The organism is Marinobacter halophilus, from assembly GCF_003007685.1.
Taxonomy (GTDB): Bacteria; Pseudomonadota; Gammaproteobacteria; order Pseudomonadales; family Oleiphilaceae; genus Marinobacter; species Marinobacter halophilus.
In genome coordinates this window covers 458,779-516,449 of the sequence record NZ_PXNN01000003.1, presented here as the reverse complement: position 1 = coordinate 516,449, position 57,671 = coordinate 458,779, and the positions used below count along the sequence as shown (strand labels likewise).

Annotated in this window: 51 protein-coding genes (2 of these 51 only partly in view); 25 read left to right on the top strand and 26 right to left on the bottom strand. The window is 58.7% G+C overall.

Annotated elements, in window-relative coordinates; all coding sequences use genetic code 11:
* Both hemW and C7H08_RS02360 read left to right on the top strand, forming a co-directional pair.
* Window positions 1-865, top strand: partial view of a radical SAM family heme chaperone HemW gene (hemW, locus tag C7H08_RS02365; protein WP_106670140.1) — the 3' portion only. 284 nt of this gene lie to the left of the window's left edge; the window shows 865 of its 1,149 coding nt (coding positions 285-1,149); its start codon lies off the left edge, out of view; it ends in the stop codon at window positions 863-865.
* A 53-nt stretch (window positions 866-918) separates the two neighbouring features.
* On the top strand, window positions 919-1,416 hold the full coding sequence (locus C7H08_RS02360) for a hypothetical protein (protein ID WP_227663228.1): 498 nt from the start codon (window positions 919-921) through the stop codon (window positions 1,414-1,416).
* Between the two features lie 21 nt (window positions 1,417-1,437).
* Here the strand turns inward: C7H08_RS02360 and trmB are convergent, their stop codons facing one another.
* The 3 genes from trmB to C7H08_RS02345 all read right to left on the bottom strand — a co-directional run bounded on the left by trmB (window position 1,438) and on the right by C7H08_RS02345 (window position 4,092).
* Window positions 1,438-2,163, bottom strand: a complete 726-nt coding sequence (gene trmB / locus C7H08_RS02355) for a tRNA (guanosine(46)-N7)-methyltransferase TrmB (protein WP_106670138.1) — start codon at window positions 2,161-2,163, stop codon at window positions 1,438-1,440.
* A 72-nt stretch (window positions 2,164-2,235) separates the two neighbouring features.
* Window positions 2,236-3,768 carry a YifB family Mg chelatase-like AAA ATPase gene (locus C7H08_RS02350; protein ID WP_106670137.1) on the bottom strand — a complete coding sequence of 511 codons (1,533 nt, stop codon included), beginning with the start codon at window positions 3,766-3,768 and terminating at the stop codon, window positions 2,236-2,238.
* Window positions 3,769-3,840: 72 nt separating this feature from the next.
* Window positions 3,841-4,092 carry an accessory factor UbiK family protein gene (locus tag C7H08_RS02345; RefSeq protein WP_106670136.1) on the bottom strand — a complete coding sequence of 84 codons (252 nt, stop codon included), beginning with the start codon at window positions 4,090-4,092 and terminating at the stop codon, window positions 3,841-3,843.
* 385 nt (window positions 4,093-4,477) lie between these two features.
* Here C7H08_RS02345 and glnK point away from each other — a divergent pair, with 385 nt between their 5' ends.
* Window positions 4,478-4,816 carry a P-II family nitrogen regulator gene (glnK, locus tag C7H08_RS02340; protein ID WP_004578958.1) on the top strand — a complete coding sequence of 113 codons (339 nt, stop codon included), beginning with the start codon at window positions 4,478-4,480 and terminating at the stop codon, window positions 4,814-4,816.
* A 71-nt stretch (window positions 4,817-4,887) separates the two neighbouring features.
* Window positions 4,888-6,132, top strand: a complete 1,245-nt coding sequence (locus tag C7H08_RS02335; RefSeq protein WP_106670135.1) for an ammonium transporter — start codon at window positions 4,888-4,890, stop codon at window positions 6,130-6,132.
* Window positions 6,133-6,221: 89 nt separating this feature from the next.
* On the opposite strand, the gene speE is transcribed toward C7H08_RS02335, so the two are convergent.
* Complete coding sequence (gene speE, locus C7H08_RS02330) at window positions 6,222-7,103, bottom strand: polyamine aminopropyltransferase (protein ID WP_106670134.1); 882 nt, start codon at window positions 7,101-7,103, stop codon at window positions 6,222-6,224.
* Window positions 7,104-7,242: 139 nt separating this feature from the next.
* Here speE and speA point away from each other — a divergent pair, with 139 nt between their 5' ends.
* The gene (gene speA / locus C7H08_RS02325; RefSeq protein WP_106670133.1) at window positions 7,243-9,153 is read left to right on the top strand and encodes a biosynthetic arginine decarboxylase; all 1,911 of its coding nucleotides are present in this window, start codon (window positions 7,243-7,245) and stop codon (window positions 9,151-9,153) included.
* A gap of 3 nt (window positions 9,154-9,156) precedes the next feature.
* Here speA and C7H08_RS02320 read toward each other — a convergent pair whose 3' ends face one another.
* Entirely contained in the window at window positions 9,157-10,203 is a 1,047-nt protein-coding gene (locus C7H08_RS02320; protein WP_106670132.1) for an AraC family transcriptional regulator, read from the bottom strand.
* A 231-nt stretch (window positions 10,204-10,434) separates the two neighbouring features.
* On the opposite strand from C7H08_RS02320, the gene C7H08_RS02315 reads away from it, so the two are divergent.
* A complete protein-coding gene (locus C7H08_RS02315; protein ID WP_106670131.1) occupies window positions 10,435-11,034 on the top strand; it encodes a sigma-70 family RNA polymerase sigma factor in 600 nt (199 codons plus the stop codon).
* Window positions 11,031-11,669, top strand: a complete 639-nt coding sequence (locus tag C7H08_RS02310; RefSeq protein WP_106670130.1) for a ChrR family anti-sigma-E factor — start codon at window positions 11,031-11,033, stop codon at window positions 11,667-11,669. Before C7H08_RS02315 ends, C7H08_RS02310 begins: the two co-directional genes overlap by 4 nt.
* Before the next feature lie 54 nt (window positions 11,670-11,723).
* On the opposite strand, the gene C7H08_RS02305 is transcribed toward C7H08_RS02310, so the two are convergent.
* Window positions 11,724-12,461, bottom strand: a complete 738-nt coding sequence (locus tag C7H08_RS02305) for an SDR family NAD(P)-dependent oxidoreductase (RefSeq protein WP_106670254.1) — start codon at window positions 12,459-12,461, stop codon at window positions 11,724-11,726.
* Window positions 12,462-12,651: 190 nt separating this feature from the next.
* Here C7H08_RS02305 and C7H08_RS02300 point away from each other — a divergent pair, with 190 nt between their 5' ends.
* Together C7H08_RS02300 and tcdA are read left to right on the top strand one after the other, a co-directional pair.
* A complete protein-coding gene (locus C7H08_RS02300) occupies window positions 12,652-14,427 on the top strand; it encodes an acyl-CoA dehydrogenase C-terminal domain-containing protein (protein ID WP_106670129.1) in 1,776 nt (591 codons plus the stop codon).
* A gap of 246 nt (window positions 14,428-14,673) precedes the next feature.
* Window positions 14,674-15,471, top strand: a complete 798-nt coding sequence (gene tcdA, locus C7H08_RS02295; protein ID WP_106670128.1) for a tRNA cyclic N6-threonylcarbamoyladenosine(37) synthase TcdA — start codon at window positions 14,674-14,676, stop codon at window positions 15,469-15,471.
* On the opposite strand, the gene C7H08_RS02290 is transcribed toward tcdA, so the two are convergent.
* The 4 genes from C7H08_RS02290 to C7H08_RS02275 form a co-directional block, all read right to left on the bottom strand.
* Complete coding sequence (locus tag C7H08_RS02290; RefSeq protein WP_106670127.1) at window positions 15,468-16,448, bottom strand: NADP-dependent oxidoreductase; 981 nt, start codon at window positions 16,446-16,448, stop codon at window positions 15,468-15,470. The genes tcdA and C7H08_RS02290 overlap by 4 nt on opposite strands.
* A gap of 78 nt (window positions 16,449-16,526) precedes the next feature.
* Window positions 16,527-16,997 (bottom strand): acyl-CoA thioesterase, encoded by a 471-nt coding sequence (locus C7H08_RS02285; RefSeq protein WP_106670126.1) that lies wholly within the window; start codon window positions 16,995-16,997, stop codon window positions 16,527-16,529.
* Window positions 16,994-18,079 carry an SMP-30/gluconolactonase/LRE family protein gene (locus C7H08_RS02280; RefSeq protein WP_106670253.1) on the bottom strand — a complete coding sequence of 362 codons (1,086 nt, stop codon included), beginning with the start codon at window positions 18,077-18,079 and terminating at the stop codon, window positions 16,994-16,996. Before C7H08_RS02280 ends, C7H08_RS02285 begins: the two co-directional genes overlap by 4 nt.
* A gap of 104 nt (window positions 18,080-18,183) precedes the next feature.
* Window positions 18,184-18,975 carry an alpha/beta fold hydrolase gene (locus C7H08_RS02275; RefSeq protein ID WP_106670125.1) on the bottom strand — a complete coding sequence of 264 codons (792 nt, stop codon included), beginning with the start codon at window positions 18,973-18,975 and terminating at the stop codon, window positions 18,184-18,186.
* A 267-nt stretch (window positions 18,976-19,242) separates the two neighbouring features.
* Here C7H08_RS02275 and cls point away from each other — a divergent pair, with 267 nt between their 5' ends.
* Both cls and C7H08_RS02265 read left to right on the top strand, forming a co-directional pair.
* The gene (gene cls, locus C7H08_RS02270; protein WP_106670124.1) at window positions 19,243-20,679 is read left to right on the top strand and encodes a cardiolipin synthase; all 1,437 of its coding nucleotides are present in this window, start codon (window positions 19,243-19,245) and stop codon (window positions 20,677-20,679) included.
* A 78-nt stretch (window positions 20,680-20,757) separates the two neighbouring features.
* Complete coding sequence (locus C7H08_RS02265) at window positions 20,758-21,420, top strand: GntR family transcriptional regulator (RefSeq protein WP_106670123.1); 663 nt, start codon at window positions 20,758-20,760, stop codon at window positions 21,418-21,420.
* Window positions 21,421-21,439: 19 nt separating this feature from the next.
* Here the strand turns inward: C7H08_RS02265 and C7H08_RS02260 are convergent, their stop codons facing one another.
* Both C7H08_RS02260 and C7H08_RS02255 read right to left on the bottom strand, forming a co-directional pair.
* A complete protein-coding gene (locus C7H08_RS02260; protein ID WP_106670122.1) occupies window positions 21,440-23,683 on the bottom strand; it encodes a patatin-like phospholipase family protein in 2,244 nt (747 codons plus the stop codon).
* Window positions 23,658-24,227: a hypothetical protein gene (locus C7H08_RS02255; protein ID WP_106670252.1), complete on the bottom strand. Its 570-nt coding sequence runs from the start codon at window positions 24,225-24,227 to the stop codon at window positions 23,658-23,660. The genes C7H08_RS02260 and C7H08_RS02255 overlap by 26 nt, the downstream gene beginning before the upstream one ends.
* A 240-nt stretch (window positions 24,228-24,467) precedes the next feature.
* On the opposite strand from C7H08_RS02255, the gene C7H08_RS02250 reads away from it, so the two are divergent.
* Complete coding sequence (locus C7H08_RS02250; protein ID WP_227663225.1) at window positions 24,468-24,836, top strand: hypothetical protein; 369 nt, start codon at window positions 24,468-24,470, stop codon at window positions 24,834-24,836.
* Between the two features lie 21 nt (window positions 24,837-24,857).
* Here the strand turns inward: C7H08_RS02250 and C7H08_RS02245 are convergent, their stop codons facing one another.
* Entirely contained in the window at window positions 24,858-27,626 is a 2,769-nt protein-coding gene (locus tag C7H08_RS02245; protein WP_227663224.1) for an ATP-binding protein, read from the bottom strand.
* Window positions 27,627-27,722: 96 nt separating this feature from the next.
* On the opposite strand from C7H08_RS02245, the gene C7H08_RS02240 reads away from it, so the two are divergent.
* A complete protein-coding gene (locus tag C7H08_RS02240; RefSeq protein ID WP_106670120.1) occupies window positions 27,723-27,956 on the top strand; it encodes a DUF2789 domain-containing protein in 234 nt (77 codons plus the stop codon).
* Between the two features lie 9 nt (window positions 27,957-27,965).
* On the opposite strand, the gene C7H08_RS02235 is transcribed toward C7H08_RS02240, so the two are convergent.
* The 7 genes from C7H08_RS02235 to C7H08_RS02205 form a co-directional block, all read right to left on the bottom strand.
* On the bottom strand, window positions 27,966-29,363 hold the full coding sequence (locus C7H08_RS02235; protein WP_106670119.1) for a GGDEF domain-containing protein: 1,398 nt from the start codon (window positions 29,361-29,363) through the stop codon (window positions 27,966-27,968).
* 3 nt (window positions 29,364-29,366) lie between these two features.
* Complete coding sequence (gene xerC / locus C7H08_RS02230) at window positions 29,367-30,323, bottom strand: tyrosine recombinase XerC (protein WP_106670250.1); 957 nt, start codon at window positions 30,321-30,323, stop codon at window positions 29,367-29,369.
* 14 nt (window positions 30,324-30,337) lie between these two features.
* Window positions 30,338-31,090: a DUF484 family protein gene (locus C7H08_RS02225; protein ID WP_106670118.1), complete on the bottom strand. Its 753-nt coding sequence runs from the start codon at window positions 31,088-31,090 to the stop codon at window positions 30,338-30,340.
* A gap of 17 nt (window positions 31,091-31,107) precedes the next feature.
* Window positions 31,108-32,022, bottom strand: coding sequence for a diaminopimelate epimerase (gene dapF / locus C7H08_RS02220; RefSeq protein ID WP_106670249.1), 915 nt, complete (start codon window positions 32,020-32,022; stop codon window positions 31,108-31,110).
* A gap of 14 nt (window positions 32,023-32,036) precedes the next feature.
* On the bottom strand, window positions 32,037-33,287 hold the full coding sequence (lysA, locus tag C7H08_RS02215) for a diaminopimelate decarboxylase (RefSeq protein ID WP_106670117.1): 1,251 nt from the start codon (window positions 33,285-33,287) through the stop codon (window positions 32,037-32,039).
* Window positions 33,288-33,337: 50 nt separating this feature from the next.
* The gene (gene lptM, locus C7H08_RS02210) at window positions 33,338-33,529 is read right to left on the bottom strand and encodes an LPS translocon maturation chaperone LptM (protein WP_106670116.1); all 192 of its coding nucleotides are present in this window, start codon (window positions 33,527-33,529) and stop codon (window positions 33,338-33,340) included.
* A 72-nt stretch (window positions 33,530-33,601) separates the two neighbouring features.
* Window positions 33,602-36,451 carry a class I adenylate cyclase gene (locus C7H08_RS02205; RefSeq protein ID WP_106670115.1) on the bottom strand — a complete coding sequence of 950 codons (2,850 nt, stop codon included), beginning with the start codon at window positions 36,449-36,451 and terminating at the stop codon, window positions 33,602-33,604.
* A 139-nt stretch (window positions 36,452-36,590) separates the two neighbouring features.
* Between C7H08_RS02205 and C7H08_RS02200 the strand changes: the two genes are divergently transcribed.
* Window positions 36,591-39,035: an EAL domain-containing protein gene (locus tag C7H08_RS02200; RefSeq protein ID WP_106670114.1), complete on the top strand. Its 2,445-nt coding sequence runs from the start codon at window positions 36,591-36,593 to the stop codon at window positions 39,033-39,035.
* 50 nt (window positions 39,036-39,085) lie between these two features.
* Here C7H08_RS02200 and argH read toward each other — a convergent pair whose 3' ends face one another.
* Complete coding sequence (gene argH / locus C7H08_RS02195) at window positions 39,086-40,495, bottom strand: argininosuccinate lyase (protein WP_106670113.1); 1,410 nt, start codon at window positions 40,493-40,495, stop codon at window positions 39,086-39,088.
* Window positions 40,496-40,596: 101 nt separating this feature from the next.
* On the opposite strand from argH, the gene C7H08_RS02190 reads away from it, so the two are divergent.
* The 6 genes from C7H08_RS02190 to C7H08_RS02165 all read left to right on the top strand — a co-directional run bounded on the left by C7H08_RS02190 (window position 40,597) and on the right by C7H08_RS02165 (window position 46,614).
* Window positions 40,597-41,667, top strand: coding sequence for a sensor histidine kinase (locus C7H08_RS02190; RefSeq protein ID WP_243411402.1), 1,071 nt, complete (start codon window positions 40,597-40,599; stop codon window positions 41,665-41,667).
* A gap of 10 nt (window positions 41,668-41,677) precedes the next feature.
* A complete protein-coding gene (locus C7H08_RS02185) occupies window positions 41,678-42,433 on the top strand; it encodes a LytR/AlgR family response regulator transcription factor (protein WP_106670111.1) in 756 nt (251 codons plus the stop codon).
* Window positions 42,434-42,518: 85 nt separating this feature from the next.
* Window positions 42,519-43,463, top strand: a complete 945-nt coding sequence (hemC, locus tag C7H08_RS02180; protein WP_106670110.1) for a hydroxymethylbilane synthase — start codon at window positions 42,519-42,521, stop codon at window positions 43,461-43,463.
* Window positions 43,444-44,283, top strand: a complete 840-nt coding sequence (locus C7H08_RS02175; protein ID WP_106670109.1) for a uroporphyrinogen-III synthase — start codon at window positions 43,444-43,446, stop codon at window positions 44,281-44,283. Before hemC ends, C7H08_RS02175 begins: the two co-directional genes overlap by 20 nt.
* On the top strand, window positions 44,270-45,376 hold the full coding sequence (locus tag C7H08_RS02170) for a uroporphyrinogen-III C-methyltransferase (RefSeq protein ID WP_106670108.1): 1,107 nt from the start codon (window positions 44,270-44,272) through the stop codon (window positions 45,374-45,376). Before C7H08_RS02175 ends, C7H08_RS02170 begins: the two co-directional genes overlap by 14 nt.
* Window positions 45,373-46,614, top strand: a complete 1,242-nt coding sequence (locus C7H08_RS02165) for a heme biosynthesis HemY N-terminal domain-containing protein (RefSeq protein ID WP_106670107.1) — start codon at window positions 45,373-45,375, stop codon at window positions 46,612-46,614. The genes C7H08_RS02170 and C7H08_RS02165 overlap by 4 nt, the downstream gene beginning before the upstream one ends.
* Before the next feature lie 81 nt (window positions 46,615-46,695).
* On the opposite strand, the gene C7H08_RS02160 is transcribed toward C7H08_RS02165, so the two are convergent.
* The 3 genes from C7H08_RS02160 to rho all read right to left on the bottom strand — a co-directional run bounded on the left by C7H08_RS02160 (window position 46,696) and on the right by rho (window position 50,693).
* The gene (locus C7H08_RS02160; protein ID WP_227663221.1) at window positions 46,696-47,679 is read right to left on the bottom strand and encodes a 2Fe-2S iron-sulfur cluster-binding protein; all 984 of its coding nucleotides are present in this window, start codon (window positions 47,677-47,679) and stop codon (window positions 46,696-46,698) included.
* Between the two features lie 22 nt (window positions 47,680-47,701).
* A complete protein-coding gene (gene ubiD, locus C7H08_RS02155) occupies window positions 47,702-49,189 on the bottom strand; it encodes a 4-hydroxy-3-polyprenylbenzoate decarboxylase (RefSeq protein WP_106670105.1) in 1,488 nt (495 codons plus the stop codon).
* A gap of 241 nt (window positions 49,190-49,430) precedes the next feature.
* Window positions 49,431-50,693, bottom strand: a complete 1,263-nt coding sequence (gene rho / locus C7H08_RS02150) for a transcription termination factor Rho (RefSeq protein ID WP_106670104.1) — start codon at window positions 50,691-50,693, stop codon at window positions 49,431-49,433.
* A 373-nt stretch (window positions 50,694-51,066) separates the two neighbouring features.
* Here rho and moaB point away from each other — a divergent pair, with 373 nt between their 5' ends.
* The 4 genes from moaB to C7H08_RS02130 are packed head-to-tail and all read left to right on the top strand — an operon-like array spanning window position 51,067 to window position 53,579.
* On the top strand, window positions 51,067-51,639 hold the full coding sequence (gene moaB, locus C7H08_RS02145; RefSeq protein WP_106670103.1) for a molybdenum cofactor biosynthesis protein B: 573 nt from the start codon (window positions 51,067-51,069) through the stop codon (window positions 51,637-51,639).
* A gap of 14 nt (window positions 51,640-51,653) precedes the next feature.
* On the top strand, window positions 51,654-52,868 hold the full coding sequence (locus C7H08_RS02140) for a molybdopterin molybdotransferase MoeA (RefSeq protein ID WP_106670102.1): 1,215 nt from the start codon (window positions 51,654-51,656) through the stop codon (window positions 52,866-52,868).
* A gap of 2 nt (window positions 52,869-52,870) precedes the next feature.
* Window positions 52,871-53,131, top strand: coding sequence for a molybdopterin converting factor subunit 1 (gene moaD / locus C7H08_RS02135; RefSeq protein ID WP_106670101.1), 261 nt, complete (start codon window positions 52,871-52,873; stop codon window positions 53,129-53,131).
* 1 nt (window position 53,132) lies between these two features.
* Window positions 53,133-53,579, top strand: a complete 447-nt coding sequence (locus C7H08_RS02130; protein ID WP_106670100.1) for a molybdenum cofactor biosynthesis protein MoaE — start codon at window positions 53,133-53,135, stop codon at window positions 53,577-53,579.
* Window positions 53,580-53,686: 107 nt separating this feature from the next.
* On the opposite strand, the gene trxA is transcribed toward C7H08_RS02130, so the two are convergent.
* Entirely contained in the window at window positions 53,687-54,013 is a 327-nt protein-coding gene (gene trxA / locus C7H08_RS02125) for a thioredoxin TrxA (protein ID WP_011784020.1), read from the bottom strand.
* A gap of 333 nt (window positions 54,014-54,346) precedes the next feature.
* Between trxA and ppx the strand changes: the two genes are divergently transcribed.
* On the top strand, window positions 54,347-55,834 hold the full coding sequence (gene ppx, locus C7H08_RS02120) for an exopolyphosphatase (RefSeq protein WP_106670248.1): 1,488 nt from the start codon (window positions 54,347-54,349) through the stop codon (window positions 55,832-55,834).
* A gap of 3 nt (window positions 55,835-55,837) precedes the next feature.
* Here ppx and C7H08_RS02115 read toward each other — a convergent pair whose 3' ends face one another.
* Window positions 55,838-57,671: the 3' portion of an ATP-binding cassette domain-containing protein gene (locus C7H08_RS02115; protein WP_106670099.1), read on the bottom strand. Its footprint extends 113 nt past the window's final position; only the last 1,834 of its 1,947 coding nucleotides appear in the window; the start codon falls outside the window, past its right edge — the gene reads right to left on this strand; the stop codon is at window positions 55,838-55,840.

Here is a 57,671-nt window from a genome sequence, read left to right as displayed (position 1 = left end):
CTTTTCAGCAGACGCTGAAATCACTCTGGAGGCCAATCCGGGCGCCCTGGAAGCCGGCCGTTTCGAACGTTTTCGTGAGGCGGGTATCAACCGGCTGTCGATCGGGGTACAGAGTTTTCAACCCGAGCAGCTGACTGCGCTGGGCCGTATTCACGACCAGACCATGGCGCATCAGGCCATCGAAACCGCCCGGTCGGCCGGGTTCGATAACTTCAACATCGATCTGATGCATGGCCTGCCCGGCCAGACTCCGGAACAGGCCTTGACGGACCTGCGCGAGGCCCTCGCCCACCAGCCAGCCCACCTGTCCTGGTACCAGTTAACCATCGAGCCCAACACCGAGTTTTTCTCGCGGCCGCCGGAGTTGCCGGATGACGACCGGCTCTGGGACATCTATCAGCAGGGTGGCAACTTGCTGCGCGCCTCGGGATTTAACGACTACGAAGTGTCAGCCTGGAGCCTGCCCGGCTCGGAAAGCCGTCACAATCTCAACTACTGGATGTTTGGAGATTATCTGGCGCTGGGCGCCGGCGGCCATGGCAAAGTCAGCCTGGCGGACGGTCGCATCCGGCGTTACTGGAAAACCCGGCAGCCGGAGGCGTACCTGAATCGCATCGGCTCCCGAACGGCCGGCAGCGAAGACATCGAGCCAGAAGAACGGCCACTGGAATTCATGATGAACGCCTTAAGGCTGAAACGGGGCACCACGGAAGCTATGTACCTTGATCGTACAGGTTTACCCTTGTCGTCAGTTGCGGTACAACTTCAACAGTTGCGTAACAAACACCTGCTAACCCCCCATCGCATCCAGGCGACGGAGCAGGGTCAGCGTTATCTGAACAGTTTGCTGGAACATTTTCTCTGATGGACTCAGCTCAGCACTCTCCGGCACCCCGGCCCCGTGCCATGCGACTGCCAATGAAAATTTCAATCGCGGTAGCAGTGGCGCTGTTTCTGGTGTTGATGGCGTTAAACCAACCCCTGAAAACAAGTTCCGCGCCTCAGGGTATGGTCAGTTTTCAGCTGGCTGGTACTGCCGAGCAATCTTATGCGATTATCCGTAGCTGGCGGGAAGGCGGGCTGCTTTGGGCACAGCTCTCGCTCTGGGTAGACTTCCTGTTTATTGTGGCCTATCTGGCCGCCTTGTTGCAGTTGACCAGACACCTCACCCGCGACCGGCCAGGCATTCGGGAGCGAATGGTGGCTCGCTGGGTGCGCCTGCTGTTCGTGATCGCTGGCGTGAGTGACATTGCAGAAAACATTGTACTGCTGAACAACCTGGCTCCGCCCACCGATTCCATGAGCATGACCGCCACCATACTGGCGCTGATCAAGATTACCGGGCTTGTGCTGGGCGTGGCGGGGCTGGTGATCATCCGGGCTGCCCGGCGGCACTCGCTCAGTCATTCATCCTGAACGAGTGCCCGGACAAGAGCTTCAATTGGTGCGATAGAACAACAGATCCCAAACGCCGTGCCCCAGGTTTTCCCCACGTTTCTCAAACTTGGTAATCGGGCGTTCCGCCGGCCGCGGTGAGAAGCCACCTTGCTCCTGAACGTTGGCAAAACCTTCAGAGTCCGCCATCACCTCCATCATGTATTCAGCGTAGTTTTCCCAATCGGTCGCCAGGTGCAGAATGCCGCCCACCCGCAATTTATGACGAATTCGCTGTACAAATTCATGCTGAACCAGGCGCCGCTTATGATGCTTCTTTTTGTGCCATGGGTCCGGAAAGAACACCATCACCCGGTCCAGGCTGGCATCTGGCAGGCACAGGTCAATCACGTCGTTGGCATCGATGCTGTAGACACGAACGTTTTCTAATCCCCGGTCTTCCACTTCTTTCAGCAGGGCACCCACACCGGGCAAATGCACTTCAACACCGATGAAGTCCTGTTCCGGGGCCGCTTCGGCCATGTCCGCCAGCGATTTGCCCATGCCAAAACCGATTTCAAGATTGAGCATGTTGTCCCGGCCAAATACTTGCCTGGGGTCGATCATGCCGTTTTCCCGGCTCAGGCCATACTTGGGCCAACTACGCTCATAGGCTTTTTTTTGACCTTCGGTCATCCGGCCCTGGCGCAACACAAAACTGCGCACACCACGACGGGTTGTGACCGGGTTTTCTCCGGAGGAGTCCTGGGGCTCATTCTGGTCAGTCATCTGTCGTCCTCAACCGTCACTGCGGATTTGATTATCGGGAAGTTACCGATCAGTTTACCAGAGTCCGCCGGCTCAGGAGGAGACAACCGAATTGTGCCCATGCTGGCGATCCAGTTGCCGATAGCCCAGCGCCTCGACCAGATGGTTCCGGGTAAGCACCGACTGGCCGTCAAGGTCCGCCAGTGTGCGCGCAACCCGCAAAATCCGGTGCAGAGCCCGGGCCGACAGACCCAGCTTTTCCATCGCGCTGGCCAACAACCGTTCGCTGTCAGCATCGAGATGGCAGGCGTTATCAAGCGCTCGTCCCGCCAGGCTGGCATTCAGCACACCTCGCTCCGCCTGCATGGTTCTGGCCTGAAGGACCCGCTCCCGCACCCTGGCACTGGCCTCACCGGCTTCGCCAGCGCCCAATAATACCGCGCCTGACTGCACGGGCACTTCGACGTGCAGATCAAAACGATCCAGCAAAGGCCCGGAGATTTTTGATCGGTAACGCATGATTTGCGGTGGCGTGCACTGACACTCGATGGTCGGATGGCCGCTGTAGCCACAGGGGCAAGGATTCATCGCGGCAACTACCTGGAAGCGGGCCGGAAAGGTGACTTGCCGGGCCGCACGGCTGATGGCGATCTCGCCGGTTTCCATGGGCTCGCGCAACACTTCCAGCACCCGACGTTCAAATTCCGGCAGTTCATCCAGGAACAACACGCCCCGATGCGCCAGGGAGATTTCACCAGGCCGGGGACTGCTGCCACCGCCGACCAGCGCCACCGCCGAGGCCGTATGGTGCGGCGCCCGGAACGGCGGCCGGCGCCAGCCGCCGGACTTGAGCGGCAGCCCGGCAACGGAGTGAATACTGGCCACTTCCATGGCGGAGGTGTCGTCCAATGCCGGCAAAATACCGGGCAACCGGCTGGCCAGCATGCTTTTACCGGTGCCCGGCGGACCGAAAAAAAGCAGGTTGTGAGCTCCCGCAGCGGCCACTTCCAGCGCCCGACGGGGCACTTGCTGGCCGCGAACGTCAGCCAGGTCCGCAGTATCGGCAGCCGGATCTGCGTCGGCGGCCGAATCCGCCCGCACCAGCGGCACCAATCGGGCCCGACCCGCCAGGTGCTCACACACCGTCAGAATATGACTTGCCGCCAGCACATCACCGTTACTGGCCAGGGCAGCTTCTTCGGCGTTATCTTGCGGCAGCAACAGCGAGCGACCCGCTTGCCGTGCCGCCAATACCGCTGGCAGCACGCCTTTCAAAGGGCGCAAAGCACCATCAAGGGATAGCTCACCGATGAACTCAAGATCTTTGAGGCTTTCGCCCGGAATCTGGCCAGAGGCGGCCAGAATGCCAAGAGCAATCGGCAGGTCAAAACGGCCGCCTTCTTTGGGTAAATCGGCAGGGGCAAGATTGATGGTAATTCGACGGGCAGGGAACTCGAAGCCGGCATTCAGCAGAGCACTGCGAACCCGGTCCTTGCTTTCGCGCACGCCGGTTTCGGGCAAGCCAACAATTGAAAGCGCTGGCAGGCCACCGGACAAGTGCACTTCAACAGTCACTACCGGGGCAGACACGCCAACACTGGCGCGGGAGTGGACAACAGCAAGCATGACAACCTTCCTTGGCAACGCGTTTTTTCAAAAGTCAGTGAGCGCATCCTGCGCTACGACCCGGTCAGCAGGTCACGACTGACGTTGTTGTTCCAACTCGGCAACACGCTTTTCAAGCGCCTCGACCTTTTCGCGGGTTTTCATCAATACCGCCTGCTGGGCATCGAACTCTTCACGGGTAACCAGTTCAAGTTTCGACATCACCGACATGACGGTCGCTCTGGCCTGGGTTTCAAAATCATCCCGGGCGGCCCGCGCCATGTCGGGAACAAACTGGCCAAACTGCCCCTGCAACTGAGCCAGAAAATCCTGTGGACCTTTCATGCGACACCTCTGTAAAAGTCAGTTTACCGGCGTTATCAGACCATTGGCCATGCCGCTAACGATAGTTACGGGAGTGTATCACACCGCAGCCCCTGCCATACTGTACCCGATCGGCATTATAATGAGGGTCGCCAGATGTCCGGGCCATGCTCTGTTTTGAGACAATACCGGGCGCAGCGCCTCATTATGGTGCAGCATATTGCGCCATTCTGGCGCGAGCAATATATAACAGACTGTTTTTAGTGGTTTTTTTTGCGTTGGCACACCCGATGCTATAGCCCTCGTACGCAATCCGCACAATTGATGTGCGAGAAGGCAGCATCCCGAACTCAACAACTGGCCGGCGGGCCCCCACTGTTGGGACGGCTTTACCAAGGAGAAAGCAATGAAACTTGTGACAGCGATCATCAAGCCTTTCAAATTGGATGATGTCCGTGAGGCACTATCCGAGATTGGCGTACAAGGCGTAACCGTCACTGAAGTTAAAGGCTTCGGACGGCAAAAAGGCCACACAGAACTGTACCGTGGCGCGGAATACGTGGTGGATTTCCTGCCCAAGGTCAAGGTGGAAGTAGCCATCGGTGACAACTTGCTGGACCAGGTCATCGAATCCATCACCAAGGCGGCCAATACCGGAAAGATCGGTGACGGCAAAATCTTTGTGACTGAACTGGAACAGGCCATCCGTATCCGGACGGGCGAGACCGGCGAAGAAGCAGTCTGACACCAGACTGACACGGCAAATAGCCAACGCAAAAACTTATAAACTGAAGAGCCTTGTGCGGAGGTCCTCCGATGGAAAGCACTGTCTTTGAGATACAGTTTGCATTAGATACGTTTTACTTCCTCGTTTGTGGCGCATTGGTCATGTGGATGGCCGCTGGCTTTGCCATGCTCGAATCCGGCCTTGTTCGCGCCAAAAACACCACTGAAATTCTGACCAAAAACGTTGCCCTGTACGCCGTTGCCTGCACCATGTACATGGTCTGCGGCTACGCCATCATGTACGAAGGTGGCATCTTCCTCAGCGGTATCACTGATATCGGCGTCGAAGAAGGTTTCACCTATGAGGCAGCATCAACTTACGCCCCATCCGCTGACTTCTTCTTCCAGGTGGTGTTCGTGGCCACGGCCATGTCCATCGTATCCGGTGCCGTCGCAGAGCGTATGAAACTGTGGGCATTCCTGCTGTTCGCGGTGGTGATGACCGGTTTCATCTACCCGATGGAAGGCGCATGGACCTGGGGCGGCGTCGCTGTCTTCGGCATGTACAATCTCGGCGACCTTGGCTTCAGTGACTTTGCCGGCTCCGGTATCGTTCACATGGCCGGTGCGTCGGCCGCCTTGGCCGGTGTCCTTTTGCTGGGTGCCCGTAAAGGCAAATACGGCCCGAACGGTGAGATCCGCGCCATTCCGGGTGCCAACCTGCCGCTGGCCACACTGGGCACGTTCATTCTGTGGATGGGCTGGTTCGGCTTCAACGGTGGCTCGGTGCTGGCGACAGCTTCAGCAGAGTCTGCCAACGACGTTGCTATCGTGTTCATGAACACCAACGCTGCAGCCGCAGGTGGCGGCCTGGCCGCCCTGATCCTTGCCCGCCTAATGTTCGGCAAAGCGGATCTGACCATGCTGCTGAACGGCGCTCTGGCCGGTCTGGTGACCATCACTGCCGGTCCGGACACACCAACTCCGCTGCTGGCGACCATCTTCGGTGCGTTTGGCGGTCTGCTGGTGGTGGTAAGCATCGTAACCCTGGACAAGCTGCGCATTGACGACCCCGTCGGTGCCATCTCCGTTCACGGCGTGTGCGGCTTGCTTGGCCTGCTGCTGGTGCCGATCACCAACGGCGACGCCAGCTTCAGTGGCCAGATCATCGGCGCGCTGACCATCTTCGTATGGGTATTTGTGACCAGCCTGATCGTCTGGAGCATCCTGAAGGCCGTCATTGGCATCCGGGTCGCCGAGGAAGACGAGTACGAAGGTGTCGACCTGTCCGAGTGTGGTATGGAAGCCTATCCGGAGTTTGTTGCCGGCAAGTAAGTTCCTGGCATTACGATAAAGAAAAAGGGGTGCCGTAACCGGCACCCCTTTTTTATGCTGAATCATGCTGAATCGCTGACAGTCAGGGGCTAACCCTCTTGCGGACGCACCTCATCTTCCAGCGTATCCAGCATAAACTGGGGCATTGCCAAGGCACCGTGATGAATGCCGCGATTGTAATACCGGGTGACAAACGGGCGATCGCTGGCGTCTTCTTCGCGGAAATACTTCAGCGGGTTTTCTTTGCTGCCCATGGTGCAGCTCCACCAGCCGGTAGGATAGACCGGCTGCGGGAACGGCAGGGTCTGGACGTGGCCAAAACCGGCCTTGCGCATGTCGTGATGAATATCCTTGATGATGGTATTGGTGTGTAACAGCGGCGATTCGCTCTGCTGCACAATAATGCCGCCCTCTTTCAGGGCAGCCAGCGCATCCCGATAGAAATCCAGGGCAAACAAACCTTCGGCCGGGCCGACCGGATCAGTGCTGTCGATGATGATCAGGTCAATGCTGTCCGGCTCGATCTCCCGCATCCACTGGATGCCGTCACCAAAGAAGAAGTTGGCACGAGGATCGTCGTTGGCTTCGCACAGTTCCGGGAAATACTTTTCGGACATACGAGTTACCCGCTCGTCGATTTCTACCTGCCAGGCTTCTTCGACGCTCGGGTGTTTGAGCACTTCTTTAAGCGTACCGCAATCGCCGCCGCCGACAATGACCACCTTTTTTGGATCTTTGTGGGTGAACAGGGCCGGGTGGGTCATCATCTCGTGATACAGGAAGTTATCGCGGGCGGTCAGCATCACGCAGCCGTCCAGTACCATCAGGTTGCCGAAGGTTTCGGTGTCATAGATTTCGAGCTTCTGGAACGGGGTCTGCTCCTCGTGAAGCTTGCCCTTTACCTGCAGCGAAAAGGCTGTGCCCTGATCCTGGAATACCTCGGTAAACCAGCCTTCGTTCAATGCTGTCATGTCTGTCTCCCACTGTGTGCCGCTGCTACGTGCCCGGACATCTTGAAAGGGGCGTATTGTAGGGGCACCGGTCAACTCCTACAATGCAGCCTGTAAACGGCCCGCTGGCCGCCCCAGGTTTCCTGACAGGATAGCAATAATGGCTGAAACCACCGCATCACCTGCCCACAAGGTATACAACATCGCCCAATGGAGTGACGGCTATATTGCAGTCAATGGCCAGGGCGAAGTGGAGATTTGCCCGGACCGGGGCCGCACCGCGGCGCGCATCAACCTGCCAGGCCTGACCCGCTCGCTGACCGACGCCGGCATCGCCCTGCCTGTGCTGATCCGCTTTACTGACATTCTGCATGATCGGGTCAACAAGCTGTGCGGGGCGTTTAACAAGGTTACCCGCGAACAGGGCTATCAGGGCCGGTACACCGCGGTCTATCCGATCAAGGTAAACCAGCAGCGCCGGGTAGTCGAGGAGCTGATGGCCGCCGAACCGGCCTCCTCTGCCGGCCAGGTCGGGCTGGAAGCCGGCAGCAAACCAGAACTGATGGCGGTGCTGGCACTCGCCCATCAGCCTGGCTCAGTCATTGTATGCAACGGCTACAAAGACCGTGAATACATCCGCCTGGCCCTGATCGGTCAGAAGCTGGGACACCAGGTGTTCATCGTGGTAGAGAAACAGTCCGAGCTGCCACTGATTCTGGAAGAGGCCAAACGTCTGGGCGTATCACCCCTGATTGGCGTGAGGGCGCGGCTGGCGACCATCGGCAAAGGCAACTGGCAGAACACCGGCGGAGAGAAATCCAAATTCGGCCTGTCGGCCAGCCAGGTGCTTGATGTCATCGACACCCTGAAGCAGGCGGATGCGCTCGACACCCTGCAACTTCTGCATTTCCACCTGGGCTCACAGATTGCCAATATCCGGGACATCCAGACCGGCCTGCGCGAGTGTGCCCGCTTCTATACCGAGTTACGACAACTGGGCGCGCCCATTGGTACCGTGGATATTGGCGGTGGCCTGGGGGTGGACTATGAGGGCACCCGGTCTCGCAGCAGTTGTTCGATGAATTACAGCGTCTTTGAATACGCCTACAACGTGGTGCATGTGCTGCAGGCGGAATGCGACCGACAGGGCATTCCACACCCGGATCTCATCAGCGAATCCGGCCGGGCACTGACTGCGCACCATTCGGTGCTGGTGACCAATGTGATCGATCAGGAAGCACCGGATCACCGAGAGCCCGTGGCACCGGCCAAAAACGCGCCAGCGCCTTTGGAGGATCTGTGGCGGGATCTGGAAAGCCTGCAGGATGAACACTCACCTCGCTCGCTCGCCGAAATCTACCACGACGTCCTGCATGCCATGGCCGACGTGCACGCACAATTTGCCCATGGCTTGCTGTCGCTGCTGGAACGAGCCCAGGCAGAGACACTCTACACCTGCTGTTGCCGATTGCTGCGGGATCAGCTGGACAGCGCCAACCGGGCCCATCGGGAGATCATCGACGAGCTCAATGAAAAGCTGGCTGAAAAGCTGTTCGTGAATTTTTCACTGTTTCAGTCGCTGCCCGACGTCTGGGGCATCGACCAGATCTTCCCGGTGATGCCGATCAACGGCCTGAACCGGCCGCTGAACCGGCGGGCAGTGATTCAGGACATCACCTGTGATTCCGATGGTCGCATTGATCAATATGTCGACGGCCAGGGCATTGAAACCACTCTGCCGTTGCCAACAGATGTACCCGGGGAGCCCTTGCTGATGGGTTTTTTCATGACCGGCGCCTATCAGGAGATACTGGGCGACATGCACAACCTGTTCGGAGACACCCATTCGGTGGATGTCCGCATGAACGCACAGGGGAAGTATGACATCGGCACACCCATCACCGGCGACACCGTAGCCAAGGTACTGCGTTACGTAAATTTTGAGCCTGATAACCTGCTGACCGCTTACCGGGACAAATTCGCTGCCAGCAATCTGGATGCCGAAACACAGACGCAGTTGATGGAGGAACTCAGGGCCGGCCTGGAAGGCTACACTTACCTCGAAGAGTAACGATCAGTCGGGCCAGTCCTGTTGCAATCGACGCCAGGCGGAGGGTGAAATGCCCTCCCACTTGCGAAAAGCCCGAGCAAAATTGGACGGGTCACTATAGCCCAGATGCTCGGCGATTTCGTCAATCGCCATAAGGTTGTTACGTCTGAGCAGCTTAAGCGCGCGCCGGTGACGAACGGCTTCCTGCAGGGCCTGGAAGCGCCCCCCCTCGGCCGCCAGCTGGCGCCTCAGCGTCCGGTCAGACACATGCAACTGTCCGGCCACATCATCAAGGCTCAACAAACGGCCATCACGAACCGACTCCAAGAGCCGGACTACCCGCTCGGTGACTGAAGAGGAGGCGTCCATCTGCCGCAACTCTTCCTCACACTGCGCTTCGGCCACCCGGCGGGCCACCGGGTTGGACAGCGACATCGGCAAATCCAGCAGGTGCTTGCGGAATCTGAGCTGATTCACCTCGTTGTCGAAGCTGACGATATCGCCAAACACCTGCCGGTATGCCTCAACGGTTTCCGGGCTCGGGTAATCCACCAGGCAGCGCCCGCCGTCCAGCAACCGTTGACCAAACAGCAGGGCGTTCACATCCATCATCGACGCCAGCACCACTTCAATGTTGAACCGGTGCAGATCTTCAGTGTCATGGTGAATGTCGAGCTGGATCACCGCCTCGTCACCCTCAATAAAAAAAGACAGCGACATATAGGCAAAGCGGATGCGGAAATATTTGATCAAAATCCGCAGCGCCTGCTTCAAGGTGTCACAACTGATGGCCGCCTGCGATAAAGCGCCATGAGCGGTGAACTTGAGCCGTTTGCCGAATTCCAGCCCCAGCCCAGGATCACCGCAGCGCGCCAGGGCCTGCCGACACAATTCGGTGAACTGATCGAGCGTGATGAAATTGTCCGGATGACCAAGCTGGGCGTCACGAATACCGGCCGCCTTGATCAATTCATGGCGACCCACACCCCGCTCTCCCGCCAAACGGCACAGGATTTCTGCGTAATGGGCCCGTGTTACAGGCAAAGTGCCACCGGTAAGCATTGCGGTCATGGTCTGGAGTGGATGTCGTTATTGTTCCATTCAGACTAGCGCCTGCCCGACAATCCGGCAATTACTCCGCTGACAGAATTTCCGCGACGGCGGGGTCAGAAACAATTCCTGTTATGGCAATCCGGTTATTGCAAAAGCGCGTACATAACTCAACTGACAAATCTGCGGCGAGTGCATAGAATGATGATGACCATAAAAAGTTCAAATCATGCGACTGTCAAGGAGCGCCCGGTGACTACGCTGGAGCAGCAAAAATCAAGGCCAGAGGGCCGGAAAGATCCCTGGGGTCCTTTGCTGGAAAAAGTAGGCAAAACCCAGGACAGAGTGGCTTATCATTCTTTGTTCGAGCACTTTGCGCCGCAGATCAAGTACTACGCGATCTCCAACGGCATGGCGAACCATGCCGAAGAGCTGGTGCAAGAGGTATTCATTTCGATCTGGCGTCGCTCCTGCCTGTACGACTGGCGTAAAGCAGCTGCTTCGACCTGGATATTCACCATTGCTCGCAACCAGCGCATCGATATGCTTCGTAAGATGCAGCGCAGCAGCGCCGAAATGGCCATCGAGACAGAAGATCTGTGGCAGATCCCCGGTGATAGCGAAGACGAGCCTGTGGCATCACTGCACCGGCTGATGTCCGAGCGCAGGATCCGGGAGTCTCTGAGTTTGCTGCCAGAAGAGCAGATTACGGTCATCGCCAAGGTTTATATGGAGCACAAATCCCACCAGATGGTGGCTGATGAACTCCAGATTCCCTTGGGAACGGTCAAGAGCCGGGTGCGCCTGGCTCTGAACAAACTGAAAGTGATTTTGCAGGATCAGAACGTATGACACGGCATCATCCCGACAGCCTCAGCTTGATGGATTACAGCGCGGGCAACTTGAGCGAGCCTCATGCCCTGTGTATCCGCCTACACCTGGACCAGTGCTCCCATTGCCGAAGCAGGGTCGAAACCCTCGAAAGCCTGGGAGCGGTTATGATGGATCAGCAGCCTAAGGTGACAGTATCCGATACAAGTTTTGATCAACTGCTTGCGCGGATTGATTCGGCTCCCGCAGAGCCAGCCCCTGTTGCCAAGACGCTACGACTGAGTCCGTTACAAAAGCTCTTGGGTGACGACATCAATGAGCTTCCCTGGAAACGACAGCTGGGCGATGTCAGCATTCTTGATATCACCGAAAAATTTCCAGGCCAGCGCGAACGAGTGGTACTTCAGAAACTGGTCGCCGGGGGCAAAGCCCCTGCTCATACCCACCGGGGCAATGAAACCACCATCGTGTTGCAGGGTGCCTTTGCAGACCAGAAAGGCGTTTTCAATCAGTGGGACTTTGTGGTGCTGAATGAACAGGACGAGCACAAACCGGTTGCGGTTGGTTGTGAAGACTGCATAACGTTGTCGGTACTCAGTGCCCCCTTGAAGCTGACCGGCACCTTTACCCGAATGCTGAATCCGTTTATTCGCTGACCATTGGTAACGCGGCAGGTCAATCACCTGCCGCATTCTGTCGCCCGGCCATGCTCACCAAGGCAGATCCTTGCCATCCCAACTGATAAAGCGACCATTGTCATTCTCTGACAATAAGCCAATTACCTTGAACAGGTTATCGGCTGTTTCAGAGGGATTGTGTACTTTCAGATTTGCCAGCGACTGACTGAATGGCTTACTTAGCGCCGAACGGGTGGTACCGGGGTGAAGCGCCACACAGGCGATGGGGGCATAGCGCCGGGGCAACTCAACCGACAGATTTTTCACCATCATGTTCAGCGCCGCCTTGGAACAGCGGTAGGCGTACCAGCCCCCCAGCCGGTTATCGCTGATCGACCCAACCTTGGCAGACACCGCCACAATCCGTTTAAGCTGCTTTCCCCTCAGGGCACCGGCCAGAGACTGGACCAACATGCCAAAACCAATGCAGTTGACCTGAAAGGCGCGCGCCAGGTTGTCCGCGCTCAGCTCATCCAGACGTTTTTCCGGAAACATAGTTTCGTCGTGCAGCAACCCGGCCGCATAGATCAGATCCTCTAAACCGCCATAGGCTTGCAGCAACGCGATCATATCGGACTCGGCCAACATCTGCCCCGGCGCGCCGGCGTCCCACGCTCGCAAATGCACCCTCGGGTCTTGTTGCAGGACTTCCGGAGCCTGCTCCGGATGCCGACACAGTCCGATCAGTGACTGCTCCGGCCAGGCCTGCAGGTAGCGCTCCGCCAAAGCGCTGCCAATAGCACCCGAGATACCCGCGATTATCGTCGCCATGCTCTGCCCCCAATTCATCAATGAATTCCATACTGGTGATACGAAAAATCAATCCATTCAGCCTGCTCCTCGGAAAACCAAACTCTTCAAACGCCCGTATGAATAACTGGCTTTAGTTTGCACACCGACAGTTGCAAAGCAGAAACCATACGGCAGCTCATGCCGAACCAGATATAACAGGAGAGTGACCATGCAATACCAGGCGCCCGCGAACGACCTTCGCTTTTTGCTGTTTGACGTATTGGGAGCAGACAAGCTGCACGAACTGGAAAAATACGCCGACGCCACGCCCGATTTGATATCGGCCGTTATCGACGAAGCCGGCAAGCTGGCCGCTGAAGTGATCCAGCCCACCAACCAGGTCGGTGACCGTCAGGGCTGCACTTACGATCCAGAAACCAAAAACGTAAAAACCCCGGACGGCTTCAAAGAAGCCTACAAAAAGTTTGTGGAAGGTGGCTGGACGGCACTGGATGCGCCCATCGAATTTGGTGGCCAAGGTCTGCCGCACACACTGAAATTTGTAGTCGACGAGATGGTGTGTTCCACCAACCTGTCACTGGGCATGTATCCGGGCCTGACCCACGGTGCCATCAGCGCCCTGTTTGAGCACGGCTCCGAAGAGCTGAAGCAAACCTACCTGGAAAAACTGATCTCCGGTGAATGGACCGGCACCATGTGCCTGACCGAACCCCAGTGCGGCACCGATCTGGGTCTGATCCGAACCAAAGCCACGCCCAACGATGATGGCAGCTACGCCATTGAGGGCACCAAGATCTGGATCACTGGCGGTGAGCACGATCTGGTCGACAACATCGTGCATCTGGTACTGGCCAAGCTGCCAGGCGCTCCAGACACCACCAAAGGCATTTCCCTGTTCGTGGTACCCAAGGTACTGCCGGACTCCGGAGAGCGTAACCCGGCCTTCTGCGGCGGCCTGGAACACAAGATGGGCATCAAAGGCTCCGCTACCTGTGTAATGAACTTTGAAGGTGCCAAAGGCTGGCTGGTGGGCGAGCCCAACGACGGTATGCGCGCTATGTTCACCATGATGAATGAAGCTCGCCTGATGGTCGGTATGCAAGGTCTTGGCCTGGCCGAAATGGCCTACCAGGAAAGCCTTGCCTTCGCCAAAGAGCGCCTGCAAAGTCGATCTTTGAGTGGCCCCAAGAACCCGAATGGCCCGGCTGACCCGATCATCGTGCACCCGGACGTACGTCGGATGCTGATGCGCCAAAAGGTACTGAACGAAGGTATGCGGGCCATGGCTTTGTTTACCGGCCATCAACTTGACCTGTCAGTGGCTCACGGCGACGAGAGCGTGCGCGAGAACGCTGATGACCTGGTGCAGCTGCTGACACCGGTAGTGAAAGCCTTCCTGACCGACGAAGGCTATAACAACGCCAACTGGGGCCAGCAGGTGCTGGGCGGCTCCGGCTTTACCCAGGACTGGCCGCTGGAGCAGCTGGTGCGGGATGGTCGGATCGCCCGCATTTACGAAGGCACCAACGGTATTCAGGCGATGGACCTGGTCGGCCGCAAATTGTCTCTGAAAGGCGGCCAGCTGGTTCGTGCCCTGTTTACCGAGCTGACCGGCTTCCTGAAAGACAACCCGGATGCCCCTTATCGGGAAGAGCTCAAGGGTGCCATCAAGAGCCTTGAACAGGCCACAATGTGGCTGGCGCAGAATGCTCCGAAAGATCCGGAACAGGCCGGAGCCGCCGCATCGCCCTACCTGCGGGTAATGGCACTGACTGTTATCGGCTACCTGTGGTCGCGCATGGCCGCTGTCGCCAGCCGGCAGTTGGACGCCGGCGAAGGTAACAAGCCGCTGCTAGAAAGCAAAGTAGCGTCAGCTCGTTACTACTTTGAAAAGCTGCTGCCGGAAGTGGACTGGCTGGTCAAAGACATTCAGTCAGGCAAAGACAGCCTAATGGCGATGAACGACGAGCATTGGGTGGCTTAAACGGCAACACCACCGGTCAGGCCAAAAATTCTGACCGGAAATGACCGACGATTGGCAAGTTCTGACCTTCACCAAAACAGGTCAGGACTTGATAATGATCACGTTGATTAGTGTCTCTGAACTAGTCCAGCCCGCCTCTTAACGAGTTGGGTACCTTCTTGAAGCCACGCTTTTGCGTGGCTTTTTTTATGGTTCCGGCGGGGACAGGTTACAATGGCGGCTTTGGTTCACCCAACCGGAGGCTGAATGACCGCCGACGATTACGGATTCCGATTTGGAGGTATTGAAAGGCTGTATGGCCGCCGCGCCCTGACAGCGTTTCGACATTCCCACATTGCCATTGTCGGCTTGGGCGGCGTCGGCTCCTGGGCAGCTGAAGCGCTGGCCCGCAGCGGCATTGGTACGCTTACCCTGATCGACATGGACGACATCTGTGTGTCGAATACCAACCGGCAACTGCATGCCCTGACCGGTCAATACGGGCGTACCAAAACCGACGCCATGGCGGACCGGCTGCGCGCCATCAATCCTCACGCCGACATCCGAGTGCATTTTGGATTTCTGACCACCAGCAATGCTCAGGAATTGATTACCGGCGACCTGACCGGGGTGATCGATGCTATCGACAGCATTAAGGCCAAAGCGGCGCTGATTGCCCACTGCCGGCGCCGTAAGATCCCGATCGTCTGTTCTGGCGGTGCCGGCGGGCAGATGGATCCGACCCAGATTCAGGTGGCAGATCTGAGCAAAACTACCCAGGACCCGCTACTGGCAAAGGTGCGCAACCTGCTGCGCAGGGAGTATGGCTTTTCGCGGAATCCAAAGCGGCGCTTTGGCATTGAAGCAGTATATTCACTGGAGCAGCTGACCTACCCCGCACCCGATGGCGAGGTCTGCCTGCAGAAGCCTGCCACCGAGGGCCCGGTAAGGCTGGACTGCGCCTCAGGTTTCGGTGCAGCCAGCCCGGTGACTGCCAGTTTCGGTTTGTTTGCTGCCTCTCGCCTGCTCAATCGCATTGCCCGCAACGCCAGCCTGCCGGACTAACGGCAGTCGAGTACCAGTTTGCCCCTGACATGCCCTGCCTCCAGCAGGTTGTGGGCATCGCTCACCTGATCGAGGGGGAAGAGCCGGTCAACGTGAACCTTGACGTCGCCGTCTTCGATCAGTTCAGCGATCTCATCCAGATGAAAGGCATCGGGCCTTGATCGCATGCCATGAGCCCGCAACCCCATCGCCTCTGCCGCGCTGACCACTTCGTCTGCGGTGTTGGTGGGAACTGTCACCAGCACACCGGATTCGGCCAGTGTGTGTAGTGCCCGTTTACCAGTGTCACCACCGACCAGGTCCAGTACTACGTCCAGACCATAACACTCATCGGTAATGTCCGTGGTGTGGTAGTCAATCACCTCATGCACACCCAGTCCCGCCAGGAAATCCCGGTTGTGGGCTGACGCCGTGGCAATCACATGAGCGCCACGCTCAAGAGCAAACTGCACAGCGAAGTGGCCGACACCGCCAGCGCCGGCGAGAATGAGAATTTTCTGGCCGGCTTCCAGCCTGGCAACCTCAAACAGTGCCTGCCACGCTGTCAAAGCGGCCAGCGGCACCCCGGCAGCTGTCGTCAGATCCAGCTCTTCGGGCACAATAGCCAGATCTTCAACGTTGGCGACGGCATATTCAGCGTAAGCCCCGCCAGCAACCGGAAAACCGATCATCCCCATCACCCGGTCGCCGGGCGCCAGCGTAGTAACACCGTCTGCCACGGCAACCACCTCGCCGGCGGCGTCGTAGCCAGGCGTCCAGGGCAAACTGTGCTCTATCTGGGTCGCCACAAAGCCAAGCCCCAGCCGGGTTTTCCAGTCGATGGGATTGAGGCCGGCACCGTGTACCCGGATCAACACCTCGCCTTCGGCCGGCACCGGCAACGGCGATTCGGTCACTCTCAGCACATCACGCTCGCCAAAACGATCGTAAACCACGTGGCGCATGGTGCCGGATTCGGTCAGATCAGATGATTCCATGGGGGTCTCCAGACAACGTTTGAACGGCGCCGTTCCCGGCCTCAGCTCTCAGACTAACAGAATTCTGCCGGCTCAGCCTCAGCCGTTCAGGTCTCGACCGCCAGCTACCAGCGCACCGGACAGAATATCGGCAAAGGCCTTTGGGGCGCGGGAAGGCCGCTGGGATTTCATATCCACACAAGCGTGAGTCGACAGTGCCCGCAGCAGGATTTTGCCGTCCGCTGGCCGAATAAGCTGGAACTGCCGAGCGGAGCGGAAGCGGCCATCCCAGTCGGTCAGCCAGGTGCCCAGCACCAGTTCGTCGCCCGCATTGGCAGACGCCAGGTAATCCAGCTCGGTACGGGTAATGGCCATGGCCTTACCGGTTTCTTCATGCACCGCCCAGGTCATGCCCAGACTGTCGATGTGGGCCCAGCTTACTTCTTCCAGCCAGCGCACGTACACCACATTGTTGGCGTGGCCAAGCCGGTCGGTGTCTTCCGGGCGCACGATGATGGTCATGGTGAAAGGGTCCGGTAGATCCCAGTTCAGCGACTGAGCGTCCGTCATGGTTGTCCTCCCAAGCCGGGAATGGCCTGCAAAGATAGCCGGCCGATGCGATCGTTGTGAAGCGAGCCAAAGTACAGAGTGCCCTCATGCGGATTGACCGAGGTGATCTCCTGCAAATGAGTGCCACGGGTATCCTGCAGACTGATCAGCATGCGCCCGCTGGCGTCAAACGCCACCACCAGACCGTAATCCTGGGGTTGTGGCTTCAGGCTGTCCGGTAACTTGGCCACCAGATTCTTCAGCCAAGGCTTACGATGCATGCTGTCAACCCGGGCGTTGCGGAGCGTCGGGAAGGCGACCCAATAGCGACCTTCACCATCGACCGCAAGGTTGTCGGGGAAGCCCGGCAGATTATCGGCAAATACTTCAGCCTGGCCCGCTTTGGGGCCCGCTATCCAATATTTTAGAATACGGTACTTCCAGGTCTCGTTTACCAGCACATAATTCCCGGCAGGGGATACCGCCACGCCATTGGCAAAGTGCAGATTACCCAGTAATTCCTCGGTTCTACGCGTACGGGGGTCATACCGGAGCAGGCGCCCGTGTGGTCGCATTTCCAGCAGATCGAGCAGGTAATCCGGTTGATTAAAGCGGGAACTGGCATCGGTGAAATAAATGCGCCCGTCCGGCGCAATATCGACGTCGTCGGTAAAACGGAACAGGGTACCGCCAGCTTCCCGGGCCAAAACCGTGATAACACCTTCAGGATTGATCGACAACAAACCTCTCCAGGCATCGGCGACAATCAGGTTGCCCTCGCCGTTAAACACCATACCTAACGGACGGCCCTCGGTATCCAGCCAATTTTCGACCCTGCCATCGGGAAACACCCGCACGATCTTGCCGTCTTGAGTACCGGTATAGAGCACACCCTGAGCATCGACTGCTGTGTCCTCCGGCCCGTAAACCTGATCTCTGGCTAAAAGATCTGCCAGCCGCAGGCGCTCATTGGGGGCCAGCACACCGGTCAGCGCTGGTGGCGAGGGCGCTTGCCATGCTTTGCTGTCTATGGGCGAGGGTGTCAGCAGAAAACTGCCCAGCAGCAGAAAGACGACCAACAGGCCGATCAACAACCATTTCATCATGAGCGCCCGATCCATTGATGATTCTTTGCCCGAAGGCGATGCCAAAACACCCTAACCTTAGCAGACATTGCCGGGTGCCTGGCAACGCCACGACCGGCGTGCTACAACGTCAGAAATTTACGGCACAAGGTCGCAAAGGTGTCGGCCTTTTCGGCGTGCAACCAATGGCCGGTTCCCTGAATGATTTTCAGCTCGGCGGCGGGAAACATCTGACGGATGGTTTCCTGATGCTTCTCCTGAATGTAGGCAGAATCAGCACCTTTGATGAACAATACCGGCCCTTCGTAGGGCCCCTTACCCTCGGGCGCGGCCGCGAGCTTCTGATAGCAGGCCTCAATCACCGGCAGATTCAGGCGCCAGCGAAAGGTCTGGTCCGGGTCGGTTATCTGATCAGCGGGAATGCGCTCCAGGTTTTTTAGCAGAAACTGCCGGACACCGGGGATATCAACAAACTTCGCCAGTTGCGTGTCGGCTTCCTGGCGAGTTGTTATTCCTTTCAGGTCCAGGCTTTTCATGCCGTCCAACACTGCATCATGCCGGGCTTTGTAGGTGACCGGAGCGATGTCTGCCACGACGATGGCTTTGACTCGCTCCGGGTAGCTCAGAGCGACCTGCATCGCCACTTTGCCGCCCATGGAGTGACCCAGAATGGCGGCCTGGTGGAGCCCTCGGGCATCCATGTAGGCAATCACATCGGCGGCCATGGCCGGATAATCCATATCGTCGGTATGCGGGGAGCTGCCATGGTTGCGCTGATCCAGCGCGTGAACTTGCCAGCCATCTTCCAGACGACGGGCAACGCCACCGAGGTTGTCCAGAGACCCGAACAGCCCATGCAGCAGAATCAGAGGGGCTCCCTTTCCGGAAATACGGTCATTCAGTTCAACGGTCATACGCTGGCAGCCTCCGGTTATGCAGTTAGACCAGATACACTAACACCGCCAGCACATGGGGCAAGGGGAAATTAAAACGAGGTGTTTGAGAGCGAATAGTCTCGATCTCGCGATGGGGCACCAAGATGTCTCCTTCTGTATCACACCTTTGCTTATGGCTACTTCAACCTGATGGTGACCATGCTATCGTTGAGCCCGGGCCCAGCCAACACGCTGGATCACTATGGCACCTGCCCGTTTTCGGGCCAATCAATAGAGGCGAGGCCAATGACCACAGACAGCTTGTCGCTGTTCGCCATTCCACTGGCCATCCTTTATCTGGTCGCGCTGGCCTGTATTTACCGGATTCTGCTCAGCTACCGAACCGCCCAGGGCGCCATTGCCTGGATCATCGCCCTGATTGGCCTGCCTTATCTGGCGGTTCCACTGTTCCTGTTTTTTGGCCGCAGTCGCTTCGGCGGTTATGTCAAAGCCCGTCGCATGGGTGACCGCGCCCTGACCAGTCTGCTTGATCAATTCGAGCAACAGACCACCTCGATTTCCAACCCCGGCCATGAACACTTCAGTGATGAGTTGCAGGTACTGTGCAAGCTGAGCCGACAACCCTTTACCAGTGGCAATCATTGCACCCTGCTGCGGGACGGAGAAGCTACCTTTGAGGCCCTGTTCGAGGCCATGGAAGACGCCTCTCATTACATTCTTATGGAGTTCTATATCGTTCGCTCTGATCGAATCGGCCAGCTCATCAAGGCAATTCTGGAGCGCAAACTCGCCCAGGGTGTGCAAGTGTGGTTCCTGTATGACGACATCGGCAGTGTCATGTTGTCGCGCCGGTGGCTGAGGGAGCTGTCTGCCGCGGGTGCTCACGTAGCCTCCTTCGGCAAAGGTAACGTGCGCCGCCGGAGATTCCAGATCAACTTTCGCAACCACCGCAAGCTGCTGGTGTGTGATGGCCGGGTGGGATTTGTCGGGGGCATCAATCTGGGTGACGAATACCTGGGCACGGTGATCGACCAGGAACCCTGGCGCGACACCCATTGCCGGGTTGAGGGACCGGCGGCAACGGGCCTGCAGCTGGCATGGCTGGAAGACTGGCACTGGGCCAGCAACATCCGTCCGGAGCTTGACTGGCACCCGAACAATATTGATCACGGCGACCAGCAAGTACTGGTTCTGGCCACCGGCCCGGCGGATACCTGGGAAACCTGCACGCTGTTCTTTCTCAACAGCATCAATAATGCCCGCACCCGGATTTGGATTGCCTCGCCCTATTTTGTGCCGGATTTTCAGATCATGAACGCCCTGCAACTGGCGGCCCTGAGAGGTGTCGATGTGCGCATTCTGATTCCTGAAAAATCCGACAGCCAATTGATACGCCTGGCCGCTTACTCCTACCTGGTGCAGGCCAGTCAGGCGGGCATCGGAATTTACCGCTACCAGCGCGGGTTTATGCATCAGAAAGTGGTGCTGGTGGATGATCGCTACGCAGCCGTCAGTACTGCCAACCTGGATAACCGGTCAATGCGCCTGAATTTCGAGATATCTATCATCAACACCAGCCCGGATTTCATTGGTTCCGTCGATATCATGCTCAAAGACGACCTGAAACACTGCCAGCGCATGACTGAAAGCGATTACCAGGATCGATCGATCCTGTTCCGGCTCAGTTGCCGTGCCGTGCGCCTGCTGGCACCGATGCTCTAGCTGATACTCTGGCTCACCCCATAACATTGTGCGACCATGATCGCTCCCGATGTTTCACCTGCTGTAAACAGACAACCCATGAACGCATTCAAACCCAGAGAAACTCTGACCGAACAGGTCGCCCGCCACATTGAAAACCTGATTGCCTTCGAGCAGCTGAGATCCGGTGAACGTATTTACGAAAGCGCCATGGCCAAAGAAATGGACGTCAGCCATGGCTCAATCCGGGAGGCCCTGCTGCTCCTGGAAAAGAGGCATCTGGTGCAGAATGTACCCCGGAAAGGTGCTTTTGTAACGCCGCTGGATGCGTTTTTTGTTCGTAGCCTGTACGAGACCCTGGAGTTGTACCTGACCCATACCGGGCGCAAGCTGGTGCGGCAATGGCAGCCGGAAGATATGGAGCGCCTGGTGTTTCTGCACCAGAAAATGCAGAGCTGTTATCAGAACAATGATTTGATGGCGTTCCTTGAGCTGGGCATCGAATACACCAAAGCGTCTTTGGTGTATGCGGACAACTACTTTATTGATTCGGCAATTGATGACCTCTGGCCATCAGCCAAGCGCTGCGCGTTCGTGGCCTTCCGTCAGGGGGGTGCCCGGGTACTGGAAGACAATCTGGTGCACATGGAAGAATCCATCCGCGCTATCCGCAACCGGGATGAACTCGCGCTGGCCGACATTCTGCACCGGTATGCGATTCAGCAATGTGAACAGGTGCTTGCCGCCATCAACACCGGCTGAAACCCAACCTGCCAGGCGCTTAATAGAATAGCTGGGCAAACGAAAACCCAATGTTGAGATAGGCGGTCCAGTCGTCCTCATTGTTGTAGGCCACAGACACCTGAACCGGACCGAGCAGCGTGTCCACGCCGGCAAACACGCTCCAGGAGCGCACCAGCTGCCCCCAACGGGCATCGCTCATGCTGTCCCAGGCGTTACCGGTCTCAAAACCGGCACCGGTAAACCAGGGCATCACCGGACCACCATATTCCCGGCGCGCATACACTGACGCCAAAACCGCATCGTTACCGGTGATTTCTCCGGGGGCGTAGGCTGATAGCTGGCGAAAACCACCCAGGCGCGCGGCATTTTCAATCCCGGCCTCGCCACTGAGCACCTGACGGGTATACACCAGACCAGTCAGGTTATAACGCTGCCAGGTGCCGGTGCCCAGCACCATCGCAGTGACCGCATCAAAGTGCCGATCCGAACCCAGGTCTTCCCGCTCGATTCTGGCCCGAACACCGGCAAAGGCGCCGGTTTTCGGGAAGAAGGTATCACTCAGCGAGTCGTGCACCAACTGCAGGCTCACGTGGCCCTGATGCACATCATCCGTGGGCGCGACGGGCGCGCCGACTTCATCTTCGACGGTAGCGTAACCGCGCACATAACCCAGCCGCAACTCGGCATCGCCGCCCATCTCCATGCCCAGCGCCAAATCTACCTGATGGAAGGTAACATCGACTGCAGAAATACGCTGCCCCTGATCGTAAATGCTGTAGTCATCCCGCCGATATTCCATGCCCACTATCGCAAAGCGGTCGTAGCCGTAAGTCATCGGTTGATACCACTGAGTACGAAGCCAGGGCTGAGTGCCCAGCTGCAACCCCGTCAACCATTCTCCACCCAGCCGATTCAGCTCGGTCATTCGCAGCCCGGCTGCCAGGTTAAATCGGGTGTCACCGTCAAAATTGTCCTCGTAGTTAAGCCCGAAGGACAGGTAGTTTGGGCCCCAGCTTTTTTCCCGTGCCCGGATGATCAGCACCGGCCCGTCGCTGGACGGCACCATCGACCAGGCCACCGACTCGTAATAACCCAGTCCGTAGATGCGCTTGAGGTCCGCCTCCAGTTCCTCAACGTTCAGGATCTCGCCCGGTTGTTGCCGGATGCGCTGGCGCAGAAAATCAGTGGCGAGCCGGTCACCCTGGGCAATTTCGATTCGGGCAATGGGTCCTGGTACCCAGCCACTAGCAGCCCGACGTGATTGATAGGCCCGCCAGGTCTCTTCCGGTACTGCCAGTCGATTCAGGGCCACCGCGTGCTCTCTGGCGGCGGTGGCACCCAACTCAAACAGCACCAGGCCTTGGTAAAAATCGGCAGAACCAAAACCCTCAAGGTCGGGACGGATCAGGACATCGTCCGGAGTCAGGCGTTCCAGCTGGGCGTCGGTGTTGATGCGGGTCATCAGGGTTGTCAGCTGGCCGACCACGGAGAAAGCTTCGCGCATTTGTTCGGCCGTCATCAGGGGGTCGGTAATGTCCACCGCAATGACGATCTCAGCGCCCATGTCATGGGCAACACTGATCGGCAAATTGTTGGCTACACCGCCGTCCACCAACAGCCGGCCATCCCGCTCAACCGGCGCGTAAACGCCGGGAATGCTCATACTGGCGCGAATCGCCTCAGCCAGATTGCCGCTGGCAATGACCACCTGCTCTCCGGTTTCCAGGTCCGTGGCAACCGCCCGGAAAGGCACCGGCAACTGATCAAAGTTCTCAACCAGCGCCGCGTTACGGGTCAGCTCATTCAGGATCAATCCCAGATTCTGGCCAGTAACCAGGCCACCGCCCAGACGAACGCCGTCCATACTGACACCGAGCCCAGGCACCAGCGGCAAGCGCCAATCGTCCTGTTTACGACGCACCGGTTTGTAGGCCCGGCCCGGGTCGTCCCGGAAGCTGGACAACCAGTCCAGCCCGATAAAGCGGCGTTCGATCTCATACACTGACATGCCAGAAGCATAGAGCGCAGCCACGGCGGCACCGGCGCTGGTGCCCACGACCACGTCGACCGGTATCCGCATTTCTTCCAGAACCCGCAACACACCCACATGGGCCATACCTTTGGCACCGCCACCGCTGAGCACCAGGCCCACCCGGGGACGATCTTCAGGCTCAGCGAGCGCCGCTGGCACCCACAGCAGGGATGCCAGAATCGTCGTACAAAGCAGGACAGGGAGGTATCTGCGCAAGGTGTGGTTACTTCTGTGTCGAGTGTTTGTCATCGTCGGCGAGCGAGAGATGGGAAACATCCGGCACCACCGGCGGCGGCAGGTCACGCTTCACACCCAGATCAGAGCCGGGCGGCGCCAATGACCAGTCATCGAGATGCTCGAACATCGGGGCCTCAGCTTCTTGATGTTCCGCCAGTATGACGCCAACCGGGTCCAGGCTCAGGCCCGAACCCGCCAGGATATCGTCGACCTTGTCGCCCGCCACCGGCAGGCGATCACCGGGTTCTGGCACCGGCGCTTTGCCACCCGAGGCCTGTTGAGCTGGCTCCGGCGCCGCCGGAGACGGCTGCGCAGGGCTGGAGGGAGCTGTTCCCGCCATTGGCTGAACGTGCGCGATCATGCCGTGCTTTTTCAGGACGGCCAGGTATTTTTCAGCCTGCACCTGCTCCAGTTTGTTGCGAATGACCACAGGCTGGCCACTGAACATCCGGTCCAGTTGCTCAACACTGGCCTTGAACAAGGTGCGCGCATTATTGCGAGCGGTTTCCAGATCCGTGCCCGGGGCACATTCTCCTTTGAACACAAGCTGGAACATGGCACTGCCTCTCTGCTTCCGAATGGCTCTGGTTCCATGATAGCGGAAATCTACCATGGGAGCAGGCTGACAAAATCCGGAGAATACAAACCGGATGAAAAACCCTCCGGAATGCAAACAATTGAAAAATGCCAAACATAACTGGCGAAAATTGCGACACTCTCTGCAATAATCAATCGTAACCAAACGTTACACTCGGTTACACGGGAAGTTTATCGTCAGTTCTGTGGAATTTACCTTATGTACGCCAGACTCTATTATGCCTTGATATCCGCTGCTGCCCTGGCCTTGGGGACGGCCAACGCGCAGGCGGAAAATCTTGATGTGGTTATGAGCCAGGTCTTCCCCGGGGACGAAGCAACCTACATCGGCTATGAAAGCGTGGAACGGGAAGATATTCCGGAACTGGCAGCCGTTGACCGCAAGTACTTGATTGTAGACTTCCGGTTCACCGACCGGCAGCCGGCCGGTGACACACTGCAAGCCGGTGTTCACAAGGTCTGCATGACCCTGCTGCAAAACCGGGAGCTGGTGCGCACGCTGTCCGACTCCGGCTACGATATGGTCTCGGTCGCTTTCGACCGCCAATCCCAGTTTGACTGCCTCTGACAAGGATCGATCGGCACTCGGTCAACGCTGCCCCAACAACCGGGGAAACGCCTCAAGCGCAGTGTTAACAGCGTCCAGATTGAACGCATCCACGTCTGCCAACAGCTTTTCACCATAACCGGTCACCGACGGTGAGCGATGGCGCTGGCCCCATGCGATCATTCGTAGCGCAAAATCTTTCATTTGTTCCGGGTCGCCACTTTCGCGAACATTCTGCCACTCATTACCGAAGTCTTCAGCCAGTTTTTCCCGCAACCAGCCCCGCTCCTGCATGCTCATGGTTTGCGCCAGCAGCCGCTCTGCTTCCTCTGGCGCCCCCTCATCCTCCGCCTGCTCTATCGTGGCGGCCACCTTTGGCAACACCAGGGTGAAGGTGGAACCAACCTCCGGCTCACTTTTCACCTTCAGCTCTCCACCCATCATCTCCACCAGTTTTCGGCTGATCGCCAAACCAAGGCCGGTGCCGCCATAGCGCCGTGAGCTCTGGCCTTCCTGCTGCTCAAACGCATCAAAAATACGGCCCTGCTGATCCGGTGCAATACCGATACCGGTATCGGCAACAGTGACTTGCAATCGGTAATAACGGACATCGGAGTCCGGATCGGCCGCTTCATTCAATTCTTTGGCAACGGCCCGAACGGTTACCCCGCCTTCATGGGTAAATTTGATGGCGTTGCCCACCAGGTTGAACAATACCTGCCGCAACCGGGTTTCATCCAGCATCATCGCTGAAGGCATGCCGGAGACGACACTTACCTCAAGAGTAATGCCCTGCTCCGTGGCGCGCAGATCAAAGATATGGCGCACATCGCTAAGCAGCCGCCGAACCGAGACCGGACCAAAGTCCAGGCGCATTTTGCCGGCTTCAATCCGGGACAGGTCCAGAATGTCATTGATCAACATCAGCAAACTGCGACTGCCGGCGCGGATCGCGTTCAGATAGTTGCGCTGCTGAGGGTCGGTCACCGAGTTGTACAGCAGGTCGCTGTAGCCGATCACCGCGTTCATCGGAGTCCGGATTTCATGCGACATATTGGCCAGGAACTCGCTCTTGGCCCGACTGGCGGTTTCCGCCTCTCTTGCCAGACGCTCGGCTTCCAGTTTGGCCGCCCGCAGATCATCTTCGCTGCGGCGCAAGGCATTCTCAGAGCGAATCCGTTCATCCACTTCCAGCGACAGCTTCCGGTTCCAGTACAGGAAGATCAGTACTACCGCGATGGCGATCAGAATGATGCGCCGGACCACGGTGTAATCGGTCTCCTGTTCGATGTCCAGGTGTATCCATCGATTATAGACCGCCTCGGTTTCAGACGGCGGCAGACCGCTCAGAGCCTTGTTCAGGATACGGTGCAGAACCGGATTGTCTTTGTTGACCGCAAGCCGAAGATCGTACTGATACGGCGTGATACTGGTGATCCTGAGATTCGACAAACCCAGCTTGGCAACGGTATAGCTGACCGCCGGTATGTGGGTAACCATCACTTCCAGATCACCGTTGGACAGGGCCAGCAGCCCTTCTTCCACGGTTTTCTGGGGATATAGATCGAGGTTGGGGTGATTGATCAGCAGGTAGTCATGGCTGGCCTGACGATTAACCACGCCAACCCGCTCATCCCGCAGCTCCCTCAAATCGCCAATAAACCGGCCGGTGTCGCGAATGGCCAGCGCCACCGGCACTGAGACGTAAGCCCTGGTAAACAAAAAATCCTGCTCGGTTCTGGGGGTTCGTGACATCCCCGGCAGGATATCCACCTCACCGCCCTTGAGCTTATCCTCTGCAGACAGGCGTGAGTCCATAATTACACGGTTAAACCGAACGTCGAGGTTTTCCTCCAGGCGCTTGACCAGATCAGACGCCAGCCCCGCGGCGCGACCCTCCTGCGCAAACTCAAAGGGCGGCCAGTCGCTACGCATACCCACTTTCAGCCCCGGGTGGCGCTTGAGCCACTCCAGTTCGGTGCCGGTCAGCGCAACGCCGCGCTCTTCCAGTGCCGGCATTTCGGCCTGCAGCCAGGACTGACGGATGTCCCGGTGTTCATTATGGCTTACCGCCGTGATGGCTCGATCAAACACCCGAAACAGTCGTTCGTTGCTGGTGGGCACCTGCAACACCACATCCACCGGCCGGTTATCCAGCAGCACGGCCAGGCCGATACCATTGATCATGGCCGACTCCAGATAATCGGACACTACCGGTACCGCTCCGATAAACGCATCGGCTTTGCCGGACAACACCAGGCTGATGGCGTCGCCCAGACTGGCGGCCGTGACCGGGGTAAAGTTTTCAATCGGCTCCAGCAGCGGGAACTGATTGGGATCTTCACCAATAATCGCGACATTGGCAGATTCCAGGTCCGACAGCGTTCGGTAGGCTGCATCACCCGAATTGACAAAGATTCCGTAGGTCAGCGACATCATGGGCGGCGTATGCCGAGCGCCAGGAACCACCGGCGAGCCCGGAATCCGGGTGGTCAGGATCAGGTCTGCCTCGCCGTTGGCGAGGCCCGCGGGCCCGTTCATCATGAACGGTTCAATCGGTACCCGGAGCTTTTCCGACAGGCGCGCCAGATAGTCGATCCAGATACCCGCCAGCGCATTTTCGCCGGTATCAAATACCAACGGAACCTGACTGTGCCGCACCCCCACCCGAAAACCACTATGCTTATCCAGCCATTGCAAATCCTCAAGCCCCAGAACCGGGGCCGGGGACGCTTGCGGCGGATCGGCCCAGGCCACCCCTTGAAACAGCAGCAACAGGAGGCCATACACTGGTGGTAGGAAAGACTTCACTGGATATCCTCGGTGGTTCCACTACATTTCAGGGAACAATACCTGCAAATGTCGACGATTTCACACTGCCAAACCCTTTACCGGAGAAACCCGATTATGGACACCAGCAAACACAGCCTGCACACACTGTTCGAACAGCTCGGCCTGCCCTCGGAGCGGAAAGACATTGAGGCTTTTATCGGGCAGTACTCGCCCCTGCCTTCAGAGATTGCGATTCAGGACGCGCCGTTCTGGTCCGAAAGCCAATCACAATTTCTGGAGGAGGGGCTGGAAGACGACAGCGACTGGGCCGAGATCATTGATGAGCTTGATGCTCTGATCAGACACTGAGCCGGATAGTCAATCGCTCAGGACCTGATTGCGGCCGGCGTCCTTGGCCTGATAGAGGGCGCGGTCGGCGCGATCGAATACCGCGTCTTCGGTATCGCCGGCACGGAAGTCCGAGACCCCGGCTGAAAAGGTAATCGTGACCGGCTTACCGCCGAAATGGAACGGCAGTTTGCCGACATGCCCCCTGAACTGGTCGACCACGACCCTGGCATCTTCCAGTCCGGTTTCCGGCAGCAACAACACAAATTCCTCACCGCCATAGCGGGCAATGAAATCAGTATTGCGCAGGCGGTTTTTCATCTCTCGGGCAACCAGTTGCAGCACCCGGTCGCCCGCTTTGTGGCCGAACGAATCGTTAATCTTCTTGAACAGGTCAATGTCGATCACCGCCACACTCAAGGGGTGCTGGTATCGTTGCCAGCGATTGTATTCAAAGGCCAATCGCTCCTGCCAGGCTTCCCGGTTGGGTAACTGGGTCAGCAGGTCGGTCAGGGCGCGTTCCCGCTCTCTGCGCACCTGAGCCTGCATCTGCTCCGAGTGGGCCTCCATGGCCGCAACTTTCTCCTGCATGGCCTCCAACTGCTCGGTCAGCATTCCTTCCCGCTCGGCATCCCGTGTTCGGAAGCGCTCCAGCGCACCGCTGATAAATTCCAGCCGCTGGCTTACCGACTGCTTCAAAGTCTGCAAGTCCTGGCTGCTGCGAATTTCGTCGCTGACCCGACCCAGTTCCTCCCGGATTTCCCGATCCAGAGTGGCGGTGTCGCCCTGCCGGGACAACTGGGCGTCGGACTGCTGGGAAAAATGCTGACGCAAGGTTTCCAGACGCTCATCCAGCCGCTTCAGAAAAACCTCGAACTCCTTCTGACTGCGAGTAACTGCCTCGATCACCAGTTCAGCCACCTGGTTGAGCCCTTCTCTGAGGATGTCCCAGTCGTTGGTAGAAAGCAGGGTTTGCTGAAGCGTTCTGGCCTGAGACTCCACATCCGGCTCCAGCGTCACCTGGTTAAGCAGCTGGCCCAACAATTGCCCGACCCGACGGGCAATACGCAGTCGGTGACCATCCTCAGCAAGATCGGTTTCATCAGCAGGTTGGGCGGGCGCAACAGGGGCCTCAACCGGGGTTCTGATTGACGCACTCTGACCACGCTCGTCAAGTTTTGTGATGGCTCGGTCGATCTGATCCTGCAGTTTTCGCCAGGCCTGGATATCGATTTTCTGATTGCGCAGATCGTCCCGGAGGCGAGTCAGCAAGCTGTCAAGTTCCGGCGTTTGTCCTTCCGACGCCAGGCTGGTGCGCACCAGCATCCGCTCAAGCACATTGCGTTCGGCTTGCCATTGCTTGTCGCGCTGGTCTGCGTCTTCCAGTTCCCGAAGGTATTTCTCCTTCCAGGACTCTTCAGATGCCATGAGTCACTCCCTTATGGCCTGGTCGCTGTCGCTATCGAGTTGTTTAGGGGCAGATCGGCGCCGCGCCCGGGGATGGCTCTGGTCATAAATCCGGGCAAGATGCTGAAAGTCAAGATGAGTATAGACCTGGGTGGTGGCAATGTCCGCATGGCCGAGCAGCTCCTGTACCGCACGAAGATCACCACTGGACTCCAGCATATGGCTGGCAAACGAGTGCCGGAACAAGTGCGGGTGCAGGCGCTGATCTGCCCCCTGGACCACGCCCCAACGTGCCAGCCGGGCCTGGATACTGCGCCGGCTCAGGCGATCGCCACGCTGGCTGACAAACACCGCCGGCTCGGCTTCATGAGCCAGCTCCGGCCGCTGCGCCAGCCATAGATTCAGTGCTGACACCGCCTTGCCGCCCACCGGCAGAATTCGCTCCTTATCGCCTTTACCCAATACCCGGACTTCGCGGGCGCGCAGGTCCAGGGCATTCAGATTCAGGCCGGCCAGTTCCGCCAGCCGAAGGCCGGAGGAATACAGCAGTTCAAACATGGCCAGATCCCGCACTTCCAGCGGGTCGTCCGGGTGGACATCCAACAAATGACTGATCTGGTCGACATCGGCCACTTTCGGCAGACGGCGGCCGTTTTTGGGGGCGCGAATGTCCAGGGCCGGATTATCCCGGGCCAGGCCTTCGCGAAGCAGAAACGTATAAAATCGGCGAATGGCCGACAGGTGTCTGGCGATGCTCCGGCCACTCAGGCCATCTCTGCTGAGCTTTGCCACATACCGCCGCATGTCATGAATCGACAGAGCACACCAGTCGGCGGTGCCGGTGTCCGTCAACCAGGCCATTAGGCGCTGAAGATCTCGTTGATAATGCTCGCAGGTGCGGGGGGAATGGCGCTTTTCCGACGCCAGGTGCCGGACAAACCCGGCCAGGGGCGCCGAAAGCGCCTCTGGTGGGCTGGGCAAAGATTCCGGAACATTCACCCCTGACCACTCTCCACCGCCAGGCCAGACACCGGCGTTCCGGAACCATAACGCTTGAGCATTGGGGGCAGCAGTCGGCTCAAGGTGTCACTGATGTAACTGAGAAACAACGACCCCATACTCTGGTCAAAGTACCCCGGCTCACAACTACCCACCGCAAACACACCCACCAGGCCGTCATGGCGAAGTGGCACCAGCGCAACCGAGGCGATCGGCTCGTCCCGGTCCGGAAACAGGAATTCTCGCTCACTTTCACGAAACTGACCGCACACGGCACGGTCACCTTCCAGCAACGCACCCAGCCGCTCCCGGGCTTCACGGCTATCAACGATGTGCAACGCACCCTCAGCTTGGCCTGGAGATTCCTCGTCGCTGAACAACAGCACGGTTGCCGCATCCAGACCAAAATCACCACGGATGCTGTCATCAATAGCGGCCGCCATGTCGTTGAGAGTTTTTGCTTCAATCACCTGCATCAGCAGGCGCTTGCTCTTCTCAAACAGACGGTCGTTGTGGCGGGCAATCGACACCAGCTCCACCAGCTCGTGGCGCAAGGTATCGCGCTGCTCACGGAACAGATGCACCTGACGCTCAACCAGGGAGATCGCCCGGCCACTATCGTGCGGCAGGGTCAGACTGCGCAGCAATTCGTCCTGATCAACAAAGAAATCGGGGTTGGTCCGCAGGTAGTCTGCAACCTGGTCCCCAGTGAGTTCGCCGGCCTTCTGGCGGGCCGTTTGTTCTGTCATCGTGTTCTCCTGAGCCGTCAGGACCTGGTTTTGGGGGTTCGCGGGCTTTTGCGTCGACGCACGAGCGGATCACCCGGTAACCGCAACTGGCCTTCAAACACTGTTTTTGCGGGTCCTTCCATCATAACAGGGGTACCATCCCCCTGCCATTCGATCACCAGCGTACCGCCACGCAGTTCCACTTCTACCCGCGCATCCAGCAAACCTCGCAACTGGCCGGCGACCACCGCGGCGCAGGCGCCACTGCCGCAGGCCAGGGTTTCGCCGGAGCCACGCTCAAACACGCGCAAACGGGCATGATGGCGGTCAACCACCTGCAAGAAACCGATGTTGGCTCTGGACGGGAAGCGCGGATGCTTCTCCAGCAGCGGGCCAAGCGTCGCTACCGGAGCGCTGTCCACATCGCCCACCAGCAGGACGCCATGAGGGTTGCCCATGGACACCGCAGACAGCTCGACAGTCTGGCCATCAGCTTCGACGGTATACACATTTTTTTGACAGTCGGCGGCAAACGGAATAGCCGGTGGGTTCAGCTCCGGCACGCCCATGTTCACCAGGACCTGACCGTCTTTGCCCACCTTCAGTTCGATCACGCCCTTGGCGGTCTGCACCCGGATGACGCGCTTGTTGGTCAGGCGCTGATCCCGGACAAACCGGGCGAAACAACGGGCGCCGTTACCACACTGTTCCACTTCCGAGCCATCCGCATTGAAGATACGGTAGCGGAAGTCGACATCCGGCAATCCGGGTGGCTCCACCACCAGCAGCTGATCGAAGCCGACGCCAAGGTTACGATCCGCCAGCTCACGAATGGTCTCGGGTAACAGCCGGAATTGTTGGCTAATGGCATCCACCACCATGAAATCATTTCCCAGCCCGTGCATTTTGGTGAACCGGAGCAACGGGCCCGGGCCGCGTCTTTGTGGGTTCATCTCACGCTCCACGTTCATTCCGGCAGGCAACTTTCAGGGCCCAGCTGGTCTTCCAGGGTTTCCCTGCGGCGCACCACATGCACCTGGTCGCCATCCACCATCAGCTCCGGCGGCCGGTTGCGGGTATTGTAATTGGACGCCATGACAAAGCCATAGGCACCGGCAGAGCGAACCGCCAGCAAATCCCCTGCCTGCAATCGCAAATGGCGATCCTTGCCCAGGAAATCCCCGGTTTCACAAACCGGGCCGACCAGATCCCAGCTTTTTTCATCACCCTGCTGATGTGGCTGAACAGGAATAATCGCCTGCCAGGCGCTGTAGAGGGCCGGGCGGATCAGATCATTCATCGCCGCATCAATGATCGCGAAGTTTCGGTGTTCGGTGCACTTGAGGAGCTCTACCCGGGTCAACAAAATGCCGGCATTTGCGGCGATCGACCGGCCAGGCTCCAGAATCAGCTCCAGCTTGCGGTCACCCAGCTTCTCCGCCAGCGCCTTGACATAGTCCGAAGGCTGGGGCGGCTGCTCCTGATCGTAAGTCACGCCAAGCCCGCCGCCCATATCCAGATGGCGGATATGAATGCCCTGCTGCGCCAGGGTGTCGATCAACGTCAATACCCGGTCCAGCGCATCCAGGAACGGCGACACCGACGTCAGCTGTGAACCGATATGGCAATCGACACCGTGAACGTCCAGATTCGGCAGGCTGGCGGCACGAGCGTACACCTTCGGAGCTTCGGCAATGTCGATGCCGAACTTGTTCTCTTTCAAACCGGTAGAAATGTAAGGGTGGGTGCCGGCGTCAACATCCGGATTTACCCGCAGCGACACCGGCGCTTTGACCCCCAACTCTCCGGCAACGGCATTAAGCCGGTCCAGTTCGGTATCAGATTCGACATTGAAACAGCGCACGCCCGCCTGCAGCGCCCGTTTCATTTCCCATGGCTGCTTGCCGACGCCGGAAAACACCACCTTGCTGGCATCCCCACCAGCCCGAAGTATCCGTTCCAGCTCACCGGCAGAGACGATGTCGAAACCGGCGCCCAGACGGGCCAATACGTTGAGCACGGCCAGGTTACTGTTGGCCTTGACCGCGTAGCACACCAGATGGGGGTGCCCACTGAGCGCCTCGTCGTAGGCGCGGTAATGTCGCTCCAGAGTAGCTCGGGAGTAGACATAGGCCGGAGTGCCGAAACGCTCGGCGATGCTGGCAACCGGCACATCTTCGGCGTACAGCTCGCCGTTACGATAGTTGAAGTGATCCATGTTGTTCCTGAAGGTCTGGACAGGGCGGCGACAAGGGTTGGCGCTGGCAATCAGCGCTGTGGTGGCGCCTCGTTTTCGGTCGCTGTTTCAAGTTGGCCCGGCTGATTGGCAGCGCTGGCGGGCTCTGCCGCCGGCACTACGCCGTCCCGGTATAACGGGCCTTTCTGGCCACACCCGGAAACCATCAACACAAGCAGTATCAAGGCCGCAAACCGTGGCCGGTGCAATGGTCCAACCTGCATAGCCGTTCCCCTGGATGAATAATGGGCGAAGTATACCCGACACGCGCCCTGTACCGCGAGGGAGGCAGCCGCTCAGGACAAATAACTGTTAAGGGCATCCTCGAGTCTGGAACGGTAGTAGAGGTACTGGCCGGTCTGGATGTCGCGCTGATAGAACCGAGGGTCCAGATCGTGGGGCAGGTGCAGGTCGGTCAGGTAGACCGGGTAAGATTCACCGCTCTGGCGTAACGAGCGGATGTAATGCGCCACCGCCGGAATCAGCCGATCACCGTATTCCTGCACACTGAATTCCTGATCGTTGCAGTAAATGTCGAACCTGAGCGTGCTGTCTCCTGGCTGGATCCCCACGGCCTGCACTTCCAGCCCCGAAGGCGGCATTCTGACCTCCTGCTGCGGCCGGCTCTCGGCCAGCCAATGGCCGTCGCGGCGCACCATTTCATAACAACGCAGGCCACTCACCGGGTCGATGTTGTCGGCCTGGCGCAACAGGCGCCGCTCGACCAGATTGTCCAGGAAGCGCAACAGCGGGCCCAGCAGATGGCTGCGATGGCCTGCCTGGATCGAGCGGGTCCACAAGCTGCCCTGTTCATCGACCACCCAGATCTGCCCGCGCTCGTCTTGAAGCCGCCAGAACACCTGGATGTTACCGGCTTCTGAGGCCTGGCAGACCGCCCTCAATACCGGCTCATCCAGCAAGGCATGACGGTCCGGCACCGCTGGCAGGTAATGCTCCTGGGGCTGAAGCAAAACCTCCATCAATGCCTCGCGGTCTTCCAGGGCCACAAATCCAGGCTCCTGGCCGGCAAACTGCAACAGGAAGTAGCGATGATCCACTTCAATGATGTAACGCAACGGGTGCGGCCCCGAGCCGCCGGCGAAGAACTGGCGCAGAACATCGGCAAACAACTCCCGGACCCGACGGGCAATAGCCTGACCATGGCCACGACTGGGCGCCGACACCTGAATCTCGGGCAGTTGCGAAGGATTCATCGCCACCGGCGCCAGCACATTTTTCAGGCACTGAATCAGAGTATCGCCGGCGGCATAGTGCTGCAGGCTGACTTCGTGCCAGCTGTTCAGGGTGATCTGGTCAATGGTCACCACCAGATTGTCCCTGCCACCACTAAACCCGAGCGAATCCGAGCGCGAACTGAGTTTGTGCAAGCCCCTCTCGGTCAGATGGGCCTGGGGATCCACCGCGACATTGATCAACAACAGATTCTTCAAAGGTCGCACCGCCCGAGACAGGGCCGCCCGGGATGCCGGCGCCAGCGGCAGTGGCAGAAATCCGGACAACACCTCAAGGATGTCTTTCAGTTCCGCGACCGTGGCCACGCTCCTGCCCGCCCGCACATTGAGCCGGGTGGACCGGCTGAGCAGCCCGTTGCAGTAACACCACATCAATAACTCGGCGAGATTACCGGCACGGCGGATCACCGGCTGCCAAAACGCGTCGGACGGGTCCTCAAGATCCCGATACAGGAGCCAGCCATCGCCCCCGCCTCCCTGCTCGGACTGATGATGAAACGACAGGTTCTCTTCGGCCAGCGACGGCACCAGCCCGGGATTCACCAGCTCAACCTTACCAGCCTTGCGCTGAAAAGCCGCATACAGTTTGCGGCCCAGCAGGTTGATGTCGTTGGCGGTGATGGCGGCCCGGGCTTCCTGCTCTCTGGCCAGCCGCGACAGTAAACGGTAACTGTGGGTCAGTTCTGCTACCACACTTCTGCGCAGCGCGGTTACTTCCTCGGCCCGCCAGCGTTGGCGGTCGTCCAGGGATTGCACTCGGGCGTTTGACCAACCCCAGTGTTGCACCAGACTGCGCAACAGTTCAATGCGCCACTGGTCACCGGCGTTGCCGGCCCGAGTCAGTGGCAGACCAGCCTTCAGGTAAAGACTGCGACGGACCAGATCCAACCGTTCGGGAGTGCCACTGGCCAGCAACCACTGTTCAAGGCGCTGGTACAGAATCACATAGGGATCCAGCGCATCAGCACTGGTCTGGCCCTGATAGATCGCTTGCTTGAAGCTGGCCGACAGCAGCGGGTATGAGTCGTCGGTGGCATAGCATTCAATCAGCAGCAATTTCAGAATGGCTTTCCAGGGTGCGTCGATACCCTTGTACAGTTGCCAGATACCAGCACCGGGGAACTCCTCCGGCGGAATCGACGGTACCGCACCAAAATCGATGTAGTCACTGGCCTTGATGAAGCGACACTCCACCAGCCGGCGCCGGCACTGATCGTAATCGGCTTCGGCTTCGGCCGGGATCAGCCACCACAACGGGTATTGCCCGGCCAGGTGAATGCTGGTCCGATAGAACTCATCCAACAACAGGAAGTGCTGGGCACTGCCGCAATTTTCCCCGGTGACTTCGGCGCGCTGCCGGCCGGCTCGCCAGTCCGCGGCAGAAAACACAAACACATGCAGCTCAACCCCGAGCGTGGCCGCCCATTGTGAGAGGCTGTCGGCCTTGCGCTCCAGGCAATGAATGCCGTGTTCGGGCAGATCTTCCCGATGACACAGCCAGATATCCAGATCACTGGCCACCGAGTGGCCCAAAGTGCCAGGGCTGCCCATCAGAAACAGGCTGTCCAGATCTGCTTTGCGTCGGCCCTGATCCCGGTAACTGAAACTACGGGCAAACCGGCGGGCGGCATCCAGTACCTCAGCGGCCGGCGTGTAGCCGGCAATGCCTTGAGGGCAATCGCCGTCCAGGTAGCCTGGCAACGCCGGATGATTGCGATGAAACACCAGCGGCAACAGCTCGAGCACAACTTGTTGTCGATAGGTCAGCGCCGAGCGGGCCCGCAGCCAGCGCTGTTGATTAACCAGCAGAAACCGGTCCCGCAACCGTCGCAGGGTTTTGCGATCAATGCCATCCTCGAAATCGAGAACAATGGGCGGTGCGTGAACGGTCAAGGCAGCTCCGGCGAATGGTTATTTTCAGCAAGATAGTCCGTATGATGAACGAATCGTGGCAAAACCGGTAAAAAAATAAAAGGATGACCGCTCTACGGCAGCCGCCGCAATCGGATGATCCAGACGAGGCATGTGAGCTGTGAAAGAATTCCTGATTCAACGCTATCGACCGGACCCCGCCGGCCCGGCCATCCACCCTACCCGCCTGCGGGTGGACGACGACGGCCGCATTGTTCAGACCGACCGCCATGCCGAGTCCATGTTTGGCTACACCTCGGTCGACCTTACCGGGCAACCGGTGCAACGGGTACTGGCATCCCGACAGGACGATCCGTTCGCACCGGCGCACCGGCATTATCTTGATAACGGCCAGACTGTGCTCGTCACCTTCCGCCACAAAGATGGCTTCTTTTTTACCGCCAGCCTGGGCCTACGCATGGAAGTGCGCGACTCCGACCGGGCGGCCAACGCAGCCATCGCCTTCAAAGACAGCAGCGAGATGGACAGCCGCCTGCTCACTCTGGCGGAACAGGGCGCCGGCTTTGGCTTATGGGAACTGAACCTACCCACTAATGAAATCAGCTGGTCGGACGGCATGTATCGGTTACTGGAACTGCGCCCGGGCACCGAGCTGTCACCGGAGCAAGCCCTGTTTTACTGCCAGACGGGTCAGAACCGGGTACGGGCGCTGTTCCGACGCTGCATGCGCACCGGGCAGTCGTTCAGCCTTGAGCTGGTCATGACCACCGGCCGGCAACACGTGCAGCGGGTAACGCTGGCCGGGCGTGCCCTGAAAAACGGGGGTCGGGTGCAAAAACTCGGCGGGGTGATGGTCAATCACAGCGAAGCCATGCGTCACGACCACGCCAGGCAGCAAGCCCAACGTATTCTTGAAGCCACTGCGAGCGCCACTCCTGATCTTGTGGTAGCGGTCGATATCAACCTCAATCTGCTGCACTTCAACACGCCCTGGGCCGCCCAGTTCAGCAGCGCGTTCAGCCAGGAACCCAGGCCCGGTGACAACCTGAAAGTTCTGCTCAGTGACTTTCCCAATGAACGCCGGCTGATTGAACGCCTGTGGCAACGGGCCTTTGACCGGGAGCACTTCGTTGCGCAGATGCCGCTGAATCGCCAGGGCGAGGGGTTACCGGTTTACGAGTTCCATTTCCAGGATATCCGGAGCACACAGGGTGAGGTGATCGGCGCGGTACACGTGGCCAAAGACATCAGCAACCGGATTCAGCACAATGGCAGCGGCGACTACCGCATGCGCCACGATCCGATCACCGGCCTGATGAACCGACGCTCCTTTGTCGAGCACCTGGAACGGGCCATAAAGCATAAGCGTAAACGCCAATCCGTGGATGGTTTGCTGTTTGTCGACCTCGACAGTTTCCAACAATTCAACGAAACCGCCGGCAGCGGCACCTGCGATCGCTATCTGCGCGAACTGGCTGCCATTCTTGGTCTGCGGGTACGCAACCGGGATGCCCTGGCGCGATTATCCGGAGACACCTTTGCATTGTTCATCGAAAACTGCCCCGAACCCAGAGCCCGCAAACTGGCCGAGGAAATCCGCGAGCAGATCGCCCAATTCCAGTTTAAATGGCAGGGCCGCCAGCTAAAGACCACCGCCAGCGGCGGCTTGCTGATACTGGACAAAGACGCTCCCGAACCCGCTGAACAGCTGCTCACTCAGGCTGCAGATCTGTGCCACACCGCCAAGACTTCCGGCCGAAACCGCATCCACACCGCCCACGCGGTTGCCGGCGAGCTGGTGAACAACGGCAGTGACCATCAACTTGAACAGTTGCTGCAAGCTCTGGATAACGGGGAGCTGATTCTGGAGTTCCAGAACCTGAAACCGGTAGCCAGTGTTACCTGGGGCGATCACATCGAGATCCTGTGCCGGGTTCCCGGGACGGGTGAACACGATGCACCGCTGACACCCGATCAGTTTCTTCCCATTGCCGAGCGCTTTGATTTGGCCAAGCGCCTGGACCGACAAGTTATCCGGCAAACCCTGGACTTTCTGGGCCAGCACCGGCTGCTCGAACCACGACTGAAATACTGCGGTTTTAACCTGTCACTGGCGACCGTGCTGGACGACACCTTTGCCGACTTTATGGAACAGGTGTTGGCCCACTCGCCGTTCCAGGCCCGGTGCTTCTGCCTGGAAATCCGGGAGTCTCACGCAACCCAATATCCGGATGAAGTGGCGGTGCTGTGCGATGCCCTGCACCGGGTCGGCTGCCGGGTGGCACTCGAAGGCGCCGGCGCCTCGGTGGAAAGCTACAGCCTGGCCGCCAACCTGCCGGTTGACATCATCAAACTGGACCGGCGCATCATGAACGATCTGGCCAGTGATCCGGTGCAGCAGATCATGGTGGACGCCCTGCACCGGATTGCCGAAGCCGCCGGCAAAGAAACCGTGGCCACCTTTATCGAAAGCGACGAAACCCTGAGGAAAGTGCGCACCCTGGGCATTCACTTCGGTCAGGGTTACCGGTTATCGCGGCCCCGGCCCTTAACGGAACTGAAGCCCGCCGCCGTCAACCTGAGCACCGGTCGCATTGGCGGCTGAGAAGCCTCCGGGGCCATGACCGTTACCGGTCGTTGTGGCAAGATCTTAGGTTATTTCAGGGCCTGCCGGGCCCGGGCAACGGCGGCGCGCACCTGATTGGGTGCGGTACCACCCAGGTGATCCCGCGCCTGCACCGAGCCTTCCAGAGTCAGCACATCAAACACATCCTCGCCGATCACCTCGGAGAACTGGTGCAGTTCTTCCAGGGTCATCTCCGACAGATCACGGCTTTCGGCCACACCGAAGGCGACAGATTTGCCGACAATCTCATGGGCATCACGGAACGCCACACCTTTCTTGACCAGGTAATCCGCCAGGTCGGTCGCGGTAGAAAAACCGCGCTTGGCCGCTATTTTCATGTTATCCGCTTTAGCCCGGATCGACGGGATCATGTCGGCATAGGCCTTCAGGCAGCCTTTTATGGTATCGACGGTATCGAACAGCGGCTCCTTGTCTTCCTGGTTGTCCTTGTTGTAAGCCAGTGGCTGGCTCTTCATAAGGGTCAGCAGGCTGACCAGATGGCCATTCACCCGACCGGTCTTGCCGCGCACCAGTTCCGGCACGTCCGGATTCTTCTTCTGGGGCATGATCGAGGAGCCGGTGCAGAAGCGATCTGGCAGATCAATGAAGTCGAACTGGGCCGAAGTCCACAGCACCAGTTCTTCGCTGAAGCGGGACATGTGGGTCATCAGCAGCGCGGCAAAGCTACAGAATTCAATGGCAAAATCCCGGTCGCTGACCGAATCCAGCGAGTTCTCGGAGGCCCGGTCAAAGCCCAGCAGCTCGGCGGTCAGGTTGCGGTCAATCGGGTAAGTGGTCCCGGCCAGCGCAGCCGCACCCAAAGGCATCACGTTCACCCGCTTGCGGCAGTCCTGCAGCCGATCGGCATCGCGCACAAGCATCTCGTACCAAGCCAGCAGATGGTGACCAAAGGTCACCGGCTGAGCGGTTTGCAGGTGGGTAAAGCCGGGCATGATGGTATCGGCTTCACGCTCGGCCAGATCCAGCAGGCCCGCCTGCAGGCGCTTGAGCTCTTCCGCAATCACGTCAATTTCATCACGCAGGTACAGGCGAATATCGGTAGCCACCTGATCATTCCGGCTGCGGCCGGTGTGCAGTTTCTTGCCGGTGATGCCGATACGGTCGGTCAGACGTGCTTCGATGTTCATGTGCACGTCTTCGAGGCTCACGGACCATTCAAAGCGACCCGCTTCGATGTCCTCTTTCACGCCCTTCAGGCCTTCGATTATCTGGTCGCGCTCCTCATCGGTGAGCACGCCCACTTTCGCCAGCATGGTGGCATGGGCAATCGAGCCGGTAATATCATGGTGATACAAGCGTTGATCAAAACCGACCGAGGCGGTAAAGCGCTCTACAAAGGCATCAGTGGGCTCACTGAAGCGGCCGCCCCAGGGTTTTTCGGAGGTTGTGGTCTGGTCAGACTTTTTCTGATCCGTCATGGTCTATCTTTCCTGCTGACAGCCCGGCATGGTCACGCGGGCCATGAATAAGTGATAATTTGCGGCAGTATAGCATTCCAGTCCCGGTTGAGGAGACACCCCTGAAGCCTGACAGAAGCATCAACACCCAGGATACCGAAGACTTTTACGTGCCCGACCTGTGCCGGGTGCGGGCCGTGTTCCTGTTGCTGATCACCAGTGAGCTGCTGGTGCTGGTGCTGGCCATCGTACAGGCCGAGCGCAGCTGGATTGACTGGAACTACTTCGGTTTGTTGTCGCTGTTTGTGCAATGGACCACGCTCACCAGCGCGGCACTGATCTGCCTGCTACGCCCTTGGCTGGCGCGGATGAGTGTGGCCCGCGCCACTCTGGCCATTGTTGCCATCGTGCTGCTGGACGTGCTGGCGTTCAGCCTGTTTGCCGACAGCGTACTGCATCCGGAGCCCGGGGTTGCCCTGTGGCAGGGCATTGCCAAAAAATTGTTGCTGGCCTTACTTATCGTATTGATGGTGCTGCGCTATTTTTACCTGCAGCACCAGTGGCAGCAGCAACGGGAGGCCGAAATGCAGGCCCGGCTGACCTCACTGCAGGCCCGGATTCAGCCGCACTTTCTGTTCAACAGCATGAACACCATCGCCAGCCTGATCGCCACCAACCCGGAGCAGGCTGAAGAGGCGGTACTGGACCTTTCCGAGCTGTTTCGCGCCAGCCTGCGCACCGATGATCAGCTGGTCCCGCTCAGCCGGGAACTGGACCTGTGCCAGCGCTATCTGGCCATTGAAGCCTTGCGATTGGGGGATCGGTTAACGCTGGAATGGGACATCCAGTCAGGGCTGGAACAGCAGGCCATACCGCCACTGACCCTGCAGCCGCTGGTTGAAAACGCCATCTATCACGGCGTTCAGCCCCGGCCCGAGGGCGGCACCGTTCGCATTGAAGTCACCGCCAAAGGCCACTTCGTCTATTTGATGGTGCAAAACCCGAAACCGGAAACCAACGAACGCCAGCACCAGGGCAACCAGATCGCCCTGATCAACACCCAGGCCAGGTTGCAGGCCCTGTTTGGTGAACCGGCGGTGCTCAAACACAGCCAGCAAAACAACATCTACACCGTAACACTCAGGTTACCGAAACGAACCGTCAGCGAGCCGGCCACTACCGCCCGGCGTTAACAGGATATCCATGACCTCAGCACCGCAGCGCATTCTGATCGCAGACGACGAACCCCTGGCCCGGCAGCGCATCCAGCGGCTGGTGGATGCGCTGCCCGATTACACAGTCTGTGGCGAAGCCGCAGACGGCAACGACACCTTACGTAAGGTGGCCGAACTGGAACCCGACATCGTGTTGCTGGATATTCGCATGCCGGGCATGGACGGTATGGAGGCCGCGGAACAACTGAGCCAGCTCAACAACCCACCGGCGGTAATTTTCAGCACCGCCTATGATCACTACGCCATCAAAGCCTTTGAAGTGAGTGCGGTGGCTTACCTGTTGAAGCCAGTGCGCCGGGAAGCACTGGCGGATGCGCTGGCCCGGGCCGGCAAAGTCAATCGCGTGCAGTTTCAGGCGCTCACCCAGACCGCCGATGTCGGGTCCGGACAACTGGCCGTGCGCACACATCGAGGCACCGAACTGATCGATCTGGCCGATGTGCGCTACTGCGAGGCCGATCAGAAATACGTCACCCTGCATCACAGCCGGGGCGAAACCGTCTGCGACTACACTCTGAAAGAGCTGGAACAAGCGTATCCGGACTACCTGCTGCGCATCCACCGACATACCCTGGTCGGTGTGCGCTTCATTCATGCCCTGCGACGCAATACCGACGGCCAGAACAGTCTATTGCTCAACGACTCAGGCGCGCCGCTGCCGGTCAGCCGGCGCCATGCCAGCCATGTTCGGCAATGGCTACAGGAACGCCAGCCCTCCCCCTGACGGGGTAGACGCCAGGCCGCCACGGGACTTTTTTGCTGCTACAAGGTAACCTTGGAGCACATTTTCCCCAACGACAGTGAGTGCCATGTCAACACGTACCCTTCGCATTGCAACCCGTAGCAGCGCCCTGGCGCTTTGGCAGGCGGAATTCATCAAAGCCGAACTGGAAAGGCTGCACGATCACCTCACCGTGGAGCTGGTAAAGATCAAAACCCAGGGTGACAAGATTCTGGATGTGCCCCTGGCCAAAATTGGTGGTAAGGGGCTGTTCGTCAAAGAACTGGAAGAAGCCATGCTCGATGGCCGTGCAGACCTCGCTGTGCACTCGATGAAAGACGTGCCCATGGAATTCCCCGAAGGCCTGGGCCTGGTCGCCATCTGCGAGCGCGACGACCCGACCGACGCCTTCGTGAGCAATCACTATGACACCCTGGAACAACTCCCCCAGGGCGCCGTGGTCGGCACCTCCAGCCTGCGCCGGGAAACCCAGCTAAGGGCCAATCGCCCGGACCTCGAAATTAAGATGCTGCGTGGTAACGTCAATACCCGCCTGGCGAAACTTGATGCAGGTGAGTACGACGCCATTGTGCTGGCCAGCTCGGGCCTCAAGCGTCTGGGCTTCCATGATCGTATCCGCTATTGCATGCCCGACACCCTGTCTTTGCCTGCCGTTGGCCAGGGTGCCCTGGGCATCGAATGCCGGCTTGAAGACAATGACCTCCAGCAGCTGCTGGCCCCGCTGAACCACGTCGACACCGCCGATCGCGTCAAAGCCGAGCGCGCGCTGAACCGACGCCTCGAAGGTGGCTGCCAGGTGCCCATCGCCGCCTATGCCCTGCTGGAAGACAATGACACCACAGTTTGGCTGCGCGGCCTGGTCGGTGCCGTCGATGGTAGCCAGATCTTCCGCGTCGAAGGCCGGGCCCCAAGAGCTGAGGGCGAGCGCCTGGGCCGGGAATTGGCCGAGCAACTGCTGGCGTTAGGTGCCGACAAGGTACTGGCAGAGATTTATGGTCACACCCCCCGCTGATCATGACGTCCAGGCCCTGCCCCTGCAGGGCCGACGCATACTGATATGCCGGCCGGAACCAGAAGCTTCGCGCCTGGCCGAGGTCTTTCGCAGCGTCGGTGCCAACGTGCGCCTGATGCCTCTGGTAACGCGAGAACCGTTACCGGAGACACCTGAGCGCAGGGCACTGCTACAGGAATTGAACAACTTCCGCCATATTATTGCCGTCAGCCCTTACGCGGCGAAGCTGCTGCTGGACGAAATCGAGCAGTGGTGGCCACAGATGCCCATGGGCCTTCAGTGGTACGGGGTTGGCGCCGGAACCGCAGCGGTGTTCAGTAAACAGGGCCTGCGCCCACGCAGACCGACCCAGGGCTGGACCAGCGAAGCGCTGCTGGCCCTGCCGTCGCTGCAACAGCTCGAACACGAGAAGGTTCTGCTGGCCCGGGGTGAGCAGGGCCGGGAACTGATCCGCGAAACGCTTGAACAGCGAGGCGCCAGGATATCGGTCCTGCCCCTGTACCGACGCTTCCGACCGTACTATCCTCCAGAACAGGTCCAGGACAATTTCGACCGGTTTCAGCCAGAGGTGATCATTGCGCTTTCCGGGGAAACCCTGAACAATCTGATCGAAATCGGAGCCAACTACCATCAGACGCTCTATCATGCGCTTCTGGTGGTTCCGGCAGAACGAATAGCGGAACAGGCCCGCAGCGCCGGCTTCAGCAGCCTGTTGGTTCCTGACGGCCTGGCCGATGTGGATCTGGTAACCAGTGTAGCTTCCCGGCTGGTGCGGGAAGCTGGTAATAACGGAAAACCAAGTAAGGATGCCCGTGACTGAAACAACACAACAACTGCCTGCGCCCGTTAACCCGGCCAAATTTCAACGACCTCGTCTATGGCCGATCTGGCTGGCCGCACTGATCGCCCTGATGTTGGCTGTTATCCTGGCCCTGTGGAACTGGCAACAATGGCGAACCCACGAAGCCACCGTTCGGGTAATTCAGGACCTCCGGCAAGACACGGCACAACTGGAAGACCTCTATGGCAGCCGTGGCAATGAGCAGGCCCAGCGACTACAGGCCCTTGAGAGCAAACTATCGGATCAACGAGAGCTGATTGCCACCCAGCAACGGCAGATCGATCACACCGCTCGCGAGCTGCTGGAAGCCGGCAACCGCACCCGGACGGACTGGCTGCTGGCCGAAGCCGAATACCTGTTGCGAATCGCCAACCAGCGGCTGCTGATTGAAAAAGATATCCGGGGCGCCCTGTCGGCCCTGGAGTCCGCCGATGAAGTGCTCAGAGAGTCTGATGACATCGGGGTCTACCCGGTGCGCCAGCAGCTGGCCCGGGAGATTCTGTCACTGCGCAGCATTCAGGGCGTTGATCGCACTGGCCTGTACCTGCAACTTGAAGCGGCCATTGCCAGCGTCAACGACCTCACCGATCTTGCTTTGGTTCACGAGCAGGCACCAGGTTTGAAAATCGCGGACGACCCGGGCGCACCGGACGATAACCGCAACCGGTTGATACACGGCTGGAATCGCTTTGTCGACACCCTGCAGCAGGTGGTGGTGGTTCGCCGCCTGGATGAACCGGTCAAGCCCTTGTTGTCACCGGATCAGAGCGCCTGGGCCCGACTCAACCTTCAGTTAATGCTGGAAGAAGCCGAAATGGCGGTACTGCGCGGCAATCAGCCCCTGTATGAACGGGCGCTGACCAAAGCGATTACAACCATTAACGACTGGTACGACGCCACCAACCCGGCAATCCGGGGGCTGGCCGATTCCTTGAACGAACTGGCTGGCCACAATGTCGACCCGCAGCTGCCTGACATCAGCCAGTCTCTGGGCCTGTTGAAAGAGCGCCTGGCTGGGCGTATGGCGACCGGTAATGGCGACGACGCTGAACGCAGGGGCAACGACTCATGATCCGGCTTCTGCTCATCCTGCTGGCTGCCTTGCTGATCGGTACCGCCTTGTCATTGGGCCTGACTTACGACCTCGGCTACATCAGGATCAGCCTGGGTCATTACCTGATTGAGACCAACTTCTGGGTCGGCCTCGGACTGTTCGTGGTTCTGGTGGCGCTGGCGGTATTCTTTTTCAACACACTTCGTCGCTTTCGCCATGGCCCCGGACTGGTCACCGGCTGGGTTGCCCGTGGCAACGAACGCCGGGCCCGTCGGCGCACCACGCAGGGCCTGCTGGCACTGGCCGAGGGCAACTGGCCCCGCGCCCGTAAGCTGCTGGCCACCTCTGCCGACCGGGCCGACACACCCCTGATCAACTATCTTGCTGCGGCCCAGGCCGCGTTTGAATCCGGCGACCATGAGGCGGTGGACCAACTGCTGCGCAAGGCTTACGAAAGCACTCCCGGCTCCAGCATGGCGGTCGGCCTGACCCAGGCCCAGTTGCAACTGGCAGGCAATCGCCTGGAGCAGGCGCTGGCGACCTTGCTCAGGTTGCGCAAAGAATCACCCCATCACCCGTTCGTGCTCAAGCTGCTGAAAAACACCTACCTGCGACTGGAGGACTGGCGCGAGCTTTCCAGGCTGACACCGGAATTGCGCAAACGCAGCGTGCTACCGGAGAAAGAACTGGACGAGCTTGAGCGACAGGTCTGGCACAATCTGCTGGAACGGGCCGCAGAAGACACCGAACGCCAACTCAAGAGCGATCCCAAGACATCCCTGGAACCTTTAACCCGCCTGTGGGATGAGCTACCCGGATTTGTTCGCCGGGATGAGTACACCATCCGCGACTATGCCAGATTGCTGGCCAGGCTGGGTGACGAGGCCCAAGCCGAAACCCTGTTGCGCAAGGTGCTGAGAAATCACTGGAGTGACGAGCTCATAAATCTTTACGGACGCATCAAGGGTCATCAGCCAGAAGAACAGTTACTGATGGCCGAACAGTGGCTGAAAGATCGCCCCAACAACGCCGAGCTTCTGCTGGCCTTGGGCCGACTCAGCCTGCGTAACGAACTCTGGGGTAAAGCCAGGGAGTATTTCGAGACCAGCCTGCGCCTGCGCCGCAGCCGGGAGGCCCTGGCGGAATTGAGCCGGCTCAATGCCCACATGGGAGAGGAACAAGCCAGCATCAAGTTACTGATGCAGAGCCTGGAATCCGAGAATGGCCTGCCGGAATTGCCGATGCCACGGGCCTGAAAATGGCGCCGGCCCGCCAAGCCCCCGAAAGCAACAAAGCCGGATCAGTGATCCGGCTTTGTTGCTACAGCGGCAACACGCTCACCCGCGGGGCGCGTATTCCAGCACATCGGAGAAAAACGCCTGCGTCGGCAAGCCAGCTTCCAGCAGGGCATCCATCAAGGTGTACACCATAGTCGGTGAGCCACTGGCGTGCACTTCCACAGCCGACCAGTCAAAGCCAGTAGCCAGCACCGCTCGCACCAGCTGATCATGATGACCGCCCCAGTCGTTGTCTTCGTCGTCACCGACCACTGGAAGGAACGTGAACGGAGCCCAGTCATCGTGCCACTGCTGGGCAAGTGAACGAAGATACATATCTTCATGCTTTCGCACGCCCCAGAACAGCTTGATGGGCTGACTGAAACCGGTTTCCTGCAGATACTCCACCAGGCTTTTCATCTGGGCAAAACCGGTGCCGGCAGCCACCAGAACCATGGGCTTGGCTGGCGCTGCGGCCAGACACGCCTTGCCGTGAGGCAGCTCGACACTGACGTCCTGACCCGAGGTCAGAGCATCAATCACCTTCTGGGCGGACACCCAGTCCGGCGACGCCTGGATATGCAATTCGATGTTGGTGGCGGACGGGCGACTGGCAATAGAAAAGTAGCATGGATCCGCGTCTGGCAAATTCACCGACAGGTATTGCCCGGCGTGAAAAGCCACATCCCGGCGCCCCGGCAACTGCAGTTCAACCCGATAGACATCGTGGCTGATGGAACGCACATCCACCACTTTGGCCTGAAACTTCCGGGGCTGATAATTTCCTGATGCCATAACGGCAGGTATCTCCAATTCAAGGTCGGTAAGCGCCTGGGTCCGGCACATCATCAGGCGTTCGCCGACCGTTATGGGTTGCTGATTACGAGTATTCATAGCCTGGCCACTGACCAGCCGGGCCTCACAGAGTTCACACACGCCGTTTCGGCAGGCAGCCGGCACCCGGATGCCCGACGTCACCGCCGCCGATAGCAGATCACGGCCGGGCGCCGCCTGACAGGCAAGCCCGGAAGGCTGCAGACGCACGCTAGGCACCAGCGTGCTCTTGTCAGTCGGGGCGGGCGGTCGGAATTTCAATCCCTAGGCTGCCCCACAGTTCGTCGACTCGCTGTTTCACTTCATCGGTCATGGCAATCGCCGTGCCCCACTCCCGGTTGGTTTCACCGGGCCATTTATTGGTGGCGTCCATCCCCATTTTCGAACCCAGGCCGGACACTGGCGAGGCAAAATCCAGGTAGTCGATGGGCGTGCTCTCGACCAGGGTGGTATCGCGGGCAGGGTCCATTCGGGTCGTCATCGCCCAGATCACATCTTCCCAGCTGCGCGCATTCACATCGTCGTCTGTGACAATCACGAACTTGGTGTACATGAACTGCCGCAAAAATGACCATACGCCCATCATTACCCGTTTGGCATGGCCGGGGTACTGTTTTTTCATGGTGACGATGGCCAGCCGATAGGAGCAGCCTTCCGGCGGCAGATAGAAATCGACAATCTCCGGAAACTGCTTCTGCAGTATCGGGATGAACACTTCGTTCAGCGCCACCCCCAGTATCGCCGGCTCATCAGGCGGCCGACCGGTGTAGGTGCTGTGGTAGATCGGATTTCGGCGGTGGCTGATGCGCTCCACGGTAAACACTGGGAACTGATCCACTTCGTTGTAGTAACCGGTATGATCGCCAAAGGGACCTTCCGGAGCCATATCATCCGGATAAATAAAGCCTTCCAGTACGATTTCGGCACTCGCGGGCACCTGCAGATCACTTAACCCGGCTTTCACCAGCTCGGTGCGAGCACCACGCAGCAAGCCCGCAAATGCGTATTCCGACAAACTGTCTGGCACCGGGGTCACGGCACCCAGAATGGTGGCCGGATCGGCACCCAGGGCCACGGCAACCGGATAGGGCTTGTCCGGGTTGGCCTTGCGGAACTCCTGATAATCCAGCGCCCCGCCACGGTGGCTAAGCCAGCGCATAATCAGCCGGTTGCGCCCGATGACCTGCTGCCGGTAAATGCCGAGATTCTGCCGCTCTTTATTGGGGCCACGAGTGATCACCAGCGGCCAGGTAACTAGCGGACCGGCATCTCCGGGCCAGCAATGCTGTACCGGAATCTGGTAAAGGTCGACCTGGTCTTTTTCAATCACTACGTCCTGGCAAGGTGCGGATCGCAGCACTTTCGGGCTCATGCGCATGACCTGCTTGAAGATCGGCAGTTTTTCCAACGCATCCTTGAAGCCCTTGGGGGGATCGGGTTCTTTCAGGAACGCCAGGAGTTTGCCAACGTCACGCAGGGCTGCCACGTCGTCCTGTCCCATCCCGAGGGCGACCCGCTTGGGAGTGCCGAACAGGTTGGCAAGCACAGGCATGTCGTAACCTTTGGGATTTTCAAACAACAACGCTGGGCCACCGGCCCGCAGGGTTCGGTCGCAGATTTCGGTCATTTCCAGGTGGGGGTCGACTTCTACGCTGATGCGTTTCAGTTCACCCAGCTTTTCCAGCTGGTTAATGAAGTCTCTGAGGTCGTTGTATTTCATGGTGTGCTCCGTTCTTGGTCTACGGTACTACGGAGTTCGGGCTGTTCTGGACTGCCCCTCGCCTGGAGATTAAACATCTGGAGTTAGAACGAGACAGGGAGGGGGCGCCAAAACGGGAAACATGGTTTCCCTGATTGTTTTGGCACCCCCTCCCTGCCTCATTCTTCGATCTTTGGAATTGACAATCCTTATGACAATCCGTGCGCGCAGAGACTCTGAACGGCGCCCCCAAAAACCAGTATCAACGACGCTTCATGGACTGGAAGAATTCGTCATTGGTCTTGGAATCCCGCAGCTTGTCCAGCAGGAATTCGAGTGCCGCAGTGTCATCGTCCATAGAGTGCAGCAGCTTGCGCAGGATCCACACACGCTGGATGTCCGCTTCGGTCATCAACAGGTCTTCACGGCGGGTGCCGGAGCGACGGATGTTGATGGCCGGGTAGACGCGCTTCTCAGCGATCTTGCGGTCCAGATGGATTTCCATATTACCGGTACCCTTGAACTCCTCGTAGATCACTTCGTCCATCTTGGAACCGGTATCAACCAGCGCGGTCGCCAGAATGGTCAGGCTGCCACCCTCTTCTACGTTACGGGCGGCACCGAAGAAACGCTTCGGCTTCTCCAGCGCATGGGCATCAACACCACCGGTGAGTACTTTACCGGAGGACGGGATCACCGTGTTGTAGGCACGAGCCAGGCGGGTGATGGAGTCCAGCAGGATGATGACATCCTTCTTGTGCTCGACCAGACGCTTGGCTTTTTCGATCACCATGTCGGCCACCTGAACGTGACGGGCCGGAGGCTCATCAAAGGTAGAAGCGATGACTTCGCCACGCACGGTGCGCTGCATCTCGGTCACTTCTTCCGGACGCTCATCGATCAGCAGTACGATCAGATGACATTCCGGATTGTTGCGCACGATAGACTGGGCAATGCCCTGCATCAACAAGGTTTTACCGGCCTTTGGCGGCGATACAATCAGACCACGCTGACCTTTACCGATGGGTGACACGAGGTCGAGTACCCGTGATGACAGATCTTCGGTGCTGCCATTACCGGCTTCGAGGGGCAAGCGCTCGTCTGGAAACAGGGGCGTCAGGTTTTCGAACAGAATCTTGTTACGAGCGTTGTCCGGTTTATCAAAGTTAATCTCGTTAACTTTCAGCAGAGCAAAGTAACGCTCGCCGTCTTTCGGTGGCCGAATCTTGCCGGATACGGTGTCACCGGTGCGCAGGTTGAAGCGACGGATCTGGCTGGGCGACACGTAAATATCGTCAGGCCCGGCCAGGTAGGAGGCATCAGCAGAACGAAGGAAACCGAAACCGTCCTGCAGAATCTCCAGTACACCATCACCGTAAATGTCTTCGCCGCTCTTGGCGTGCTTCTTCAGAATACTGAAGATCACGTCCTGTTTGCGCGAACGGGCGAGGTTATCGAGGCCCATTTCCAGCGCGATTTCGAGCAATTCGGGCACAGATTTCTGCTTGAGTTCAGTAAGATTCATAATTTGTAGGATTTATCAGGAATGGAAGTAAACGAAAGTTGGAATGACAGGGGTGCCCCTGAACGTATTGAACAAAAAAGCTGAAACAAGGTGCTGGCTAGATGAAGCAACCGGTGAAGAAGAAAGCCGGTTATGTGTGCTGGAGCCAGAGAGTGGGAACAATCGTTCGCCGGGCAGTCCGCATAATCGGCCACCTTGAAGGCGTGTGTCAAGACCTCTGACCAAAATTAAGCCAGTTTCATGATATTCAACCATCTGCGCCGGCTCGACGACTCCCTCTGATGGGTTACCCCCTTCCCATCCGCGGTGATCATCCGGATACTGACGGTAATATCGACGAATGCAATTGACCAGAACATAACGGAGTCATTCCATGAGCAGTGATTGCAGCAGCGAACTCAAACCCCTGAACATTGCCATCTTGACCGTATCAGATACCCGCGGCGCCGATGAGGACACCTCCGGACAATTCCTTGAAGACAGCGTTACCGAAGCCGGCCATAGACTGGTGTCCCGACGGATTATTCCGGACGACATCTATTTGGTGCGCGCCCTGCTGTCGCAATGGGTTGCCGATCAGGACGTTCATGCCGTGATCATCACGGGCGGTACCGGTTTTCATGAAAGAGACAGCACACCCGAGGCAGTGGGGCCGCTGCTGGACAAGACCATCGAAGGTTTTGGCGAAGAGTTTCGAAGGCTGTCAGCCTCGGAAATCGGCACCTCAACCATTCAGTCCCGTGCGTTCGGTGGAATGGCCAACCACACGGTGATTTTCTGCCTGCCTGGCTCCACCGGCGCCTGTCGTACCGGCTGGAACGGCATCTTGAAGGCCCAACTGGACAGCCGTCACGGGCCCTGCAACTTCTCGGCCCTGGTACTCAGAAAGCCGGAACGTGCCTTTCGCCGTATCCAGGAAGTGATTGGCAACCGCTCAGAACGATAACATCAGGAGGTACCATGGCAGGCCAGGATCTGATCTCTGTTGATGATGCGCTCGCGCACATACTGAAACGCGCAACGCCGAAGGCACAAACCCGTTCGGTCCCGCTGACCGAATGCCTGGGCCGTGTGTTGGCGGAAAATCAGTATGTTCCGTCCGATGTTCCTCCAGCAGATAACAGCGCCGTCGATGGCTACGCGGTGCATCACACCGACGTGGTCGCAGGACGGGCGCTGACGGTTTCGGATCGGGTGCCCGCGGGCACTGCGCCAAAACCGCTGCAACCTGGCACAGCGGTGCGAATTTTTACCGGGTCGGAGATCCCTGACGGTGCCGATGCAGTGGTAATGCAGGAGCGAGTAGAACGTACCGGTGACGATGTTCTGATATTGGCGGAGGTCAGCCACGGGCAGAACATCCGGAAGCGTGGTCAGGATCTGTCTCAGGGTGAACTGGCATTGGCCCGGGGCGTACGTATCCGACCCCAGGAAATGGGGCTATTGGCCTCGATGGGCATGTACCAGATACCGGTACTGGAAAAGCTGCGGGTGGCCGTTCTGAGCACCGGGGACGAACTGGTGGAGCCCGGCACCCCTCTCAGCCCAGGGCAGATATACAACACCAACCGCTACACGCTGATGGGTCTGCTTGCGGACGCTGGCTGCGAAGTGGTTCTGTGCGAGACCCTCAAAGATACCCGCGAAGCCACCCGCAACATGCTGGAGCAGGCCGCCGCCACGGCCGACCTGGTTATTACCAGTGGCGGCGTATCAGTGGGTGAAGAGGATCACGTGCGCGTCGTGCTCGAGGAATCCGGCAACCTGTCGCTGTGGCGGATGGCCATCAAACCCGGCAAACCCCTTGCCTTCGGCGATATCAACGGCACACCCGTACTGGGGTTGCCGGGCAATCCGGCGTCGGTGCTGGTAGCTTTTATGGTGATCGGCATGCCCTTCATCCGCAAACGCCAGGGGCGGCCCGACGCACTCCCGGCGGGGGAGTATCTACCCGCGGATTTTGAAGTTACGGCGCCATCCACCCGGCGGGAGTTCGTTCGTGCCCGCAAGGACGGCTCCGGTGCCGGGGCGTCAGTATCGGCCTTCCCCAATCAAAGCTCCGGAGTGCTCAGCTCGGCCTGTTGGGCTTCTGGCCTGGCGGTAGTGCCAGAGCACACCACAATCCAGCCCGGCGACCCGGTTGTCTATTACTCTTTTACTGACTTGTTGAGCTGATCATGACTGATGCAACCCTGACCATTCGTTTTTTTGCCCGACTGCGGGAAGAGCTCGGTACCGAGAGTTTGCAGCTGCCAGCCACGCCCGATCAGACCGTTGGCGGCTTGCTGGCAGAGCTGGCTTCCCGGGGCGGTAGCTGGGCGCAACTGCAGGGCGATCAGCCGGTCATGGTGGCGGTCAATCAGGCAATGGCCAGGCCGTCAACGCCGGTCAATGCCGGCGATGAGGTGGCGTTTTTCCCACCAGTGACCGGAGGATGAGATGATTTCTATCCAGACTGCGGATTTTGATGTTGGTACAGAGTATCAGTCTCTGCGCGCCAGCGGCGCCGGCACCGGTGCGGTGGTGACCTTTTCCGGGCTGGTTCGGGATTCCGGGGATCTGTCCGGGGTGACCGGACTGTTTCTGGAACATTACCCGGGGATGACGGAGCAGGTGATCCAGGGGCTGATTGATGAAGCGTCGCAGCGGTGGCATGTGCGACAGGCGCGAGTGATACATCGAGTCGGGCGGTTAGCGCTGTCGGATCAGATTGTCTTTGTCGGGGTTTGCAGCGCCCATCGAGGAGATGCTTTTGAGGCTTGCGCCTTCATTATGGATGCTTTGAAGACCACGGCCCCGTTCTGGAAGAAGGAGATTTCCGGGGATGATGAGCACTGGGTTGAGCAGAAAACTTCGGATGTTGAACGAAGTCAGACCTGGGGGTAAGCGATTCTGAACTTTCAGAGATGAGCCGTCTAGCCACTGGGCTGGTCAGGGTAATAAAAAACCGCCCTTGAGCCGCTGCTCCGGGGCGGTTTTCAGCAGCAACCCGATCAGAGGTTGCTGTCGAGGAAGGCCGCCAGCTGTGATTTGGACAGGGCCCCTACCTTGGTGGCGTCGACGTTGCCGTTCTTGAACAGCATGAGAGTCGGGATGCCACGGATGTTGAACTTGGGCGGAGTCTGTTCGTTTTCGTCGATGTTGAGCTTGCAGACCTTGAGCTTGCCGTCGTATTCGTCGGCAATTTCTTCCAGAACCGGGGCGATCATTTTGCACGGGCCGCACCATTCAGCCCAGTAGTCTACCAGTACCGGAACGTCGGATTTCAGTACGTCCTGTTCAAAAGACGCGTCGGTGACATTAACGATATTTCCGCTCATTACTGTTTCCTGATTCAGGCGCTCCCGGGCCAGTAGGGCCGGCCACGGCAGAGTCGCTGTTGACTGTAGCAGACGGTGAAAGCGATGAACGCTTTGCCGGCTGCCCGGATTTTCGTTAGACCATTACTTTACGCGATTGCCCGCCTGAATGTGAAGCGGGTTGTTCTTGCTCCGGTGTTGATCCGTATCAGTAATCACCGCAGGCGGTTACTGACAGCCCGTAGCGCTTTCTTTTATAGTACCGGCCATGGTACCAACAAGTTCACCTCATACAGGATTCCAACCAACGTGACGGCCGCATCTACTGCCGAGAACGCTGTACCTTCCCCGGATATGCTGGCGGCCATTGATATGGGCTCCAACAGCTTCCACATGGTCGTGGCCCGCCTGGTTCATGGTGAAATTCGCGCGATCGAGAAAATGGGCGAAAAAGTCCAACTTGGCGCTGGCCTGGATCAGTACAATCGCCTGACCGAAGCCGCTCAGCAACGGGCTCTGGAGTGCCTCAGCCGCTTTGCCCAACGCCTGCAGGGAATGCCGCCAGAGGGCGTGCAGATCGTCGGCACCAATGCGCTGCGCGTCGCCCGCAACGCCTACGAGTTCATTGGTCGCGCAGAGCAAGTGCTGGGGTATCCGGTTGAGATCATTGCTGGCCGGGAAGAGGCCCGACTGATTTATCTCGGCGTTTCTCACACGCTGTCAGACGATCAGGGTAAGCGCCTGGTGATTGACATTGGCGGCGGCAGTACCGAATTTATTATTGGTCAGCGTTTCGAACCGCAAGAGTTGGAAAGCCTGCACATGGGCTGCGTGTCGTTCCGTAACCGCTATTTCGCGGACGGCAAGGTGTCTCGCCGGCAAATGGACAAGGCCATCACCCACGCCGAGCAGGAGCTGCTGAATATCCGGCAGCATTTCCGGGCGGTGGGCTGGCAAAGTGCGGTCGGCTCATCCGGTTCTATCAAGGCCATCTCCAGCGTTCTCGCCAATCTGAAAATCACCGATGGCACCATCACCCGCGAGGCCATGGAAGAATTGCGCAAGCGCCTGGTGGATATGGGCAAGGTTGAGAAATTGTCGGATCTGAGTGTGCGACAGGATCGCCAGAGCATTTTTCCCGCCGGGTTTGCTATTTTACTGGCGGCATTTCGCTCTCTGGACATTAAGGATATGACCTTTGCCGATGGCGCCCTGCGAGAAGGTCTGCTCTACGACATTGTCGGGCGCATCCAGCACGAAGATGTACGTGAACGCACCATTAGCGCGCTGCAGGAGCGTTATCATGTGGATCAGGCCCACGGCGCGGCGGTGGAGCAGACCGCTATCGCCGCCTGGACCCAGGTGGCCGATCGTTGGGGCCTGCACACTGCCGCCGACGAAGATGTGTTGCGCTGGGCCTGCCGGCTGCACGAGATTGGGCTTACCATCTCGCACAGCCAGTACCACAAGCACGGTGCCTACCTGCTGCGCTATTCAGACTTGCCGGGCTTTACCCAGCAGTTCCAGCAAGATCTGGCAACCCTGGTCCGGGGCCACCGCCGCAAGTTTTCTGCGTCGGTTTTCGAAGGCATCGAGCCAGAAGACAAGCCGCGATTGAAATACCTGTGCGTGCTGCTGCGCCTGGCGGTGCTGGTGCAGCACCCGCGTAATCTGGAACAACCACCGGCGTTTGTGCTGCATGGTCACGAGAACAAACTGGTGATGGAGTTCCCGGACGGCTGGCTGGATAACCGCCCCCTGACTCTGGCCGACCTGGAGAACGAGCGAGACTATCTGGCGAAACAGGATTTCATCCTGGAAATCAGCGGCCGGTCAGCCTGAATGTTAACCGGCCAGTTCTGCTTCCAGATTTTCTACAGTCTCACTGACCTCCAGCCACTGGGCTTCAACGTCTTCCAGCTCTCGCTTTAATTCCGTCTGCTGGCCCAACAGATCTTTCAGGCGAACCTTGCCGCTGTCTGCATAGACCGCAGGATCCCCGAGCGAGGTTTCTACGGTGCCGAGGTTCTGCTGCAGTTGGTCCATACGCGACTCCAGCGCACTCTGTTTTTTCCGCCACGGACTCAGTTTCTGGCGCACTTCGGCTTCCTGGCGCTTACGGGCCTTGCGCTCGTCTGCGGTCAGAGCGGCACTACCCTCGGAAGCTTTCGCCGCCTCAACATCGTCGGCAACCTGTCGTTTGGGCGGCTGATCATCGTCTTTTCTGCGGTCGGCCAGCCAACGCTCGTAATCTTCCAGATCACCGTCGTATTCCTGAACGGTGCCGTCTGACACCAACCAGAACTCATCCACCGTGTTGCGCAGAAGATGCCGGTCGTGCGACACCACTACCAGAGCGCCATCAAAGTTCTGCAGCGCCATCGTCAAAGCCTGACGCATTTCCAGATCCAGGTGGTTGGTGGGCTCGTCCAGCAGCAGCAGGTTCGGTTTCTGCCAGGCGATCACGGCCAGTGCAACGCGGGCCTTTTCACCACCAGAAAACGAGCGGATCGGGCTCAGTGCCTGGTCGCCATGGAAATCAAAACCACCCAGAAAATTCCGGACTTTCTGTTCCGAGGCTCCCGGCGCCAGGCGCTGCAAGTGCAGGAACGGACTGGCATCCAGATCCAGCGTCTCCAGTTGATGCTGGGCAAAATAACCGATGGCCAGATGCTCGCCACAGGTGCGTTCGCCCCTCAGCAGCGTGCCGGTGCCCCGCAAGGCATCCATAAAGGTCGACTTACCCGCCCCATTGGGGCCGAGCAGGCCGATACGGGAACCGGGCAGCAGGGTGATGTTGATATGGTTAAGGATCGCGGCATCACCGTGACCAGCCGCACCGTTGCGAATCGACAGCAAGGGGTTGGAGACTTTGTCGGCCATGGGAAATTCAAAGCTGAACGGCGAGTCGACATGGGCTGGAGCAATTCGCTCCATACGCTCCAGCGCCTTGACCCGACTCTGCGCCTGCCGGGCCTTGGTGGCCTTAGCCTTGAAGCGGTCGATAAAGCGCTGAATTTCAGCAATACGAGCCTGCTGACGCTCAAAACTCGATTGCTGCTGGGCCAATCGTTCACTGCGCTGAACTTCAAAGGCAGAGTAGTTGCCAGTGTAGAGCTCAAGCTTTTTCTGATCGAAATGCACCAGATGGGTGGCCACCCGGTCCATGAAATCCCGGTCGTGGGAGATAAACAGCAGCGTGCCGGGGTATTTACGCAGCCAGTTTTCCAGCCAGAGACAGGCATCAAGATCCAAGTGGTTCGTGGGTTCATCCAGCAGCAACAGATCCGACGGGCGCATCAGCGCCTGGGCCAGGTTCAGGCGAATGCGCCAACCACCCGAGAACGCCGACACCGGCCGCTCGGCATCGCTGTCGACAAATCCGAGCCCGCGCAGCAACGCTTCTGCCCGCCGCTTCGCCGACCAGGCTTCGTGAATATCCAGTTCACCATGCAGCCGGGCAATGGCATGGTCGTCACCCCGGGTTTCCGCTTCGGCGAGTTCACGCTCCATGCGCCGAAGTTCGAAATCGCCATCCAATATGAAATCCCGGGCCGACCTTGAGCTGGCGGCGACCTCCTGGGCCATGTGAGCAATCCGGCAACCACCCGGCAGAGCGACACTGCCCTGCTCCGGCGCAAGCTGGCCCAACAACAGCTGAAACAGGCTGGATTTGCCG

Excerpts from the sequence above, each read along its gene's own strand:
- argH (WP_106670113.1), bottom strand. The coding sequence starts at position 40,495 with ATGACGGATCAGAAAAAGTCTGACCAGACCACAACCTCCGAAAAACCC.
- C7H08_RS02170 (WP_106670108.1), top strand. The coding sequence starts at position 44,270 with ATGCCCGTGACTGAAACAACACAACAACTGCCTGCGCCCGTTAACCCG.
- C7H08_RS02280 (WP_106670253.1), bottom strand. The coding sequence starts at position 18,079 with ATGAAATGGTTGTTGATCGGCCTGTTGGTCGTCTTTCTGCTGCTGGGC.
- C7H08_RS02165 (WP_106670107.1), top strand. The coding sequence starts at position 45,373 with ATGATCCGGCTTCTGCTCATCCTGCTGGCTGCCTTGCTGATCGGTACC.
- C7H08_RS02255 (WP_106670252.1), bottom strand. The coding sequence starts at position 24,227 with ATGTTCCAGCTTGTGTTCAAAGGAGAATGTGCCCCGGGCACGGATCTG.
- C7H08_RS02360 (WP_227663228.1), top strand. The coding sequence starts at position 919 with ATGAAAATTTCAATCGCGGTAGCAGTGGCGCTGTTTCTGGTGTTGATG.
- cls (WP_106670124.1), top strand. The coding sequence starts at position 19,243 with ATGACCACAGACAGCTTGTCGCTGTTCGCCATTCCACTGGCCATCCTT.
- C7H08_RS02130 (WP_106670100.1), top strand. The coding sequence starts at position 53,133 with ATGATTTCTATCCAGACTGCGGATTTTGATGTTGGTACAGAGTATCAG.
- C7H08_RS02300 (WP_106670129.1), top strand. The coding sequence starts at position 12,652 with ATGCAATACCAGGCGCCCGCGAACGACCTTCGCTTTTTGCTGTTTGAC.
- lysA (WP_106670117.1), bottom strand. The coding sequence starts at position 33,287 with ATGGATCACTTCAACTATCGTAACGGCGAGCTGTACGCCGAAGATGTG.
- C7H08_RS02320 (WP_106670132.1), bottom strand. The coding sequence starts at position 10,203 with ATGACCGCAATGCTTACCGGTGGCACTTTGCCTGTAACACGGGCCCAT.
- C7H08_RS02305 (WP_106670254.1), bottom strand. The coding sequence starts at position 12,461 with ATGGCGACGATAATCGCGGGTATCTCGGGTGCTATTGGCAGCGCTTTG.
- C7H08_RS02250 (WP_227663225.1), top strand. The coding sequence starts at position 24,468 with ATGTACGCCAGACTCTATTATGCCTTGATATCCGCTGCTGCCCTGGCC.
- C7H08_RS02225 (WP_106670118.1), bottom strand. The coding sequence starts at position 31,090 with ATGACAGAACAAACGGCCCGCCAGAAGGCCGGCGAACTCACTGGGGAC.
- C7H08_RS02265 (WP_106670123.1), top strand. The coding sequence starts at position 20,758 with ATGAACGCATTCAAACCCAGAGAAACTCTGACCGAACAGGTCGCCCGC.
- moaB (WP_106670103.1), top strand. The coding sequence starts at position 51,067 with ATGAGCAGTGATTGCAGCAGCGAACTCAAACCCCTGAACATTGCCATC.
- hemC (WP_106670110.1), top strand. The coding sequence starts at position 42,519 with ATGTCAACACGTACCCTTCGCATTGCAACCCGTAGCAGCGCCCTGGCG.
- C7H08_RS02175 (WP_106670109.1), top strand. The coding sequence starts at position 43,444 with ATGGTCACACCCCCCGCTGATCATGACGTCCAGGCCCTGCCCCTGCAG.
- glnK (WP_004578958.1), top strand. The coding sequence starts at position 4,478 with ATGAAACTTGTGACAGCGATCATCAAGCCTTTCAAATTGGATGATGTC.
- C7H08_RS02185 (WP_106670111.1), top strand. The coding sequence starts at position 41,678 with ATGACCTCAGCACCGCAGCGCATTCTGATCGCAGACGACGAACCCCTG.
- lptM (WP_106670116.1), bottom strand. The coding sequence starts at position 33,529 with ATGCAGGTTGGACCATTGCACCGGCCACGGTTTGCGGCCTTGATACTG.
- C7H08_RS02285 (WP_106670126.1), bottom strand. The coding sequence starts at position 16,997 with ATGACGGACGCTCAGTCGCTGAACTGGGATCTACCGGACCCTTTCACC.
- speA (WP_106670133.1), top strand. The coding sequence starts at position 7,243 with ATGGCTGAAACCACCGCATCACCTGCCCACAAGGTATACAACATCGCC.
- moaD (WP_106670101.1), top strand. The coding sequence starts at position 52,871 with ATGACTGATGCAACCCTGACCATTCGTTTTTTTGCCCGACTGCGGGAA.
- trmB (WP_106670138.1), bottom strand. The coding sequence starts at position 2,163 with ATGACTGACCAGAATGAGCCCCAGGACTCCTCCGGAGAAAACCCGGTC.
- C7H08_RS02335 (WP_106670135.1), top strand. The coding sequence starts at position 4,888 with ATGGAAAGCACTGTCTTTGAGATACAGTTTGCATTAGATACGTTTTAC.
- C7H08_RS02260 (WP_106670122.1), bottom strand. The coding sequence starts at position 23,683 with ATGACAAACACTCGACACAGAAGTAACCACACCTTGCGCAGATACCTC.
- ppx (WP_106670248.1), top strand. The coding sequence starts at position 54,347 with ATGCTGGCGGCCATTGATATGGGCTCCAACAGCTTCCACATGGTCGTG.
- tcdA (WP_106670128.1), top strand. The coding sequence starts at position 14,674 with ATGACCGCCGACGATTACGGATTCCGATTTGGAGGTATTGAAAGGCTG.
- rho (WP_106670104.1), bottom strand. The coding sequence starts at position 50,693 with ATGAATCTTACTGAACTCAAGCAGAAATCTGTGCCCGAATTGCTCGAA.
- C7H08_RS02290 (WP_106670127.1), bottom strand. The coding sequence starts at position 16,448 with ATGGAATCATCTGATCTGACCGAATCCGGCACCATGCGCCACGTGGTT.
- C7H08_RS02345 (WP_106670136.1), bottom strand. The coding sequence starts at position 4,092 with ATGAAAGGTCCACAGGATTTTCTGGCTCAGTTGCAGGGGCAGTTTGGC.
- C7H08_RS02235 (WP_106670119.1), bottom strand. The coding sequence starts at position 29,363 with ATGGCATCTGAAGAGTCCTGGAAGGAGAAATACCTTCGGGAACTGGAA.
- speE (WP_106670134.1), bottom strand. The coding sequence starts at position 7,103 with ATGACAGCATTGAACGAAGGCTGGTTTACCGAGGTATTCCAGGATCAG.
- C7H08_RS02240 (WP_106670120.1), top strand. The coding sequence starts at position 27,723 with ATGGACACCAGCAAACACAGCCTGCACACACTGTTCGAACAGCTCGGC.
- trxA (WP_011784020.1), bottom strand. The coding sequence starts at position 54,013 with ATGAGCGGAAATATCGTTAATGTCACCGACGCGTCTTTTGAACAGGAC.
- dapF (WP_106670249.1), bottom strand. The coding sequence starts at position 32,022 with ATGAACCCACAAAGACGCGGCCCGGGCCCGTTGCTCCGGTTCACCAAA.
- ubiD (WP_106670105.1), bottom strand. The coding sequence starts at position 49,189 with ATGAAATACAACGACCTCAGAGACTTCATTAACCAGCTGGAAAAGCTG.
- C7H08_RS02275 (WP_106670125.1), bottom strand. The coding sequence starts at position 18,975 with ATGACCGTTGAACTGAATGACCGTATTTCCGGAAAGGGAGCCCCTCTG.
- C7H08_RS02350 (WP_106670137.1), bottom strand. The coding sequence starts at position 3,768 with ATGCTTGCTGTTGTCCACTCCCGCGCCAGTGTTGGCGTGTCTGCCCCG.
- C7H08_RS02310 (WP_106670130.1), top strand. The coding sequence starts at position 11,031 with ATGACACGGCATCATCCCGACAGCCTCAGCTTGATGGATTACAGCGCG.
- C7H08_RS02140 (WP_106670102.1), top strand. The coding sequence starts at position 51,654 with ATGGCAGGCCAGGATCTGATCTCTGTTGATGATGCGCTCGCGCACATA.